The 57671-nt window shown below is 62.0% G+C and carries 49 protein-coding genes (1 of these 49 running past the window's edge); 32 read left to right on the plus strand and 17 right to left on the minus strand.

Features of this window, described 5'->3' with window-relative positions:
• Positions 1–573 precede the first annotated feature (573 nt).
• Positions 574–1002 (plus strand): MAPEG family protein, encoded by a 429-nt coding sequence (locus HV796_RS30300; protein WP_175231101.1) that lies wholly within the window; start codon positions 574–576, stop codon positions 1000–1002.
• A gap of 12 nt (positions 1003–1014) precedes the next feature.
• Here the strand turns inward: HV796_RS30300 and HV796_RS30305 are convergent, their stop codons facing one another.
• The 6 genes from HV796_RS30305 to HV796_RS30330 all read right to left on the minus strand — a co-directional run bounded on the left by HV796_RS30305 (position 1015) and on the right by HV796_RS30330 (position 6087).
• Positions 1015–1602, minus strand: coding sequence for a CGNR zinc finger domain-containing protein (locus tag HV796_RS30305; RefSeq protein WP_175231104.1), 588 nt, complete (start codon positions 1600–1602; stop codon positions 1015–1017).
• 407 nt (positions 1603–2009) lie between these two features.
• The gene (locus HV796_RS30310) at positions 2010–3104 is read right to left on the minus strand and encodes an enolase C-terminal domain-like protein (RefSeq protein WP_175231107.1); all 1095 of its coding nucleotides are present in this window, start codon (positions 3102–3104) and stop codon (positions 2010–2012) included.
• Positions 3101–4024: a ketopantoate reductase family protein gene (locus tag HV796_RS30315; RefSeq protein ID WP_175231109.1), complete on the minus strand. Its 924-nt coding sequence runs from the start codon at positions 4022–4024 to the stop codon at positions 3101–3103. Before HV796_RS30315 ends, HV796_RS30310 begins: the two co-directional genes overlap by 4 nt.
• A 29-nt stretch (positions 4025–4053) precedes the next feature.
• The gene (locus HV796_RS30320) at positions 4054–4890 is read right to left on the minus strand and encodes an alpha/beta fold hydrolase (protein WP_175231111.1); all 837 of its coding nucleotides are present in this window, start codon (positions 4888–4890) and stop codon (positions 4054–4056) included.
• Positions 4891–4922: 32 nt separating this feature from the next.
• Positions 4923–5549 (minus strand): TetR/AcrR family transcriptional regulator, encoded by a 627-nt coding sequence (locus HV796_RS30325; RefSeq protein WP_175231113.1) that lies wholly within the window; start codon positions 5547–5549, stop codon positions 4923–4925.
• A 274-nt stretch (positions 5550–5823) separates the two neighbouring features.
• A complete protein-coding gene (locus HV796_RS30330) occupies positions 5824–6087 on the minus strand; it encodes a hypothetical protein (RefSeq protein WP_175231115.1) in 264 nt (87 codons plus the stop codon).
• A 286-nt stretch (positions 6088–6373) separates the two neighbouring features.
• On the opposite strand from HV796_RS30330, the gene HV796_RS30335 reads away from it, so the two are divergent.
• From HV796_RS30335 to HV796_RS30370, 8 genes are all read left to right on the plus strand, one after another.
• The gene (locus tag HV796_RS30335; protein WP_175231117.1) at positions 6374–6673 is read left to right on the plus strand and encodes an HAD family hydrolase; all 300 of its coding nucleotides are present in this window, start codon (positions 6374–6376) and stop codon (positions 6671–6673) included.
• Positions 6674–6729: 56 nt separating this feature from the next.
• The gene (locus HV796_RS30340; protein ID WP_175231118.1) at positions 6730–7728 is read left to right on the plus strand and encodes a LysR family transcriptional regulator; all 999 of its coding nucleotides are present in this window, start codon (positions 6730–6732) and stop codon (positions 7726–7728) included.
• 210 nt (positions 7729–7938) lie between these two features.
• Complete coding sequence (locus HV796_RS30345; protein ID WP_175231120.1) at positions 7939–8826, plus strand: alpha/beta fold hydrolase; 888 nt, start codon at positions 7939–7941, stop codon at positions 8824–8826.
• Positions 8827–9010: 184 nt separating this feature from the next.
• Positions 9011–10009, plus strand: a complete 999-nt coding sequence (locus tag HV796_RS30350) for a LysR family transcriptional regulator (protein ID WP_246356118.1) — start codon at positions 9011–9013, stop codon at positions 10007–10009.
• Between the two features lie 194 nt (positions 10010–10203).
• Positions 10204–10974, plus strand: coding sequence for an SDR family oxidoreductase (locus HV796_RS30355; protein WP_175231123.1), 771 nt, complete (start codon positions 10204–10206; stop codon positions 10972–10974).
• Between the two features lie 112 nt (positions 10975–11086).
• Entirely contained in the window at positions 11087–11632 is a 546-nt protein-coding gene (locus HV796_RS30360; RefSeq protein WP_175231127.1) for an ester cyclase, read from the plus strand.
• 43 nt (positions 11633–11675) lie between these two features.
• Positions 11676–12374, plus strand: coding sequence for an alpha/beta hydrolase (locus tag HV796_RS30365; protein ID WP_175231131.1), 699 nt, complete (start codon positions 11676–11678; stop codon positions 12372–12374).
• A 334-nt stretch (positions 12375–12708) separates the two neighbouring features.
• Positions 12709–13299 (plus strand): CGNR zinc finger domain-containing protein, encoded by a 591-nt coding sequence (locus HV796_RS30370; RefSeq protein WP_175231138.1) that lies wholly within the window; start codon positions 12709–12711, stop codon positions 13297–13299.
• Positions 13300–13398: 99 nt separating this feature from the next.
• On the opposite strand, the gene HV796_RS30375 is transcribed toward HV796_RS30370, so the two are convergent.
• The 7 genes from HV796_RS30375 to HV796_RS30405 all read right to left on the minus strand — a co-directional run bounded on the left by HV796_RS30375 (position 13399) and on the right by HV796_RS30405 (position 20364).
• On the minus strand, positions 13399–13965 hold the full coding sequence (locus HV796_RS30375; RefSeq protein ID WP_175231141.1) for a CGNR zinc finger domain-containing protein: 567 nt from the start codon (positions 13963–13965) through the stop codon (positions 13399–13401).
• Positions 13966–14026: 61 nt separating this feature from the next.
• Positions 14027–15250, minus strand: coding sequence for an MFS transporter (locus HV796_RS30380; protein WP_175231144.1), 1224 nt, complete (start codon positions 15248–15250; stop codon positions 14027–14029).
• A 340-nt stretch (positions 15251–15590) separates the two neighbouring features.
• Positions 15591–16346, minus strand: coding sequence for a 2OG-Fe(II) oxygenase (locus HV796_RS30385; RefSeq protein ID WP_175231147.1), 756 nt, complete (start codon positions 16344–16346; stop codon positions 15591–15593).
• Positions 16347–16450: 104 nt separating this feature from the next.
• Positions 16451–17134 (minus strand): 4-carboxy-4-hydroxy-2-oxoadipate aldolase/oxaloacetate decarboxylase, encoded by a 684-nt coding sequence (gene ligK / locus HV796_RS30390; RefSeq protein ID WP_175231150.1) that lies wholly within the window; start codon positions 17132–17134, stop codon positions 16451–16453.
• Positions 17135–17136: 2 nt separating this feature from the next.
• Positions 17137–18162, minus strand: coding sequence for an amidohydrolase family protein (locus HV796_RS30395; RefSeq protein WP_175231154.1), 1026 nt, complete (start codon positions 18160–18162; stop codon positions 17137–17139).
• Positions 18163–18203: 41 nt separating this feature from the next.
• The gene (locus HV796_RS30400; protein ID WP_246356119.1) at positions 18204–19508 is read right to left on the minus strand and encodes an MFS transporter; all 1305 of its coding nucleotides are present in this window, start codon (positions 19506–19508) and stop codon (positions 18204–18206) included.
• Positions 19501–20364 (minus strand): IclR family transcriptional regulator, encoded by an 864-nt coding sequence (locus HV796_RS30405; RefSeq protein ID WP_175231157.1) that lies wholly within the window; start codon positions 20362–20364, stop codon positions 19501–19503. Before HV796_RS30405 ends, HV796_RS30400 begins: the two co-directional genes overlap by 8 nt.
• Before the next feature lie 834 nt (positions 20365–21198).
• Between HV796_RS30405 and HV796_RS30410 the strand changes: the two genes are divergently transcribed.
• The 12 genes from HV796_RS30410 (at position 21199) to HV796_RS44300 (ending at position 40319) form a co-directional block, all read left to right on the plus strand.
• A complete protein-coding gene (locus tag HV796_RS30410) occupies positions 21199–29520 on the plus strand; it encodes a discoidin domain-containing protein (RefSeq protein WP_175231160.1) in 8322 nt (2773 codons plus the stop codon).
• Positions 29521–29616: 96 nt separating this feature from the next.
• Positions 29617–30084 (plus strand): type II secretion system major pseudopilin GspG, encoded by a 468-nt coding sequence (gene gspG / locus HV796_RS30415; RefSeq protein ID WP_175231163.1) that lies wholly within the window; start codon positions 29617–29619, stop codon positions 30082–30084.
• Between the two features lie 123 nt (positions 30085–30207).
• Positions 30208–31395 carry a type II secretion system F family protein gene (locus HV796_RS30420; protein ID WP_175231166.1) on the plus strand — a complete coding sequence of 396 codons (1188 nt, stop codon included), beginning with the start codon at positions 30208–30210 and terminating at the stop codon, positions 31393–31395.
• On the plus strand, positions 31392–33149 hold the full coding sequence (locus tag HV796_RS30425; RefSeq protein ID WP_175231169.1) for a GspE/PulE family protein: 1758 nt from the start codon (positions 31392–31394) through the stop codon (positions 33147–33149). Before HV796_RS30420 ends, HV796_RS30425 begins: the two co-directional genes overlap by 4 nt.
• A 16-nt stretch (positions 33150–33165) precedes the next feature.
• Positions 33166–34281 carry a hypothetical protein gene (locus tag HV796_RS30430; RefSeq protein ID WP_217478037.1) on the plus strand — a complete coding sequence of 372 codons (1116 nt, stop codon included), beginning with the start codon at positions 33166–33168 and terminating at the stop codon, positions 34279–34281.
• A complete protein-coding gene (locus HV796_RS30435; RefSeq protein ID WP_175231176.1) occupies positions 34278–34829 on the plus strand; it encodes a PilN domain-containing protein in 552 nt (183 codons plus the stop codon). The genes HV796_RS30430 and HV796_RS30435 overlap by 4 nt, the downstream gene beginning before the upstream one ends.
• The gene (locus HV796_RS30440) at positions 34808–35425 is read left to right on the plus strand and encodes a hypothetical protein (protein ID WP_246356121.1); all 618 of its coding nucleotides are present in this window, start codon (positions 34808–34810) and stop codon (positions 35423–35425) included. The genes HV796_RS30435 and HV796_RS30440 overlap by 22 nt, the downstream gene beginning before the upstream one ends.
• Positions 35422–35949 (plus strand): hypothetical protein, encoded by a 528-nt coding sequence (locus HV796_RS30445; protein ID WP_175231182.1) that lies wholly within the window; start codon positions 35422–35424, stop codon positions 35947–35949. Before HV796_RS30440 ends, HV796_RS30445 begins: the two co-directional genes overlap by 4 nt.
• Before the next feature lie 38 nt (positions 35950–35987).
• Positions 35988–38591 (plus strand): secretin N-terminal domain-containing protein, encoded by a 2604-nt coding sequence (locus HV796_RS30450; RefSeq protein ID WP_246356122.1) that lies wholly within the window; start codon positions 35988–35990, stop codon positions 38589–38591.
• A complete protein-coding gene (locus HV796_RS30455) occupies positions 38588–39115 on the plus strand; it encodes a type II secretion system protein (RefSeq protein ID WP_175231185.1) in 528 nt (175 codons plus the stop codon). Before HV796_RS30450 ends, HV796_RS30455 begins: the two co-directional genes overlap by 4 nt.
• Positions 39116–39120: 5 nt before the next feature.
• Positions 39121–39507, plus strand: a complete 387-nt coding sequence (locus tag HV796_RS30460; protein ID WP_175231188.1) for a type II secretion system protein — start codon at positions 39121–39123, stop codon at positions 39505–39507.
• Between the two features lie 2 nt (positions 39508–39509).
• Positions 39510–40319 (plus strand): type II secretion system protein, encoded by an 810-nt coding sequence (locus tag HV796_RS44300; RefSeq protein WP_246356123.1) that lies wholly within the window; start codon positions 39510–39512, stop codon positions 40317–40319.
• Positions 40320–40359: 40 nt separating this feature from the next.
• Here the strand turns inward: HV796_RS44300 and HV796_RS30470 are convergent, their stop codons facing one another.
• On the minus strand, positions 40360–41526 hold the full coding sequence (locus tag HV796_RS30470) for an ATP-binding protein (RefSeq protein ID WP_175231191.1): 1167 nt from the start codon (positions 41524–41526) through the stop codon (positions 40360–40362).
• A gap of 224 nt (positions 41527–41750) precedes the next feature.
• Between HV796_RS30470 and HV796_RS30475 the strand changes: the two genes are divergently transcribed.
• From HV796_RS30475 to HV796_RS30505, 7 genes are all read left to right on the plus strand, one after another.
• Positions 41751–42440: a FadR/GntR family transcriptional regulator gene (locus HV796_RS30475; RefSeq protein ID WP_175231194.1), complete on the plus strand. Its 690-nt coding sequence runs from the start codon at positions 41751–41753 to the stop codon at positions 42438–42440.
• Positions 42441–42633: 193 nt separating this feature from the next.
• Positions 42634–43569: a dihydrodipicolinate synthase family protein gene (locus HV796_RS30480; protein ID WP_175231197.1), complete on the plus strand. Its 936-nt coding sequence runs from the start codon at positions 42634–42636 to the stop codon at positions 43567–43569.
• A gap of 38 nt (positions 43570–43607) precedes the next feature.
• A complete protein-coding gene (gene araD / locus HV796_RS30485; protein WP_175231200.1) occupies positions 43608–45362 on the plus strand; it encodes an L-arabinonate dehydratase in 1755 nt (584 codons plus the stop codon).
• Positions 45363–45629: 267 nt separating this feature from the next.
• Positions 45630–46835 (plus strand): porin, encoded by a 1206-nt coding sequence (locus HV796_RS30490; RefSeq protein WP_175231203.1) that lies wholly within the window; start codon positions 45630–45632, stop codon positions 46833–46835.
• 252 nt (positions 46836–47087) lie between these two features.
• On the plus strand, positions 47088–48080 hold the full coding sequence (locus HV796_RS30495; protein ID WP_175231206.1) for a TRAP transporter substrate-binding protein: 993 nt from the start codon (positions 47088–47090) through the stop codon (positions 48078–48080).
• A gap of 120 nt (positions 48081–48200) precedes the next feature.
• Positions 48201–48683 carry a TRAP transporter small permease gene (locus HV796_RS30500; RefSeq protein WP_175231209.1) on the plus strand — a complete coding sequence of 161 codons (483 nt, stop codon included), beginning with the start codon at positions 48201–48203 and terminating at the stop codon, positions 48681–48683.
• 6 nt (positions 48684–48689) lie between these two features.
• Entirely contained in the window at positions 48690–50042 is a 1353-nt protein-coding gene (locus HV796_RS30505) for a TRAP transporter large permease (protein WP_175231213.1), read from the plus strand.
• A gap of 155 nt (positions 50043–50197) precedes the next feature.
• Here the strand turns inward: HV796_RS30505 and HV796_RS30510 are convergent, their stop codons facing one another.
• Both HV796_RS30510 and HV796_RS30515 read right to left on the minus strand, forming a co-directional pair.
• Positions 50198–50968 (minus strand): HpcH/HpaI aldolase family protein, encoded by a 771-nt coding sequence (locus HV796_RS30510; RefSeq protein WP_175231218.1) that lies wholly within the window; start codon positions 50966–50968, stop codon positions 50198–50200.
• Between the two features lie 30 nt (positions 50969–50998).
• On the minus strand, positions 50999–51814 hold the full coding sequence (locus tag HV796_RS30515; RefSeq protein WP_175231220.1) for an NAD-dependent epimerase/dehydratase family protein: 816 nt from the start codon (positions 51812–51814) through the stop codon (positions 50999–51001).
• A gap of 337 nt (positions 51815–52151) precedes the next feature.
• Between HV796_RS30515 and HV796_RS30520 the strand changes: the two genes are divergently transcribed.
• Both HV796_RS30520 and HV796_RS30525 read left to right on the plus strand, forming a co-directional pair.
• A complete protein-coding gene (locus HV796_RS30520; protein ID WP_175231223.1) occupies positions 52152–53090 on the plus strand; it encodes an SMP-30/gluconolactonase/LRE family protein in 939 nt (312 codons plus the stop codon).
• Positions 53091–53351: 261 nt separating this feature from the next.
• Entirely contained in the window at positions 53352–54467 is a 1116-nt protein-coding gene (locus HV796_RS30525) for an iron-containing alcohol dehydrogenase (RefSeq protein ID WP_175231226.1), read from the plus strand.
• 16 nt (positions 54468–54483) lie between these two features.
• Here the strand turns inward: HV796_RS30525 and HV796_RS30530 are convergent, their stop codons facing one another.
• Complete coding sequence (locus HV796_RS30530; RefSeq protein WP_175231229.1) at positions 54484–55101, minus strand: UbiX family flavin prenyltransferase; 618 nt, start codon at positions 55099–55101, stop codon at positions 54484–54486.
• Positions 55102–55518: 417 nt separating this feature from the next.
• Here HV796_RS30530 and HV796_RS30535 point away from each other — a divergent pair, with 417 nt between their 5' ends.
• Positions 55519–57159, plus strand: a complete 1641-nt coding sequence (locus HV796_RS30535) for a UbiD family decarboxylase (protein WP_175231231.1) — start codon at positions 55519–55521, stop codon at positions 57157–57159.
• A 191-nt stretch (positions 57160–57350) separates the two neighbouring features.
• Positions 57351–57671: the start of a porin gene (locus HV796_RS30540; protein ID WP_175231234.1), read on the plus strand. The gene runs 768 nt beyond the window's last position; only the first 321 of its 1089 coding nucleotides appear in the window; its start codon is at positions 57351–57353; its stop codon lies beyond the right edge, outside the window.

Below are 57671 nucleotides of genomic sequence, written 5' to 3' on the forward strand. Positions count from 1 at the left end.
CGTCGCTCGCAACAAGCTCAAAAGCGCTCAGCACCGACCTTCGATCATCGCCGCGTGCTGGATTCAGGCAACCTTGTGGTGACGTCATGATTTATGGAAAGGTCAATAGTAGGTACAGAGACGGCGAGTCAACGTTACGTTTAGTACGGACTGTCATTCCAGATTCGTGAAGAGTGCCTGCAACCCAGGTGTGCTTTGGGTTTGAGGTCAGGTAATACCGCCATTCACAGCTGCTATGAAACGGAATTCATCGTTGCGAACATCAGATGTGCGGCGGGCAAGGCGGATAGCGTATCAATGCGTAAATCGCGTCCGGGTCCGCACACGTGGGTAACCGATAAAAGCGAATTTATAAAGACTGAAGAAACCGTGGATCAAACACCCAACTCCGAATGACGCGTTGCACCGTTGGGTAAATGCGCCGCACGTTATTGCCAATGTGCTGGCGGAATATTTGCCTTGCCTGCGTCGTTATGGAAGCGACGATGCCTGATTTTATTCGGCCATCCCAACGATCGCTGCGCATACTGGGAACTCTGAAGCAGTCCATCGATTTATTTTGCTATCGAATACATGCACAACACCATTCTTGCCCCTGCGGTCTTGCTGGCCGCATGGACGTCCGTTTTGTTGTGGGGCCCTAGCCTGTTTGCCCTGATAGTGATCGTCCTGACAGGGACAGCGCGTTCGCAGTACGAAGGGCGCCCACCGTCGATCGAGTCGGGCGTTCGAAAGACGGGCACGTGGATTCGTTACGACACGGCACGACTGCTCGATGCGCCGGTGATCTTTTATGTGTTGTCTTTCGCGCTGGCAATGACCCATCGCGCAAGCGACTTTGATAGTTACGTGGCGTGGTGTTACGCGTTGCTGCGAATCGCCTATAGCCTCAGCTGGATCACGCGCGCCACGGACCCGATACGGATTGTTTTATTTTTCACTTCGGCAGGCCTCCAGCAAGTCCTGATGATTCGTTGCCTGCTGGATGTGCTCGCGATGTAGGGGCGATCGTCGTTATTCGCCCGCGGCGTATTTTTGGCGGGCACGAAAGTTCGCGACCTTGTGACGATTGCCGCACATGGCCATGCTGCACCAGCGGCGCCGATGTGCTTTGGTGCGATCGTAGAACCACAAGATGCAGTCCTCCGACTCGCATTTCCTGACGAGTTCGAAGTCTCCGGTCGCGAGAAGCTCGGCGGCGGCCTGTGCAACGGGCGCAAGCAGCTGTTCCGGCGACGCTCGGTCATAGTTGTGGACCACATCCAGTTGCCCATGCGCTCTGCGGACCAGATTCACGTGATACCGCGCATGGTCGAGAAACGAATTGAGCGCCGCGACATCCAGGCGCTTTCCGTCTTTCTTCTGAATAACCAGCTTTCTGATAGTATCCCGCAAGCTTCGCGCTGCATTTAAGAGTGCGCCCTTTCTGAATGAAGGCTGTTCCTTCGCATCCAGAAACTCCATGGCCTGCAACCACGCGATGACATCGCTGTCGGTTTCCAGATACTCGTATAGACCGCTTTCATTGCGCGCGACCGTATTGAGGAAATCAAGCGCCGGGTCGTCGGCGATCTGTAAAAACGCCTGAGCAGGGGCAAGCATCAGTCTTCTCCGGTAGCTGGGGAGGCGATTGTAACCGCTAAAACGTAGGTTGACAAGTTACGCCAAGAAGTTTCCTGAAAGTTACATCCTGCGCCGGCGCTTGCGGTTTCGGTTTCGGTTTCGGTAACCTGTATTCGCAATATACCGGAGTCTGAGCGGTCGCGCGTACCTCGCACGCCTGTTCGATTGACGGTCTATCGGTGCGAGCGGTGTGAGGCGTGCGGAGGTTGCCAGCTGTTACTGGAATATGCGCTTGAGAAGCAGCTGCCGTTCATTTCTGGCATAAGTGAATGTCAGCGCAAGAGGGATGTCAAGTGCGAACCGCGTAACGCAGAACAATCACGCGGAGCAAATCGCGCAGTGCAATCACACGACGCGGGGTTCAGACATCGATAGCGCGAGCAGCCTTACAGAAGCTGACATCGTTTGACGGCGTCCTGATCCCAGACAATCCCGTTGCCAGCGCGGTCGGAGAGCATAGCGTTGCCATCGCTGATGCGAAGCGGTTCTTCGAGCAAGAGGTTCGCCCAGTCGACGTATTCGAGCCAATGCCTGGTGGGAGTCGCGGCTAACAGATGCGCGCTGATCTCGGGGAACAGGTGCGACGAAACCGGCCGGCCGGCGGCGGCCGCAACACCGCTCGCCAGACGCCAGCCCGACACGCCGCCGATACGATCCACGTCGAACATCAGATAGTCGGACGCATCCACCTTTAGCGAATCGAACACGGGCGGCAGGCCCACCAGATTTTCGCCGAGTTGCAGCGGCGTCTTCGTCGCTGATGCGATCATCGCGAGATGTTCGAAGTCGTCATGTCTGATCGGTTCTTCGATCCAATACACGCCTTCGCCGTCAAGTTGCGGGCAGTACTCCATCGCGGCGGCAAAGCTCAGCGCCTGATTGAAGTCGACCATGATTGCAATATCGTCTGCAAGACGCTTTCGTACCGCGCGAAGCGCGATGAGATCGTCAGCAAAGCGGGTGCGGCCCAGACGCATTTTGACTGCGGAAAATCCGGCCGACACCAGTTCTTCCGCCTGGTCGGCGGCTTGGTCGGCGGGCATCAGACCGAGGCCGTTGCTGTTATATGCCCGAATCGGCCGAATCGAGCCGCCAAGGTACACCGCGAGCGGGACCCCGGCGCACACGGATAGCGCGTCCCACGCGGCGCCGTCAATCGCGGACGCGACCATGCGAAGCGGACCATAGAGGCCCGTTAGCTTGAAATATCGCGCGACGGATTCCGACAGCTCGACCGGCGCGAGCTCATGTCCAGCGAGAAAGTCGCTCAGATCGCGCACGATGACCTCTAGCGACCGCGCGACGGACTCGAGATAGCAGAATGCGTAGGACCGGCCGCAAATTCCATCATCCGTCTGAAGTGTCAGGAGCAGCAATGAAGCGCTGCGGATCGATTGCGCGCTGGTGCCCAAAGGGCGATTCATTGGCACCGAGACCGCTACGGCGTCGATCGATCGTATCTTGAGAGGATGCGTTGTCATGCGTTCTTTCCGTCCGCGTATAGCGCGAGGATGTCTGAAATCGCGCTGTTTTTCGGCGTCGGGACATTGAGCTGCGAGCCGAATGTGCAAACCGCGCCGCTTAGCCACGGCAATTCCAGGCGGTTGCCGCGTCCGAGATCGTGATGCATTGACGACGTCATCGTCGCGGGCAGGGTGTCGCAAAAGGCGAGCCGGTCGTCTGCGAAATTCGCGGGCAGGTTCACGCCTTTGGCTCGCCCGACGGCCACGACTTCGCTCATCACTTGCAGCAGGAAGGCTCGCGTGCGCGGATCCTCGCGAATCGGACCGATCGGCTGGCGGATCGATGACGTCGTTCCCGACAGACCAACCAGAAATACGAACTTTTCCCAGATGAGACGTTGAATGTCGTCACTGATTTCCGCGGTAATGCCTGCTTTCTGACACGCGTCATAAAAGGCTGTCACCCTCGCCGAGCGGTTTGCGTCATATTCACCGAATGCAAGCTTTTGCAGCGTTCCGCTGTGCACGATTAACCCAGGTTCGCCGATCGTTGCGGCGATATAGCAGACGCCGCCGATAATCGAACGCTTAGGCAAATAGCGAGCGAGGATCTCGTCCTTCTGCACGCCATTCTGAAAGGAGATGACCGCTGCGCCTTTTTCGGCAAGCGGTTTGAGCGACTCGGCAACCGATTCCGTGCCCCACAACTTCACGGCGACAAGCACAAGATCAGCCGATTTGACGACGCTTAGGTCTTCCACCACGTTCGGGCTGCTGATGACGAGGTCACCCAGCGGACTCGTCACCCGCAGACCGTTTCCACGGATCGCCGCGAGGTGCCTGCCGCGCGCGATAAAGGTCACATCGTATCCCGCAGTTGCCAGACGGGCGCCGAAATATCCGCCGACGCCTCCTGATCCCAACACCACAATTTTCATCGGTAATCTCGCTCAATCAAAAAGATGCCTCAGCGTGTCTCCCGCACAAACTCCGCCAGCATCTTGCCCAGTAACGCGGGTTCGTCTTCGGGCAAAAAATGTCCGGCGGTATCCACAACTTCGAGTCTTGCGTTGTGCAACGCGTCGACCAGTCTCTGACCATATTTCAGCGGTTGAAAGCGATCTTGAGCACCCCAAACCAGCAACACCGGAATCCGCAGTGCCTCGATATCGGCGATCCGCGCTTCGAGGTCTTCGCTGCGAAGTGCACGTGCGGCACGCAAATAGGCTTCGCGCCCGGCCACGCCTGCAAACGGGCGCTCATATTCGGCGACGAGCTCAGGCGTCACGCGTTCGATCTTGACTAAACCTTGGCGGAGGCCTTTCGCGAACCCCCGTTTCAGATCGAAGTCTTCCGCGCCCAGTATCGCGTCCCAAACGGGATCTTTTAGCCGGGCAATGCCAGGTTCTGGAAATGAGTCATAAGCTACGCTGTCGACCAACGCCATGCGGCCGACCGACAGCGACGCATCGAGCGCAAGCAGTTGCGCGACTCCGCCTCCAATATCGTGACCGACGACGGTTCCGCCTTGCCATCCGGTTTGACGTAGCGCTTCGGCGATAAAAGCGGCCTGCGCACGCACGCCGATGTCGATGGACTCCGGCTTCGACGACTCACCGTATCCGACCAGATCGAAAGCAATCCACCCGCATTGTTGTGCTGACAGTTCCGGCGTGACCGCACGCCACAGGTGCCGGTTCGTCGGAATGCCATGCAGTAACACGACCGTCGGTGTTTCAGCAGTGCGTGTAAAAGCGATGTGCTGTCCGTTAGCGCTGACGGAACCTTCGATGGTTGCTTGCATGGCGGATACCTCTGAATGGTCACATGCACTGCCTAAGCAGACCGCGAGTCGCCGTGTTCCACGATCGCGAGATCAAGACAGCCGAGTAGTGCTGCGCGCGCGTCATTGGCGCGGGACCGCTTCATTGCGCGACTGACGGCGAAACTGCCTTGAACGACCATTACGATGGTCAGCGCGATGTGCGCGGCCGGCAGGGCCAACCTGATCGACCCCGCCGCCTGCTCCTGGTTGAGGATGTCTTGTAGCCGCGTCTCGAGGTGGTCGAAATAGTGCGACAAAGGCCGCCGCAATTCGTCATCCTGAATCGCTGAATCCCAAACGAGGCGACCGACGCGACAACCCGACAACGGCCTTCTGTTTTGTTCCAGAAACCTGAGCAGCCGATCTTTAAAGCGCCCGTTGCGCGACATCGCCTCTTCGAAATCGGCTATGCGCTCTTCTACGACCTCGACGATCGCTTCGCGCACGAGCGCCTGTTTGCTGGGGAAATGGTGATAAAAACTGCCTTGACCGGCATGGCTCTTTGCCTGGATGTCACGCGGGCTCGTGGCTTCATAGCCCTTCTCCCAGAGCAGATCTTTCGTTGCCTCGATGATGTCTTCGCGCCGGCCCATCGCCACGTCACTCCCGCTGATGAATACGTCGTCTGTGATGTACATACTATGAGGTACAGCAGGAGGGGTCAAGGCGAATCCCATTCGAGCTTGCCACGCGGGCCAAGTTGAAACCTGTATAACGGGATATATTGGTTACAATGTGATTTTGCTTCTGAAAGGTGGCAATCGTATGCCGATGACAAGGTCGATCGAAGCCGAATTCCGCTTCAACGCTGCGGCAGCCGTGCGAAGGTTCATGTGTTCAAGCAAAAGAATCAGGGTCGCGTGCATACGCATTGAACTGCGCGCCGACCCATGACCGCGCGTGTCGGTATGCTCAACTACCACCGAAGTAGATATTGCAGAAGCTGACTGGCCCGTTACAGCCTTTGACGATGGGCTTTGTCGGCCCGGTGTTGAATCCCGACGGGTAATCGGACGGGGCACCGCTGTCGCGTCGCTTATCCGCGTGCGTGACAGTTGTGCCAGACATTTGTGCTTGAGCAACCGTGTTGTCGGGCGGCGAAGTTTCCTGCGCTTGAGCAAACGAAATTCCGCTTACCACCAAAGACACGGCGGCGATTACCTTAACGATGTGCATCTAAAAATCTCCGATACGTTAGCGATGTGCTTCGACGGCACAACTATAGGTTTCAGAGATTCGCGGATACAGAAGCCTGGATGGAAGAAACCGTTCTATAACTTGACGCTAATGTCAGACGGACACGCGATTAGAGACGGAAATGTGTTTTCACTGTTTCATTTTATGCAGGCTGTCTCCTGCATGATCCGCTGACCTACCCGTCAAACGTCTTGCGCGGCGGGTGTCGAGGTGCATCGCGCCAACCCGGAGCGTTTGGGGACAAAGCCGAAGCCTTTGCCGCGATGTGGCGATCACGCCAACTGGAATAGTGCTGGGCGCCCATCCGGATGCCCGCGAAGCGCTCACCCAATTGAAAGATTTGAATATCAGAATTTCTGTTCTGTCGAATGGAACGCCCCCGATGGTGAAGGCCGCGCTGGAGGCGGGTGGATTGCTGGAATTTATCGATGATGTTCTGTCGGTTGATGATCGAAAAATCCACAAGCACGATCCGCGTGTGTCGCGCGGATCAATCGGGCGAATGTGGTACGTGAGTACGAATTTGCGCAGTCACATAGCGAACATCGGTCGCTTCGCGAGCTGACGACGTTGATCAGGTAAGCAAAGCGTGCGCTTTACGAACCCCGGGAGAGGATTGTGGTGGAGATGCTTCACAACGTGCGTATTTTTGTGCGCGTAGTCGAAACCGGCTCCTTCACGGCCGTCGCGAACGAGCTGAACACGACGACCGGGAAAATTTCACGCACGGTAACGGCGCTCGAGGAGCATTTGAGCGCCGCTTTGATCCACCGTACGACCCGGCATCTTTCGATGACGGACACGGGTGATCGGTACTACCGGCGTATGAAGGCGATTCTCGCGGACATCGACCACGCGAACGCGGAAGCGCGCAACGCAACCACCATTCCTCACGGGCGCATCCGCATCCATTCGATGCCGGGACTCGCGGAAAGTCACATGACAGCGGCGATTGTCGCTTTTCAGGCCGCCAACCCGGACGTATCAGTTGAATTGAGGGTGGAGCAGCGCATGCCCAATCTGGTGGAGGAAGGATACGACGTATCGTTCATCGCCGCACCAAAATTACCCGATTCCGGTTACGTGTCCAGTTTGTTCGGGAAATCGTACGGGATACTGGTTGCGTCGGGAGATTATCTGGCTCGACGCGGGGTTCCGAAGGACATTGCGGACCTGAAGAAGCACACGCTACTCAGGCTTGAAAGTCCGGTAGGGCCGACTGACGAGTGGATACTGGAAGGGCCCGACGGCGAGGTTAGCGTTCCGGTGGCGGTTTCACCGTTCCAGGCGAATTCGGCAAGAGCACTCACCTACTCGCTGCTGTCAGGCGCGGGAATCGGCACACTTGCAAGCTATACGGTCGTGAGCGATTTGCGTAGCGGCGCGTTGGTTCGGGTGCTGCCGCAATATCGGCTTCATGCATTCAACATCGTTGCACTCTATCCCGCTCGCCGATACCTGGATGCCAAGGTCGCGCAGCTTATCGACTATCTGAAAGACCATATATCGCCGGCGCTGGACGAACTGCACCGCACCATTGAGGCGATCGGTGGCGAGCCCGCCGGGTCGGGCGCACACGGCGCGACGGTCCTGCGGCATGTAACACCTGGCGCGGCGTAGTCGCACATCGGGCGATTTGGACATGCATATCGGGTGCTTTGCAATAGATTCTATTGAATAGGATACCGACGGGAATTGTGCTGATCGCCGGTCTTCTCACGATCTTCAGGTAACTGATAAAAGTAACTTTGAAAAGTTACATAAACGGATTACGATAAGGCGTTTGAAGAGGGCCGTCGGCCCGTCGAGCAACTGTTCATGGAGGTCTCAATGTCGAAAGCTCATGCTGTTCCAGCGGTTTCCGTTAAGCGTATCGACGCAGATGGGGTCAACGTCTTCTATCGCGAGGCGGGTGCCGCCGCCGCGCCTGTCGTATTGCTGCTGCACGGCTTCCCGTCTTCGTCGCATATGTATCGCGAGCTGATTCCACGTCTGGCAGACCGATATCGTGTGATTGCTCCGGATCTTCCAGGCTTCGGATTCACTCAGGTTCCCGACGCGCGCGGTTACCAATACTCGTTCGACGCGCTCGCGGAGACGGCCGCGGCGTTTGTCGACAAGCTCGGATTGAAGCGTTATGCCGTGTACGTGTTTGATTACGGCGCACCCGTGGGCCTCAGGCTGGCGGTCAAATACCCCGAGCGTGTGAGCGCTCTCATTTCGCAAAACGGAAATGCGTACGAGGAGGGGCTCGGTGACGCGTGGGATCCAATCCGCAAATACTGGGCAGAGCCCACCGCAGCGCACCGGAAAACGGTCCATGACGCGATCCTCAACTACGAAGGCACCCGCTTTCAATATTTGCACGGTGTTTCGGACCCCGATTCGGTCGCGCCGGAGTCGTATACGCTCGATGCCGCGCTGCTAGAACGAGCTGGGCAGAAAGATATTCAACTCGATCTGTTCCTTGACTACCAGTCGAACCTGAAGCTGTATCCGACATTCCAGAAATTCTTCCGTGACCACCAGCCCCCGACACTGGCGATCTGGGGAAAGAACGATCCTTTCTTCATTCCGCCCGGCGCTGAAGCTTATCGTCGTGACAACCCGAAAGCGATCGTCAGAATGCTCGATACCGGACACTTTGCGCTGGAAACGCACGTCGAGGAGATCGCGGGCGCGATGCGTGACTTTCTTGCGGAAAGTGTGAAGGCCTGAGGCTATCCAATAGCAGCGAGTTGCCTGCATCGACAGTGATCAGGCAACTTGAGTAACCTAGAAATACATTGTTAATAAGTTACGATAAGTGACGCAACTTTGTTTATACAAGGCGGCCCGCGAGGCAGTACGCATGCGTCAATATGGGCAATCGTGTGCGACGCGGCAGCCGGCGCATTGGCTCGTGACGCGCGATGCAGCGGTAAAAAGGCGACGACAAGACCCCCGTGCCGACCACGTCAACATGGACGCAGGATTCGCCATTCAATTGCCCGGAAATACCATGAAAGCCAACGTTGACTATCAGGCCAGACTTTTCATAGAGATCGCGGCGCACAAGTCGCTTTCCGCAGCAGCGGAAGCACTATCGCTTACCCAATCAGGATTGAGTCGTCACCTGGCAAGCCTCGAAGAGTTCGTCGGGCAAGCGCTATTCGTGCGTCACGGGCGCGGCGTTGAACTGACCGAGGCGGGGAAAAAATTGCTCGAGATAGCCAGTGCCGCATATCAGCTCGTCGACAACGCGGTGCTTCAGTTGCGTAATGAGCACGGCGTGACTGACGGCAGCATCCATGTCGCGACGATCCATACGCTGAGCTACTACTTTATGGCGGAGGTCGCGGCCAGGTTCATGGCGCAGCGGCCCAGCGCAAGCGTCGCGCTGCTCGGACGCAGCTCGCCGGGCGTGGTTGAACTGGTGGAGAGCGGGAGAGCGGAAATCGGTTTTGCGTACGACTCGGCGGTAGCGTCGGATCAACTGGATATCACGCCGCTATTCGAAGACGATATGTGCCTCGTTGTGCACGAGAACTCGCGCTTTGCTTCGCGCTCCGGCGTCGACCTGCGTGAAGAATCGCCCCCGCTGGTGGCGTTTCCAGCTGGCTATGCGTTGCGGAAAATGCTGCATACGAAGGAATTCAACGCGACGGTGACGGCGGAGGTTGAAACCGTCGACGCGATGCTGAAACTGGTGTCGATCACCAATGGCCAGTGCATTTTGCCGCTTCTGATCCCGGAAAAAATACTTCAGGAATATCAGCTCGTGCGCGTGAAGATCGAGCAGCCGTTGATGCGCCGCTTGATTGTCGGCCTGACTCGTCGCGGCCGTCCGCTGTCGGCCATGACGTCGCTGATGCTGGACATTGCCCGTGAAAGTGCGCCTAAGGTCGCGCTTCATTCATAGCAGCTATGAACCCGGGATCATGGCACTCGTGAGGCGATTCGCAGATACTGGATCAAACGACAAGACCCGCTGAGAGGTGTCGATTACAGGTTGTAATGAAGCGGTTCGCAAGCCACTAATAGTAAGGCATACGAATTATATTTGAAATCTATCAGTACGGGAACAACCGGCCAGACTCGTGGAGGTAGTTTGAAATGGAAAAGAAAGTTGCAATTGTGACAGGTGCTAGCCGCGGCATTGGACGGGCAACGGCGATTCGCCTTGCGCAGAATTTTGGCGCGGTGATCGTTGTCGCGCGCAACGCGGATCTTCTGAAGTCGACCGCACAAGACGTGAAAGCGGCTGGAGCGCAGGCGCTGGACATCGACGCTGATTTGCGCGAGCCGGCTGCCGCCGGTTTAGTCGTGCAGAAGACGCTGGACAAGTTCGGGCGGATCGATGCAGTGGTTAATATCGCCGGCGCTGTTCCGCAGGTCGATGTGCTTCAGATGACCGATGAACAGTGGGACGACGGCTTTGCGCTGAAATTGCACGGTGCAAGAAGGCTTGCGATTCACGCATGGGATGCGCTGAAGGCAACGCGCGGTTCGGTGATCTTTACATCGGGAAACTCGGCTCAGGCGCCGAAGTCGGGCTTTGCCGCGGTGGCAACGGTCAACGCCGCGATCGTCGCAATGGCGAAGGCGTTTGCGGATCGAGGCATCGGCGACGGGGTTCGCGTGAATAGCGTGTTACCGGGTCCCGTGATGACCGATCGGCGCCGCTCGTATATGGAGAAGTATGCGGCAGCACACGCGATGACCGTTGACGAGGCGCTTGAGAAGTTCCCCGATCAGGCCGGCATCACCCGGTACGGCAAACCGGAGGATATCGCCGAATTGATGGCTTTTATCCTGTCGCCCGCAGGCGAATGGTTGATCGGTGCAGCGCTGCGGATGGATGGCGGCGAGGTGAAAGGCTTATGAGCGGTCGATCGTCCAACTGAAGAAGCGGCGTTGGAGATCGCAAAGGGAAAGGAGCGCGAACGTGTTGACGATCACGTGCGCGCATCGAATGAACTGCTATCGGAATACCCGTATGAAACGCATTGAGACAGTCGCCAGGACATTCCTGCTATTGATGGCTGCATCGGCGGTGGCGCTTGGCGGCAATGCGCGCGCAGCGCAAGAGGGGTTGCCGACCCCGCACCATGTGTCGATTGCGGACCACTCGGCAACGACGAAGGCGGTCGAGCGTGCCGCACTGCGATATGCGGCTTTCTGGAACACCGGCGACGACGCCTACGCGAAAGCGGCACTAGCGAGCGACTTCGTCGACCGGACGTTGCCGGCTGGCCGCGCGCCGGGTCTGCAAGGCGTGCTGCAAGCGTCGAAAAACTTTCGGTCGGCGGTTCCCGACCTGACATCCGATGTCGACGACATGACGGTGGTCGGCGATCGCGTGATGCTTCATCTTCATTTCAAGGGGCACTTCACCGGGAAGTTCAAGGACATTCAGGGAAACGGGCAGCCAATCGATTTCCAGGCATTCGATCTTTACCGTGTAAAAGACGGACTGATCGTCGAGAACTGGCACCTCGAAGACAATTTGACGCTATCGAAACAGCTCGGCGCCATCAGGTAGTAACAGGCGCGATAGGGAAGAATCCATTTCGGAGATGATGCGTATGAGTTCGCTTGCAAGTGGCGTAACGGTGGTGCTGGTGCATGGTGCGTGGGCTGACGGTTCCAGCTGGAGCAAGGTGATTGTCCCGCTTCGGAATGCGGGGTTAAACGTAGTATGTGCGCCCATTCCACTGACAGGTTTGACCGACGACATCGACGTGGTCGCGTCGATGGTCGACAAGACGGCGGGACCGGTCGTTCTGGTCGGTCATGCGTACGCCGGCGCGGTCATTGGCGGCGTAAAACGCGACAAGGTGAAAGCGTTGGTGTTTGTTGCGGCGCTAGCACCGGACGCAGGTGAGACGGTGGCGGACGTCCTTTATCGCGGCGACAGCCATCCGGACGCGCCGGAGCTGGGACCGGATGAACGAGGCGACATCTGGATGCCCGATGTCGGGTTCGACAAAGCATTCGCCCAGAACGCGACTGCCGTGGAGAAGGCGATCAGCGCTGCCGTACAGCGGCCGATATCCGTTAAGTGCATCAAGCAGGCCGTTGTGGAACCGGCATGGAAGTCGACTCGAAGCTGGTATCTGCTGGCGGAAGATGATCGGATGATCAACCCGCAGACCCAGCGATTCATGGCAGACCGCATGAAAGCGTCAGTGCGCACACACAAGGTTGATCACACGCCTTCACTAACCGCACCAGAAACGGTAATCGATATCATCGTCGAGGCGGTACACGCTGTGGCAGCTTGATAAACGGAAAAGAACCCGCGTTACGCAGGATCGCATGCCGTTTGCCGCGCAGCTGATAAGCACTGCAAGCGCGGCATGCGAGTGATGCATGAATGGCATACGGTAGCTGGATATATCCGCATGTCTTGATGCGTCGCGGTCTGATCACACTTTATTCTCGTGATCAGATATGAGCGTGCGCTCATACCTCAAAGCTGATCTGCCTCCAGCCAGTTGTGACGCACTGTCCACTGTGTTGAGAAATCGTGCGAGTGACGGCCTATTCATTCGATGCGTAACTTGTCAATGAAGGTGTTAACAGTTACAGTCACGGTTCACTTTTGTGGAGGATTCAATGGCTTCGCCATTGGCATCAGTGCGTGCCCAGGACAGCGTGCTTGAATTTCTGAATACGGTTGTGCCGCACAACGGGCAGTGGGTGGATCTGTTTCAGCGCGATGAGGACGTGATGGCGTGGCTTGAGCGTGCAGGGCTGCGGGATCTGGTCGTCATGCGGGAGGATGGACGCTTTGAGGGGCTCGCCACGGAGGCGCGGCAGTTGCGAGAGAATCTGCGTCGGTTGATTGTGCAACGAAAGTCGGACGAACCTGTAGACACAGAGCTTCTGCGGCCGGTGCTAATGGAGGGCAGCTATCAGATGCAGCTGGTCGAGGACCACGACGGCAATTTGAAGGCGGTGTGTCAATTTTCCGCGCAATCGTCAGTGCAGGTACTCGCGCCGCTCGCCATAGCGGCGGCGGAGCTGCTGGCGCGAGGCGATTTCGCGCTGATTCGCCAATGTGAGTCGACAGGTTGCCCGCTATGGTTTTATGACAGAACAAAGTCCCATCGGCGCCGCTGGTGCAACATGTCCGTATGCGGGAATCGTCAGAAGGCTGCGCGCTTTCGTACGCGTCCGCATGTTGACGAGTTGACGGAGCAGTGAACACATACGCATACCCGCTATGACGAGTGCGTAAGCGGAGCTTCTGGTGGTCAACGGCGAGCGTACGCAATGTACGCCCCGTCAATCTTTCGAAGCGACTTACGCCTTGCGACGCGCGCGGTAGTTCGCGACCTTCAGACGGTTCCCACAGCGCGTCATGCTGCACCAGCGGCGCCGGTGAGCCTTGGTCCGATCATGGAACCACAATGAGCAGGCCTCCGACGCGCATTTCCGGATCAGGTTGAAGTCGCCGGTCGCTAGTAACTCGGCGGCGGCATTGGCTATCTGTGCGAGAAACTGCTCGGGTGTCGCGTAATCGTATTCATGCGTGACATGCAGTCGGCCGTTTGCGTGTCGAGCCAGCGTCACACGATATTGGCCCAAATTCAGGAACGCGTTGAGCGGTTCGATATTGACTCTTTTCCCCACTTTTCTCTGGAACATCGCATGACGAATCGCGTCCCTCAGCGTGCGCGCAGCGTGGACCAGTTGCCCTTCTTCGAACATCGGCAGCACGGCGGTGCTCGCGAACTGGTGCGCTTTCATCCAGTCGACGACGTGTCCGTCGGTTGCAAGGTACTCGTATGAACCCATCTCATCGGTTGCCGCAGTGTTGATAAAGTCGAGCACCGAGTGATCGGACAACGTTAGAAATTGAACGGACATGGGGATGTTCTCCGGTAGCTTCCTACCGGAAATGGTAACTTCTAAATTGTTATTTGAGAAGTTACAAAGATTCGATGCGCGGACCCGCGAGCGCATCGCGGCGCAACGCCCATGAACACAGTGAAAAAACCGCAAGCGCGACCACAAACAGCGCGCACGATACCCACGGCAAGTTCGCGGTCGCGACGCCATGGCGGATCAGCAGCGCACTGGCTGCGGATCCGATTGCGCCACCGAGGTACATCGCCGAGTTGTTCAACGCGAGCACAAGCGGTCCGTGCCGAGGCGCAAGCGAAAGGAGCCGGCTTTGCTGCGAGGGGAATATAAACCACAGGTTCATGCCGAAAATTGCAACGGCGAACGCGTTTGCAACCAGCGACGAGCCGGTCACGCCCAGCCATGCGAGGTCGGCGATTTGAATAACCAGCGCAACGGCAATCACGCGCTGCGATCCGAACCGGTCGCTCAGTGACCCACCGAGGTGATTGCCGATCAGGGCACCCACGCCAAACGCGGCATACATCGCGCTAAGTCCTTCCTTCGTCATGCCTCGTTCGGTGAGCGACGCGCCGAGATAGGTGTACAGCGAAAACATCGCCACATACCAGACCAGTGACGGCACCATGCCCAGCAGTACCGTACGATCGGCGAGCGGTGCAAAGCGCGCGGAGAAAGCGGTGGCGGCCGACCTGGCGGTGGGCGATCCGGTCTGTTCGTCGTGCTGCAGGCGCAGCGCGAGCCCCACGGCGCCGATCAGTGCGAGCGCCGTGACAAACCAGAAGCTCCCTTGCCAGCCAAACCGGTTGCCGATGTATGCGCCAATGGGCACGCCGACGACGAGCGAAGCGGTGATGCCCGACAGTGCCGCGGAAAGTGCGGCGCCCTTGCGGCTGGATGTGGCGAGCGACGCGGCCAGTCCGTAAGCGGCGGGTGCGAAGATACTGGCGGAAAAGGCGGCGACGATGCGGGTTCCGATCAGGAATGCGAAGGTCGGCGCCAACGCGGACGCCGCATTAGCCAGTGCGAATCCGGTGAGCGACCAGACAATCAACGGTTTGCGGCGCACGCTTGCGGTCAGCGCGGCGAGCACCGGTGCGCAGATCGCATAGAAGAATGCATACGAGGTGACCACCTGGCCGGCGGCCGGCACGCTCACATTGAGGCTTTGCGCAAGAGAGGGCAGGATGCCCGATACGACATTGAAATCTGTGCCGATTGCAAAAAAGGCGATTGCCACCAGCCATACCCGACGATCGAGCGCCGGCGCTTTCAGGGTTTGAGCCATGCTGTTCCCAGGACCGAACGGAGCAGGGTCGACGGACGGACCGTGCTCCAGTTAACACGAGAACGACAAGCTAAACGGCGGAACGAGGGCAGATGCAAGACCCGGCGGAAATCCGTCATCCTGATCGGCGCACTCGAACGTCGTTGGCTTGCTCGTTTATGTAAACGCGGAACAGGCGAAGGACGTGGTCTATTCCCTGGCTGGATCAGAATGTTGTTTTGCGACCCATTGTATTGCCGGTCGCAATCGAACGGTAAGCCTGGGCGCCACTTTTGTTTTTTTGTACGACCTTTTGTTTTGCATGCCTTTATAGGTCGATAGGCCGCGCGCTCGTTGCCGGTCACTGCGCGTCATGGAAAATCAGCCCGACGGTGTGCCGCTGTCCTGAACGCAACCGGCTTACGCCATGACGCAAGTTCACCCGGTAGACGCCGCGTGTGCCTTGCACCGGGCGGCTATTCACCGTAAAGGCCACCGCATCGCCTTTGCGCAACGGCACCACCTCGGCACGCGATTGCATGCGCGGGCGTTGCTCTGTCATCACAAATTCGCCACCGGTGAAGTCTTTTCCCGGCTCCGACAGCAGAATGGCAACCTGGATCGGGAAAACATGCTCGCCATACAGGTCCTGGTGAAGGCAGTTATAGTCACCTGCTTCGTACTGCAGGATGAGCGGCGTCGGTCTTGTCTGTCCGGCTTCGTGGCAGCGCCTGAGAAAGTCCCGATGCTGCGATGGGTAGCGGACGTCGATGCGCATCGCCTCGTTCCAGCGATTCGCGACCGCGACGAGGTAAGGGTAGAGCGCGGTACGCAGGCCTTCGATGATGTCCGGCAGCGGATAGGCGAAATATTTGTATTCGCCGCGTCCGAAGCCGTGCCGTGCCATCACAACGCGGGAGCGGAAGATGTCTTCGCGGGTGTAGAGGCTCGCGAGCCGATCACACTCGTCTGGCGCAATGAGCATCGCCGCCGTTGCACAGCCGAAGCTGTCGAGTTCGTTTTCGATGCGCGGCCAGTCGAGTGCTGCGACGCGCCCGGCCAATGGGCTTGCCGATAAAAGAGCGGCGCGAGGCGCCGTCTGCGTTGCGATGTCCATGCTGTCCCTTCCCGGATCGTGATCGGAGTCTTTCCTGTTGAAAGCCAGTTTGCCGATCCGGGCGGGGGCCTACACTCCGGGTCTTGCGGTGTCATTCGATGGGACTAGTCGATATAACGCAAACCCAGCGCCTTAAGCGGCTCGCGCATCTGATACATGTCGAGACCGAGCACACCGGATGCCAGTTTGGCGCGCTTCGCGGTCTCGTTCGCTTCCCTCGCGGTCGCCTTTTCCAGTGTTTCCAGCGCCTTGGCAGATGGGACAACCGTCACACCGTCCTGATCCGCAACGATGACATCGCCCGGCGTAACCAGTGCGCCGGCGCAGACAACCGGAATGTTGACCGAGCCGAGCGTCGCCTTGATCGTGCCTTTTGCGGAAATCGCCTTGCTCCAGACCGGAAAGCCCATTTCGGTCAGCACGCGAACGTCGCGCACGCCGGCGTCGATAATCAGACCACGCGCACCGCGCGCCTTGAAGCTGGTCGCAAGCAGATCGCCGAAATAGCCGTCGGTGCAGTCGGCGGTGACCGCGGCCACCACCATGTCACCCGGTTGAATCTGTTCCGCGACCACGTGCAGCATCCAGTTGTCGCCGGGATGCAGCAGCACCGTCACGGCGGGACCCCATGCGTGCGCGCCGGTATAGATGGGCCGTATATACGGTTTCATCAGGCCGGTGCGGCCCATTGCCTCGTGCACGGTTGCGCTGCCAAGCACACCGAGACCATCCGAGACGCGCTCGTCGGCGCGCGCGATGTTTCGATAAACGACTCCGAGTTCGTACATGTTCATCGTCCTTGTGCAAGTAGGGCGGCGTTCAGACGCGGGTACACGCGCCGTGCGTTGCCTTCGTAGATCTTGTACCGCTGTTCGGCATTCATGTCCGCCGCTTCGACGTAGCGCTTCGTATCGTCGAAATAGTGACCCGTTTGCGGATCGACGCCGCGCACCGCGCCAATCATCTCGCTTGCGAACAGAATGTTATCGACCGGAATCACGCGCGTCAGCAGATCGATGCCGGGCTGATGATAGACGCAGGTGTCGAAGAAGATATTGTTCAGCAGGTGTTCCTGCAACGGCGGCTTTTTCATTTCCTGTGCAAGCCCGCGGAAGCGTCCCCAGTGATACGGCACCGCGCCGCCGCCGTGCGGAATCACGAAGCGCAGTGTCGGGAAATCGCGGAACAGGTCCGACGTCAGGCATTGCATGAACGCCGTTGTATCCGCATTCAGATAGTGCGCGCCGGTCGTGTGGAAGCATGCGTTGCAACTCGTGCTCACATGAACCATGGCCGGAATGTCGTACTCGACCATCTTCTCGTAGATCGGATACCAGTAGCGGTCCGACAGCGGCGGGCTGGTCCAGTGGCCGCCTGACGGATCGGGATTCAGGTTGATCGCGACGTTGCCGTACTGCTCGACGCATTTCACGAGTTCCGGAATGCACGTCGCGATGTCGACACCGGGGCTCTGCGGCAGCATCGCCGCCGCGATGAAATGCTCGGGAAAGAGCTGGCTGACGCGGAAGCACAGTTCGTTGCAGATCGACGCCCACATGCTCGACACCGAAAAGTCGCCGATGTGATGCGCCATGAAACTCGCGCGCGGACTGAACACGGTGAGGTCGAGGCCGCGTTCGCGCATCAGGCGCAACTGGTTCGTCTCGATCGACTCGCGTAGTTCGTCGTCGCTGATGCGCAGTTCGGACGGTTTCGGCATGTCGGCGGCGTGGCCGATGGCGGCAATCTGGCGGTTGCGCCACGCTTCGAGCGATTTGGGGGCAGTCGTGTAATGACCGTGGATATCAATGATCATGTATTTACGCTTGAATGGAAAACCCTTTGTTGCGCTCGCGGTTATTGGCGCGACACTGCGTTGTCCGCATGGGCGGTCCGGTTCGTGTGGCCGGTTTCCGGAGTCGTGGCATCGGCCACCTGCGTGAGATCGCGGCCTCGCGTTTCGGGCAGCATCAGCGCAGCGGTCACGACGAGCAGATACGACACGCACGCGCACAGGCCCATTGCCGCGCCCAGTTCGAGCTTCGCACTCAACACGCCGACCATGGTCGGCATGATCGCGCCGATGGCGCGGCCCGCGTTGCCGCAAAGCCCCTGCGCCGAAGCGCGGATGCGCGTCGGGAACAGTTCGGCGATATAGGCGCCGGTGCCCGCAGCCGTGCCGGATTGCAGCGTGCCGAGCACGAAACCAAGCACGAGCGTGACGGGTAACGTAATCGGCGTGAGCGTGTAGGTCGCGACGGCGATGGCCTGCAGGCACGCAATCACGATAAAGGTGCGGCGGCGGCCGAAACGGTCGGCCATCCAGCCGTTGAGGAATGCGCCGGCAAACGAGCCCAGAATATTGATCGCCAGATAGCCGCCGACGTTGGTGATCGACAGATGCAGGACGAGCTTCAGATAGGCCGGCAGCCAGGTGATCATCACGTAGTTGCCGCCGTAGATGCCGAACGTCAACAGGATTGCCTTGAGCGTGGTCGCGCGCGTCGGACCTTCGAACACGGCCCAGATGCTCGGGCGATCGGTCGTGCGTTCGCGACGGTTCTGCGCGAATACCGGCGCTTCCTCGATATGGCGGCGAATCCACAGCACGAGCAGTGTAGGCAGAATGCCGACCGCGAACAGCACGCGCCACGCGAGCGAAGGTGCGAGCGAACTGAAGAGCACCGTCGAGACCAGTACCGCGACGCCATAGCCGATCGCCCAGCCCGCCTGTAGCGAGCCGACCGCGCGACCGCGCACCTGCGGGCGAATCGTTTCGCTGATCAGTACCGCGCCGACGGCCCATTCGCCGCCAAAGCCGAGCCCTTGCAGCCCGCGCGTGATCATCAGTTGCTCGAATGAATTCGTGAACGCGGACAACAGCGTAAAGACCGAGAACCACAAGATCGTGATTTGCAGCACGCGCACACGGCCGTAGCGGTCCGCGAGAATGCCGGCGATCCAGCCGCCCAGCGACGCCATGATCAGTACCGTCGTGCCAAGCAGTCCCGCCTCGCCGCGCGTCATACTCCATAGCGCGATCAGCGTGGGGATGGCGAGCGCATACATTTGCGTGTCCATCGCGTCGAGTCCCCAACCGCTGAAGCACGCCCAGTAGGTGCGCTTCTCGGACTTTGTCAGCTCGCTGTACCAATTAAACATGCTCGTTCTCCTCCGGCGTTCCCGTTTGTGTGGATTGCCTGTCTTTTGATGAAGCGCGCGTGCGCGTCTTGCGTGCGTGAGCGCCTGCGCGCGGCGCCGCAGCTGGAAGGGCGGCTGCGGCAAGCAAAGGGGCGGGGTCGCCGCCAAGCGCGGCGCTTGCGCGGGCCGCGAATTGCAGCAGGTGCGGACGATAGCGCTCCATTTCATCGATACCCATGCGCGCAGCCGGTCCGACGATGCCGAGCGACCCTACCAGTCTCTGTCCGACGCGAAACACGGGCGCGGAGATGCCTGCGGTCTCCGGGTCGCGCTCACCGACCGATACATACACATAGCGGGAACGCACATCGTCATACGGTGCGCCTGGCTCGCCCGAAAAGGCGAGCAAGATGCGCCCTCCGGCGCCGCGATCGAGCGACTGCACGTCGCCCGGATGAACCTCCGCGCGCACCGAGTGGCGTGATGCGATCCGATAGAGGCATACGCGGTGGTCTTGCTCACGGACATGAAACGACACCGCTTCGCCCGTCTCCACGCTCAGCTCTTTCATGATCGGCAGCAGGATGTCGCGCAGATCGAAGCCCGCCTCGTAGATGGCGCTCAGATGCATCACCGACGAACCGACCCAGTACCGGCCGTCGTCGAGCCGGATCAGCAGATGGTGGTGACAGAGCGCCTGCGCGAGCCGCGACAGCGTGCTTTTGTAGAGCCCGGTGCGCTCCGATAACTGGGTGAGCGTGAGGGGTTCGTCGTCGCGCCGGAACGCGAAAAGGATCGACGCCGCGCGGTCAAGCACATCGATGCCGCTGGCCGTTACGCCTTGCGGCGTGCGCGCGTTCTCGCTGGTACGGGGCATGGCAGTCTCCGCGGTGCTCGATCTCGTTGTTCTATCTGGTAGAACTAGAATTCATTGGATAGAACAATGCTAAACCACGTGCTTTATCGGTGTCAACGCGAGCGGTTCTGCAGTGATGTGACGCAGACGAGCGCGTCGGGTAGTCGATGCGCGTCTTTGACGGCGAACGTTATAGGAGAACGAAATTGCAGAGAGACACACGGCCGACGGAGACGCGCTGGCTATCGGGCAACGAAAGAGACCTGAAAGTTGGCCGCGCCGTCAATGACGCTGGCGGCATTTTTAGACCTTGAACATTGGATAACAAAGCAAACAGAAATATGACGTAACAATGTCATTTTCGAGGCTAGCTCATAAAGATTGGTTCTTTCTCATAGCTTTCAAATGTATTTAATTAGCTGACTTTTTGTCAGAATAAAGACGTCACAGCGAAAACGGCCAAAGACGATCTTCTCCTGTCCGTATCCTTCGCTGTCATCGCCAAAATCGCGTTATAAAAATATCGAATCGGGCTGAATCGCCTGTCAGACAGGGCTGAGCCGCCCCGGCGCCTGAACCCCAAAAAATATTCCAGCGTTACTCGGGTTACCGAATAACTCACGCGAGTTACTGCATAACCTGGGCCTTTAAACCTTGCATTGCGAAGAATACTTCGCTTTTTGGTTCTTCTCTTCGTGTTAAGTACTTTACGCCGTAATGAACCCCCGATCATAGCCGCCGGAAATAGCGCACACGTTTGCGCGTCCGGTTACATCAATGATCGCTTTCGGTGAGCTTTGCCGAATGCGACGAAAGAAAGCCATGCGTAGTAAAACCAGAAGAAGGGAATTCGCGATGCGCAACCGCATTGGGCATTTATCGGGACTACTAGTACTTCTTTGGCTAATGCTGGCATTCGCGACTACGCAGGCGGTCGCGAGCGTCGTGGCGCCGGCATCCAATCGTATCGATATCAATCTCGGGGAAACCCCTTGGCAGTTCAACAAGGATTCAGACAACCCGAACTACTCAACGCCGGGTTTTGACGACTCGGGCTGGACGCCGAAGGGCGTGCCGCAGTCGCCGTCCGACAATGACACGTTCATCAACGAGAAATCGGGTGGCGGCGAGGGCGAACTCACCGGCAACATCACCTGGTATCGCAAGCACTTCAAGATCGACCCGTCCTACTCGAACCGCAAGGTGCTGATCGAGTTCCAGGGCGCGCACGTCGGCTCGCAGGTGTACATCAACGGCACGTTCATTCCGGGCAATAGCGCGCTTAATCCGAAAGCGACGCACGTGATGGGCTTCATCCCGTTTGAAGTCGACGCCACGCCCTACCTGAAGTTCGACGGGTCGGACAACGTGATCGCCGTGAAGGTTGCGCGCAACGATGCATTCTTCGAGGCGCCCGGCTTTGGCGGTGCGTTCCGCTTCGGCCAGAGCGATTCGGGTCTGTTCCGCGAAGTCTGGATGCACATCGTGGACCGCGTGTACATTCCCGAAAACGTCTACGCAGTGCGCGAACTCTGGGGTAACTACATCGCGACGACAGCGGCGGACCCGTCGCTGGCATCGGTGCAGGTCCAGACGAACGTGATGAACGAATACTCGACCGACCAGCAGGTGACGTTGACGACGCAGCTCGTCGATGCGACCGGCCAGGTGGTCACGCAAAAGCAGGATACTCAGAACGCCCCTGCGAATGCGCTGCCGGGTCTGCATCCGACCTTGTTCACGCAGACCTTGACGGTGAACCAGCCGAATCTCTGGTATCCGAACAACGACCCGAACGGCAAGCCGTACCTGTACCAGGTGGTTCAGACGGTGGCCATCAACGGCGCCGTGGTGGATTCGAAGGTCACGCCGTTCGGTATCCGCACGCTCACGTGGGACAAGAATTTCCCGATCTTCAACAAGCATGCACGGTATCTGCACGGTGCGTCGGGCCGCTATGACTTTGTCGCGCTCGGCTCTGCCGTTCCGACGGAACTTCAGTATTACGACCTGATGCTGCTCGCGAATGCGGGCGGCGCATTGTATCGGCCGGGTCACTCGGCGCAAGGCCCTGGCTTCCTCGACGCGGCCGACGCCTACGGCATCATGGTGATGCAGCCGAGCGGCGACGGTGAAGGTGGCTTCGGCAAGCTCTGTCCGACCGAGGACGTGGTCGATGGGTGTCTGATGAGGCCCAGCGACGTCGTGCTGAAGAAGGAATTGCATCGTGACATGATCATTCACGACCGTAACCACCCGTCGGTGCTCGCATGGGAATCGAACAACGGCGGGATGGAAACGTCCCTGTCACAAGAGGTCAAGGCCATCTCGCAGCAATGGGATCCGATCTTCACGCGCGCACAGGCTGACCGCACGCCGGATCCGGCGCACGGCGACCTGCTGGGTTGCAGCGGCGACGGCTGCGATATCGGCGTGAAACGGCAATTTCCGAATTCGCCGACGGTCGGTTCCGAGTACTGGGGCAAGGGTGCGGGTCGTTGGCACTACGACTACGAACTCGCGTTTGCCGCGGAGTACGTCAACAACCTGGTGCACAGCGTAGGTATCCAGTCGATGGGGATTGTGCACTGGTATCTCGCGGATACGCCGGGTGAGATTTATGACCAGGTTGACGGCTTTCTGGACGAACAGGTGCGCGGCAATGGCGCATCGATGATGGACTGGAACCGCATTCCGCGTCTGCTCTACTACATCTACCAGGCGTACTGGACGGACTTCAGCATGAAGCCGGTGGTCAAGCTCGCGCATACGTGGACCAACCGCGCGGATACCGTGACCGTCAACGCGTTCAGCAACTGCCCGCAGGTCAGGCTGATGCTCAACGGCCAGCAGGTCGGCTCGCCGCAGACGCCGAACCCGACGTCGTCGGATTCGAGCAGCGATCTGACCCAGAACACCATCTTGCTGCCGCGGCAAGTGCACTGGAGCGGCGTGAAGTTTGTGCCGGGCACGCTCGAGGCCCAGTGCCTGGATGAGCGGGAAACGGTGGTCGCGCAGGACGATCTGGTCACGGCAGGTCCGGCTGACCACATCGTGCTGTCGGTCATCGATCAGGTGACGAAGCCGGATGGCACGAAATTTGTGCTCAAAGCCAACGGTACCGACGCCGCGCTCATCAGGGCGATGGTCGTGGACAAGGCCGGTGTGATGGTTCCCGATGCCGCGCAGGAAATCACGTTCAAGGTCAGTGGCGCAGCGGGCGAGTACCGCGGCGGTGCCGACCACTACGTGGATGCCGGCCAGCCGCTCCATTACCACTCGCCTGGCGATCCGAATCTTTTCGTGGAAGGCGGCGAGACACAGGTTGCCGTACGGACCACCTTCGTTCCGGGTACGGTCCAGGTGACGGCGACGGCGCCTGGACTCGGCGGCGGCTCGACGAGCTTTGAAGTCGCACCGACCGGCAGCGCGCAAACGTTTGATGGCAAGGATCTGATCATCGGGGCGCAGCAGGCGAGCGGGGTGCAGATCATCACGCAGCCGCAGCCCACGACGGCCACCATCGGCCAGACCGCGAGCTTCAACGTGCTCGCGGCGAGCGGCTCGCCGGTGAAGTTCCAGTGGACGAAGAACGGCGCGCCGATCACGGGTGCGACGAGCTTTGCCTATACGACGCCGGCTCTGCAGGCGAGCGACGACCAGGCGGCCTATGCAGCGATCGTGAGCAATGCCACGGATAGCGTGACGTCGACCCCGGCGATTCTGACCGTGGTGGCGCCGTCGGTGCCGCAGATCATCACGCAGCCCGCGCCGACCGCCGTGACGGCCGGTAACACCGCACAGTTCGTAGTGGGCGCGAAGGGCTCGCCGCAGCTCAAGTATCAATGGGCGAAGAATGGTGCAGCGATCCAGGGCGCGGACCAACCCGTCTACACGACACCGGCCACGACACTCGCGGACAACGGTTCACTGTTCAGCGTGACCGTGACGAACAGCGCCGGCACGGTGACGTCGGGCGGCGCATTGCTGACGGTGGGCAGCGCCACGTTCCCGGACATCCTGATTCCGCCGCGCAGCCAGTCGGTGACGCTCGGCCAGAATGTGAGCTTCACGGTGAGCGCGAGCGGCTCGGACCCGCTGCACTATCAGTGGAAGCGCAACGACACCGTCGTCGGCACGGACAGCAGCATGCTGACGATCGCATCGGCGACCGATACCGACAACGGTACGTACATCGTGACGGTCAGCAACGCGGCCGGCAGTGTGACGAGCCCGCCGGCCACGCTCACCGTGAGCGGTGGCGGCGCGACCAACCTCGCGCTGGGTGCGACCGCCACGTCAAGCAGCGTGGAAAACGACGGCCTTGGGCCGCAACTGGCGGTCGACGGCAATCTCACGACGCGCTGGGGATCGGCTATTGGTGTCGATCCGCAGTGGCTCCAGCTTGACCTGGGCGCGGTGCGTACGTTCGACCAGGTTACGTTTGTGTGGGAAAACGCGTATGCCGAGCAGTACGAGGTCCAGGTTTCGAACGACCTCGGCGCGGACAAGCAATGGACGACTATCTTCACCCAGTCGCAGGGAACGGGTGGCACGGAGACGATTCCGCTGCGTAGCGTGTCGGCTCGCTTTATCCGGATGTTCGGCACCAAGCGTCACACGGAGTATGGGTATTCGCTGTACGAGTTCGGCGTCTACGACGTGCCGCAATGCGACGCGACGAGCGCTAGCGAGCGATTCACGCCGGTTCCTGCCAAGCCGGGTATGTATAACTCGCCGATTCCTGGCATTCCGTCGGGCCCGTTCGTGCCGACGGTGCGCGACAACGCGAGCCATCTCGAGTGGCAGCAGTTTCCGACGACGTTCCAGGGCGAAGGTGCGCAGTTCACCCAGACGATTGCACAGCAATACTGTCAGTCGGTTGGCATGCGCCTCGCTACACGGGATGAGGCGCTGACGATCGCGCGTGCCAACTATGCGGCCTGTGCGTTCCCGCTGCCGTGGACAACATGGACGACTACGCCGGTGCCGACCAATCCGGGCTTCGCGTACATCATGAACTCGACAGGCGGCGAGACGCTCGGCAAAACGGACAACACGCCTGGCGCAGCGCTGTGCGTGTCGGGTCCGACGGCCGCGCCGCCGGTTATCACCGTGCAGCCGGTTAGTCAGACGGTGAACGCGGGCCAGTCCGCGAGGTTCACGGTGGGCGTGGACGCGAACAGCGCCGGACCACTGACCTACACGTGGATCGTGAACGGCAATGTGACGAGCCCGGCGGCTATTACGACGGTTCCGGTGTTCATCACGGTGCCGACGGATATCACGCAAAACGGCGTGGCGATCACGGTCAACATCTCGAACGGCGGCGGTACTGTCACCAGCAATCCCGCGACGCTGACGGTCGTGGCCGGCGGTAACCCGGGCAATGGCGGCGGTGGCGATCCGGGCAACGGCGGTGGCGGTGGCGACGGCGGCAATGGTGGTAACGGCGGCAATGGCGGTAACGGTGGCAACGGCGGCGGTGGCAATGGCGGTAATCCGGTGCCGAGCGCCAACCTGGCGCTGGGCCACACGGCGACCTCCAGCAGCGTGGAGAACGATGGCTACCTGCCGTCGCAGGCGGTGGATGGCAGCGACAACTCGCGTTGGTCGTCGGCCTTCTCCGACCCGCAGTGGCTGCAAGTCGACCTCGGTTCGCCGCAGACCATCGATCGCGCGGTGTTGCGCTGGCAGGACTCGTACGCGGTCGACTACCAGATCCAGGTGTCGAACGACGATGGTGACACGAAGAACTGGACGACCGTGTATGCGGAAACCGGCGGCAAGGGCGGCACGGAAGACGTGCGCTTTACGGCGGCAACCGCACGTTACGTGCGGATGCTCGGCACGAAGCGCTTCACGCAGTTCGGCTACTCGCTGTACGAGTTCGGTCTGTACAACACGGCCAATACGCCGCAGTACGCGATCACCGCGACGGCCACCGGCAGCGGCACGATCACGCCGGGTGGTACGACGCAGGTGTATCAGGGTGGTCCGCAGAGCTTCACGTTCACGCCGGCCGATGGTTTCGCGGTGACGGATGTGAAGATCGATGGCCAGAGCATCAGCCTTGCCAACAGCTACAAGTTCGACGACGTGCTCGCTACGCATACGGTCGATGTGAGCTTCGGTCCGTCCGCGACCGCGGTGAACCTCGCGCTGGGTGCTACGGCGACCGCCAGCGGGCTGGAAGGCGACGGGTATCCGGCGTCGGCCGCGGTGGATGGCAAGCTGGACACGCGCTGGTCGTCGGCCTTCGTCGATCCGTCGTGGATTCAGCTCGACTTCGGCAAGCAGGTCACGTTCAACCGCATGATGCTGTTCTGGCAGGATGCGCATGCGATCGCGTACCAGATGCAGACGTCGAATGACGGCGAAAATTGGACGACCGTGTACGAGCAGGACCAAAGCAAGGGCGGCACCGAGGACATCACGCTGCCGTCGAGCGTCACCGCTCGCTACCTGCGGATGTTCGGTACGCAGCGCAGTAGCGGCTACGGCTACTCGCTGTTCGAGATCGAGGTGTTCAACACGTCGTCGACGGGTGGCGGCACGGGCGGTAACACCGGTGGCAACACGGGCGGCAACACCGGTGGCGGTACGACCGACCCGGGCACCGGCACGGGCAACAATGGCGGCACGGGTGGTGGCAACACCGGTGGCAACACCGGCGGCGACAACAACACCAACCCGACGCAGCCGTCCCAGCCGGCGCAACCGGTCAGCGCGAATCTGGCGCTGGGCAAGCTCGCGACGTCGAGCGGCACGCAGGGCGACGGTTACCCTGCGTCCGCAGCGGTCGATGGCGATCTGAATTCGCGCTGGTCGTCGGATTTCAACGACGGCGCGTGGATGACGGTCGACCTCGGTCAGCCGCAGCTGTTCGACCATCTCGTGCTGGCCTGGGAGAACGCGTACGGCAAGGCTTATCAGATTCGTACATCGAACGATAACCAGAACTGGACGACGATCTACACGCAGAGCGCGGGCAAGGGCGGCACGGAGGACATCACCGTGCCGGCCACGACCGCGCGCTACGTGCGCATGCAAGGGGTGTCGCGCGCCACGCCGTATGGCTACTCGCTGTTCGAGTTCGAAGTGTTTAACAGTGCTTTAACGCCGAAGCTCGCGATCACCGCGAGCGGCGACGCGAACGGCACAATGAGCCCGGCAGGTGCGGTCAACGTCGACCAGGGCGGCACGCAGACGTTCACGGCGGTGCCGGCCCAGGGCTTCGGTGTCGGCGCGATGTTCGTGGATGGCCAGGAGGTCGGTGTGCAGTCGACGTACACGTTCACGAACGTGACGAAGGCGCACACGATCAGCGTCAATTTCGTGCCGCTCGCCGCTAGCGTGAATCTCGCGCTGAAGAAACCGGCGACCACCAGCGGCGTCGAGAATGACGGCCTGCCGGCGTCGGCGGCCGTGGACGGCGATCCGAACACGCGCTGGTCGTCGGCCTTCTCCGACCCGCAGTGGCTCGAAGTCGATCTGGGTACGCCGCAAACCGTGAGTCGCGCTGTGCTCACGTGGCAGAACGCACACGCGACCGCGTATCAGATCCAGGTGTCGAACGACAACCAGAACTGGACGACGGTCTACACGAAGAACGACAGCCAGGGTGGTCTGGAAGATGTGACGTTCCCGGCGGCGACCGGCCGCTACGTGCGGCTGTATGCGACGCAGCGTTCGTCGCAGTATGGCGACTCGCTGTTCGAGTTCCAGCTGTACAACAGCGGTGCGGCGGCGGGCACGCCGGCGCCGGTGGCAGCCTTCATCGAGCAGCCGGCCGATCAGGCTGTGCCGCAGGGGCAGAAGGGCCACTTCGCGGTGCTGCCGCAGGGCAACGGTCCGTTCACGTACGTGTGGCAGCGCAACGGCAAGGCCATTGCCGGTGCGACGAGCCGCACGTATGACACGCCGGCCACCGCGGCCGGCGACAACAACGCGGTGTTCAACGTCGTCGTGACCGGCCCGAACGGTCCGGTGACGTCGAACAACGCGACGTTGACGGTCGATAGCACGTTCCCGAACTACACCGTGAAGCCGGGTTTCGTCGGTATCGATCTGGCGAACAACACGAACGGCGCGTACACGGACGACAAGGTGTACGTGCTCGTTATCGCGCGCGATCCGGCCACGAATCAGTTCGCGTGGCTGAAGCCGGACGGCACGATCGTCCCGGCTTCGGCGGCGGACAACGACGCGCCGGGTCACCTGACCGGACCCGATGGACAGAACTACGCGAACTTCGCGTTCTCGCTCGCACAGAGCAAGACGCTGCAACTGCCGCAGCTGTCGTCGGGCCGCATTTATGTGTCGGTCGGCTCGCCCGTGTTTATCAAGATTCTGAACGACGCGAACGGCAACGTCGGTTTCGCCGGTCCGAACCCGCAGAACCCGACCGATGCGAACCTGAACGTCAACTTCGACTGGTTTGAGTTCACGTACGGCTCGAACGGCCTGTGGGTGAACACGACCCAGGTCGACGAGGCCTCGCGTCTCGCGCTGACCGAAGACGTCTACGGCTCGAACCATACGTTCCACCAGCGCACCGGCATCGCGCAGCGGACCTCGGACCTGTTCGCCGCCTACGCGAATGAAGTATCGGCCGCGTTCCAGCCGTCGACGGCCTCGCCGTTGCGGATCCTGGCGCCGGCCAAGGGCAGCTTCGGGGTGGGCCAGCCGAACGGCAACTACTTCGACGCGTACGTGAACCAGGTATGGCAGCAGTACGCGACGACGCCGCTCGTGCTGAACATGTTCGGCAACAGCCGTCAGTTCTCCGGCAAGGTGCAGGGCGACCAGCTGGTGTTCACGGAAGTGAATCTGAACAACGGCGCGTTTGTCGGCGGCACGTACGTCGTCAACAAGCCGACCACGCAGGACATCCTGCAGGGCAGCGGCGCGCTCGCGACCGGCAACTCGACGGAACTCGCGATCGAGGCGCAGCTCTGCGCGGCGTTCAACCGTCACGTAGCGCACGACGTCAACGCATGGGCGACGCCACAGGCATGGTATGCGGCCGAGCCGTCGAACCAGTACGCACGCTTTTTCCACGACCACAGCATCAGCGGTCTCGCGTACGGTTTCGCGTATGACGACGTGTCGGATGCGAGCTCGACGATCGTCGCGCCGCAACCGGAACACATGGTGCTCGGCGTCGGCATGTAAGCAGTGCGCCGTGGTGCAAGCTTGACAGCAGTTTGCAGTGGTTCTGGCAATGAGAGAAATGGCGCCCGCTCGACGGGCGCCTCGAGGAGAGCTTCGATGTGGCGGTATGGCAGGAGTGGCCCGGTGGGAAACGAAGCGCGAGCACGGGTCGTGCGGCGGGGCAGGCAGCGCGGCTTCACGCTGCTCGAACTGCTGGTGGTGCTGGTGATCATCGGCATGCTGGCGGCGCTCGTCGGTCCGCGCTACTTCGCGCAGCTCGGCAAGTCGCAGATAACGGTCGCGCGCGCGCAGATCGATGTCTTCACGAAGGCAGTCGACAATTTCCGGCTCGACGTGGGCCGCTACCCGACCGCGCAGGAAGGACTCAATGCGCTCTTCGTCAAACCGGCCAACGCGGACCGATGGGCGGGGCCGTACCTGAAGAAGGAAGTGCCGCTCGATCCGTGGGGGCATCCGTACATCTACAAGATTCCCGGCACGAAGAGCGACTACGCGATTATTTCCAATGGACCTGACAACCAGTCCGGGTCGAACGGAGAAAGCGCGCAGATCACAAGTGAATAGTTATCCGGACTAAACAGAAAACCACTACAAAATAGAGGTAAAACGATGCCGGTGCACCCAGGTTGTGCTCCGGCATCTTGCTCGTAAACAGCTGTAAGTTGTATTTAAGATTGGCGAAACAACATGCAATACGAGGTCAGAGCGCTGGCGCCGGACAATCAGATCGTCGCGCTCATCATCGACGCGCACGACGAGAACGACGCGCGGCGTCAGGTCGAGGCACGCGGACTGCACGCGACGCGTCTCGTTGCGCGGCGTTCGCTGCGCCGTCCGGCGTCATCGCGCGGCAGCCTGTCGCTCGTGCTGTTCAGCCAGGAACTGCTTGCGTTGCTGACGGCCGGTCTGTCGATTGTCGAAGGGCTCGAGGCGCTGCTCGAGCGCGAGGGCAGCGGCCGGCTGCGCGGTGTGCTCGAACGGCTGCTCAACGGTTTGCGTGAAGGCAAGCGCTTTTCGCGGCTGCTTGCCGAGCAGCCGGATGTGTTTCCGCCGCTCTACGTCGGCATTGTGCGCGCCGCCGAGGGGACGAGCGACCTGCCGCGCTCATTGCAACGCTACGTCGACTATCAGTCGCGCATCGATATTGTGCGCAACAAGCTCGTGAGCGCCGCGATCTATCCGTGCATTCTGCTGGTTGTCGGCGGCGGCGTGGCGACGTTTCTGATCGCTTATGTGGTGCCGCGCTTCGCCACCATCTACGAAGGCACCGGCCGCTCGCTGCCGTGGATGTCGCAAGTGCTGCTCGACTGGGGCAAGTTCGCGGCGGCGCACGGCCTCACGCTGCTGGCCGCCGTGGCCGCGCTGGTTTTCATGGGCGGCGGGGTGTTGCGCGCGGCGATCGCGAAGGCTGGTCTCCCGACCCTGCTCGCGCGCGTGCCGGTGATCGGACCGCATCTGCGCATTTACCAGCTGTCGCGGCTCTATCTGACGCTCGGCATGCTGCTCGAAGGCGGCATTCCGATCGTCCCGGCGATGGAGACCGCGGGCGGCACGATTTCACCGGCGCTGCGCGAACGCCTGCTGCACGCGCGCGCCGCCGTGCAGTCCGGCACGAATCTGTCCAGCGCGTTCGATGCGCAAGGACTGACCACGCCGATCTCGCTGCGTATGCTGCGGGTCGGCGAGCGCTCAGGAGAACTGGGCAATATGCTGACCAAGTCCGCGCAATTCTACGACGGCGAGATCAGCCGCTGGATCGACCGCTTCACGCGTCTGTTCGAACCGCTGCTGATGTCGGCGATCGGTCTGGTCGTCGGCACGATCGTGATCCTGCTGTATCTGCCGATTTTCGATCTCGCGGAGAGTCTCTCATGAGCGTACCGGCGACCGTATTGCCGCTCACGTCCGACCTGTCCGCCGAACGGGCCGCGCCCGCCGGGCCTGCGGTGGCGCCGCTGGCGGAACTGGATGCGGAGCTGCTCGCGCGCGCCCGCGCGGCCGCGTCCGCCACGCAACGCCACCTGATCGTCGAACTCGAAGCGTTGACCGGTAGCGAGCCGCGCGAACTGCTGCGTTCGCTCGCGCGTCAACTCGCGATGCGCGTGATCGAAACACCTGCGATGCTCGCGCTGCAACCGGTGTTCGACCGTGTGCCGCTGTCGCGCGCGATGCAGCGCCGCTGCGCGTTACTGCGGGATGACGCCGCCGGCGGTGCGCTGATCGGTGTCGTCACGAACCCGTTCGATCTCGATCTGCAGACGTGGCTGGCGGCGCAGGCAGGCGGCGCGCTCGATATGCGCGTCACGTTGCCGTCGGATTTGCAGGCCTACCACACGCGGATGGAAGAGTCCGCGCGCGCGGTCGACAGCCTCGTGTCCGATGGCAGCGATACGCGGGCCGACGGGCGCACCGCGCAAGTGCTGTCTTTCGAGACTGTCAACGAGGCCGCGAGCCCGGCCGTCAAGCTCGTCAATTCGACGCTGTACGACGCGCTGAAAGCGGGGGCATCCGATATCCATATGGAAAGCACATCGAGCGGCCTCGCGTTGAAGTATCGCGTGGACGGCGTGCTCGATGCAGCGGCGACGATCAACGGCGTCGAAACCGCGGAGCAGGTGATCTCGCGTCTGAAGGTGCTCGCGGAACTCGATATTGCCGAACGGCGCGTGCCGCAGGATGGCAGTTTTCGCGTCGCGGCCGGCGGACGCGACATCGACTTGCGCGTGTCGATCATGCCGAGCATTCACGGCGAAGACGCGGTGATCCGGATTCTCGACAAGCGCGCGATGATCGAGGCGTACGGGTCGCTGACGCTCGAAGCGCTCGGTTATGACGGCGAGTCGCTTGCCGCGCTGCGCCGCCTCGCGGAGGAGCCGTACGGCATGCTGCTCGTCACGGGCCCGACCGGCTCGGGCAAGACCACGACGCTGTATGCGGCGCTCACCGAAATCCACAATGGGCGCGACAAGATCATCACGATCGAGGACCCGGTCGAATATCAGCTGCCGGGCATCCTGCAGATTCCAGTCAACGAGAAGAAAGGCCTGACCTTCGCGCGCGGTCTGCGCTCGATCCTGCGGCACGACCCGGACAAGATCATGGTCGGCGAGATCCGCGACCGCGAGACCGCCGAGATCGCGGTGCAGTCGGCGCTGACGGGCCACCTTGTGCTGACGACGGTGCACGCGAACAACGTGTTCGACGTGTTTGGCCGCTTCAGTCACATGGGCATCGATCCGTACGCGTTCGTGTCGGCGCTGAACGGCATCTGGGCGCAGCGGCTGTTGCGCGTGACCTGCACTCACTGTGCGAGGCCCTATACGCCGAGCGATGCCGAACTCGCGCGGCTTAACCTCTCGCGTGCGGATGTCGCCGATTTCGATTTTCGCCTGGGCGCGGGCTGCGGCGATTGCCGCGGCACCGGATACCGCGGCCGGCGCGCGATCGCCGAGATCCTGATTCTCGACGACGAGATTCGCGACATGGTGGTCGAGAAACAGCCGATCCGGCTGATCAAGGAAGTGGCGCGCCGCAACGGTACGCGCCATCTGCGCGAAGTCGCGCTTGCGCAGGTGCAGCGCGGCGAGACGACGCTCGAGGAAGTGAAGCGGGTGACCCTCAATGCGTGACGGCTGGATGCGTCGGATGATGCCGCGGGGTGTGCCGCGAAGTGTGCCGGTCTTGCAGCGCGGACAGTACCGGCTCGGCCTGTCGCGCGGCGGCGTCGCGGTACTGCGGGCGGACGGTGTGCGCGGCCCGCGCGCGGGCCGCGGGGCAAGTCTTGGCGCGGGCCTCGCGGGCTTAGGCGCCGGCGGTGCGCGGCGGATTGGCAAGCGTGCCGGCGCGAGCGTGGCATTGCCTGCGGCCGAGGCCGCCGTTGAAGCCGTGCTGCGCGAGCCAGCGCCGGCATTTATCGAACGCACATTGCCCGATATCCTGTCCGGCACGGCGCCGGATGTACTCGCCGCGCTGATCGGCGACGCGCTCGACGAAGCGGGCGGCGGCACGCTGCCTATCCATGCGACGTTGGGCGACGAACTCGTGCGCTACTTCATTGTGACGCCGCCGGCCAATGGCACACGTATGCAGGACCTGCACACCGCCGCCACGGTCCGCTTCCAGATGCTTTACGGCGAACCGGCGAGCGCATGGCAACTGGTGGCGGACTGGCAGGCCGCCGCGCCGTTCCTCGCCTGCGCGGTGCCGCAACGGTTGCATCAAGCGTTGCATCTCGCGGCGCGGGCGCGGCGCAACTGTCTCGTGTCGACGGTGCCGAACTTCGTCGGCGCATGGAACCGCTGGCACCGACGCGTCGCGGCCGATGCGTGGCTCGCGACGCTGCACGACGGCGCGTTGACGCTTGGCATCGTCGACGGCCGGGCGCGGCGTCCGCGCCTCGCCGCCGTGCGCACGCTGACGCTGCCCGACGATGCTCCGCCGCTCGCATGGCTGCACGAGCAACTCGCGCGTGCCGCGCTGCTCGATAACGTGCCGGCGCCGCACGTGCTGCACGTGCATGGCTCGTTGCCCAATGGGTGGCAAGCGCACCAACCCGGGTCGGATAAACGGACAGACAGGCGCGCGGCAAAACGCACGGGCAAGCGCGCGAACGACAGCTTGAATGACGGCGTGAACGACGGCGCGCAGCCGCACGGCATCGAGGTTCGCGCATGCGTCACCCGCGTCGCGTCCTGCACCGCGTCAAGCGGCGCGACGCTGTCGCCCGCGGCACAACTCGCATGGGGCGGTCTCGCGCGATGAAACGCCTGCACATCGACCTTGCGCCGGCGAGCGCGCGGCGTCACCTGTACCGCAGTCATCCGCTTGCGCGCTGTCTTGCGCTGGCGGCAGCGGTGCTCTGCGTGGTGGCCGGCATGCGTGCGCACGGATTATTCAACCGGCTCGATGCGCTCGCACAGGAACAGGAGCACATCGCATCGCGAGCAGCGCAGACCGCGCGGTCGCGCGCCAACGTCGCGCGCGCGCCGGTCGACGCAAAGCAGGGCGCGGCCGTGAACGCCGCGGTCGCGCGCCTGAACCTGCCGTGGGACGACATTCTCAATGCGGTCGAAGCGGCGACGCCCGCCAAGGTTGCGCTCCTGTCGATCACGCCGGACGCGAGCCGCGCGCTGCTGCGCATCGAGGCGGAAGCAAGCAGCAGCGGCGTGATGATCGACTATCTGAAGGCGCTCGAACAGCAGCCGCTGTTCGTACGCGTCGATCTGGTGCGGCACGAGCTCGCGAAGGACCACACGGATGGGGTGATCCGCTTCCAGATCGAAGCGCAGTGGCAGAGGGCCGTATCGTGAGAATGACGCATTTCACGCGAGCGGTGTTGTGGGCCCAGCTCGCGTTGCGCCGCACGAACACCGATGTGCTCGTCGCCGGTGTGTTGATTACGAGTGCCGCGGCGCTGTGGTTCGGGCTGCTGCCTGGTTTGACCGCCCGCATCGCCGACGAAGCGCGCGCGGTCAAACGGGCGCGCCTCGCGCCGCCGCCCGCGCCGGTGCTCTCGCCGCAGGCGCTTGCCGCCGAACGGCTTGCCGCGTTCTACGCGGCGCTCGGCGATGCGGGGCACACCGAACAGGTCGTGATGCGTCTGTTCGACGCCGCCAGCGACACGGGCGTGACGCTCGACAAGACCGAGTACAAGCCTGCGCGCGACGCGGCCGGACGCTTTGAGACTTATACGATCGTGCTGCCTGTCAAGGGTGACTACGCGCGCCTGCGGCGCTTCTGCGAAAAAGTGCTGCTGACCGTACCGTATGCGGCGCTTGAAGACATGCGCTTCAAGCGCAATTCCGCGAATGACCAGATGGTCGAGGCGAGCCTGCGCTTTACGGTGTTCCTGCGTCCGGCGAGCGCGGGCACGACGCTCGCCGCGGCCAGCGAGGCGCGCCGATGAAACCGCTGCACGTGGGGTTCGCGATCGTCTTCGTCGTGTGCGGCGGGCTGCTGATTTTCGGCGGCAATCGCGCGCCGGACCCGGTCGTCGAAGCGGCGCCGCGCGCGAGCAGGGACGACGCGACGCCGGCCACGGCGAGCACGGATGGCGTGCCGCTCGTCAGCATCGCCGCCTTGCGTTCGCGCAAGGAACTGTTCGGCAACGCCGGCAGCGGCCCGCACGACCTGTTTGGCAGCCAGTCATGGATGCCACCGCTGCCGTCGGTCGCACCCGCGAGCGCGCAGATACCGCCGCTGCCACCGTTGCCGATGACGCCGTCCGTGCCGTTCACCTATATCGGCAAAAAGGCGGCGAACGGCATGTGGGAGGTGTATCTCGCGCGCGGGGACGAAACGGTGATCGTGCACGACAACTCGATGATCGACGCGAATTACCGCGTCGATTCGATCAGGCCTCCGACCCTCACGCTCATGTATTTGCCGCTCAGGCAGGTTCAGACCATCGATATCGGGGACGCCGATTAACCAGGCGACAAGAGAAAGCCTTCATAGGAAGCCAGTCGTTGCGTACGCAATTTTCAAAACAGAACGGACTTCGGGGTCCGCGCGGCGCGGTGCCGCGCAAAGCGGGGTGGCGGCATCGGCTGCTTGCGCCGCTCGGACTGGTCGTCGCAGTGCCAATGCTGTTCGCGGGCTGCGCGGGCCAGAAGACCTATCAGGCGGGCGAAGATTTGATCGCCCAGGGCAAAGTGGACGAGGGATTGGCGAAGCTGCAGGAAGCGTCCGAACAGAATCCGCAAGATGCGCAATATCGGGCGCGCTGGCTGGCCGTGCGTGAAAACATACTGACGCATGACGACACGCAGGGCGACCGGCTTGCCGCCAACGGCGCGCGGGACGCCGCACGCAAGGCCTACCAGCATGCGTTGAAGATCGACCCGGACGACGAACGCGCGCTCGCGGGACTCGCCGCGCTCGAACAGGGCACGCGGCTCGACGCGCTGGTCGATCAGGCGCAAGCGATGGCCAACAAGCAGGACCTCGACGGCGCGCGCCGGGTGCTCGCCCAGGTGTTGACCGAAGTACCGACGCACGTGCGCGCGCTCGCACTGCAGCGGCGCATTACGCTCGACCCCGGCGCGACGCGGGTCGAGGCGGCGCTCGCGAGCGCGTACCGCAAGCCGATTCATATCGACTTCAGGGACGCGACACTCAAGCAGGTATTCGAAGTGATCTCGCGCAGCGCGGGCATGAATTTCCTGTTCGACAAGGACGTGCGCACGGACCAGCGGACCTCGATCTTCCTGCGCAACAGTACGATCGAAGCGGCCGTGCGCTATGTGCTCGCGACCAATCAGCTCGCGCAGCAGGTGCTCGACGAGAACACGGTGCTGATCTATCCGAACACGCCCGCCAAGCTGAAGGACTACCAGGAACTGGCGGTGCGTACGTTCTTCCTGTCGAATGCGGACGCGAAGACGGTGGCCAACACGCTGAAGACGATCCTCAAGGCGCATGATGTCGTGATCGACGAAAAGCTCAATATGGTGATCGTGCGCGACACGCCCGATGTGATCCGTATGGCCGAACGGCTCGTCACGCTCGAAGATGTGCCGGAGCCGGAGGTGATGCTCGAAGTCGAAGTGCTCGAAGTGCAGCGCAACAGTACGCAGAACCTCGGCATCCAATGGCCGGGCAACGTGACGCTCACGCCGCTGCCGGTGGGCAGCGTGATCAATTCGGGTAACGGCCAGAACGGCTCGACGGGCGGGTCAGTCAACCCGCTCGACCCGTTCGGCAGCGGCGGCGGCTTCGGCGTATCGTCGCCCACCAATGGTTCGTCACCGTCGCTGTCGCTCAACGACCTGTTCCATCAGACCTCGAAGACCATTGGCGTGTCCCAGATCCAGGCGACGGTCAACGCGAACCTGATGGATTCGAACGCGAAGCTGCTGACCAATCCTCGCATTCGCGTGCGCAATCACGAAAAGGCGAAGATCCTGATCGGCGAGCGCGTGCCGAACGTCACATCGACCGCAACGTCGACGGGCTTTGTCTCGCAGTCGGTCAACTATATCGACGTCGGTCTGACGCTGAACGTCGAGCCATCGATCTATCTCGACAACAGCGTCGGCATCAAGGTCGCGCTCGAAGTGAGCAGCCTGCTCAATCAGATCACCGGGTCGTCCGGCACGACCGCGTATGAGATCGGCACGCGCACGGCCAGTACCTTGCTGCAGTTGAAAAACGGTGAAACCGATGTGCTGGCGGGCCTTATCGACAGCGAGGAGCGCACCTCCGGCAACAAGATTCCCGGCTTCGGCCAGTTGCCGGTGCTCGGCCGCCTGTTCGGCGCGACCACCGACGATGCGAAGAACACGGAAATCGTGCTCGCGATCACGCCGCACCTGATTCGCAACATCCAGCGCCCGGATGCCGCCTCCGCGTACTTCTCGGCCGGCACGGAGACCAATTCGCAAAGCATGGTGCAGTCGAACGGCTTCAGCACGTCGTCGTTCTCGTCGAGCGGCGCTTCGTCGACGTCGGGCGCGTCCTCGAAATCGTCCGGCACGGGCGCATCGGGTGCCGGAACATCGAATAACGGAACATCCGGCGCGAGTGGGCCCGCGGGTCTTGGCGCGAACTATTCACAAGGCTCCGGCAGCCTCGGGAGCAGTGGCATGTCGGGCGCCGGCTTTGGCGGCGGCGAGAACGATCCGGTCGTCGCGGGGGGCGCGCCGAGCACGGGCACCGCGCGGATGACAATCGATGGGCCGGCCCAGGTGAAGGTGGGCGATACGGTCTCGGTGACCGTGCTGATGCAGTCGGACCAGCCGGTGACGATCGTGCCCGCGAACGTGACCTACGACAGCACGAAGCTGCAGTTCACCGGCGCGACCGAAGGCGATTTTCTGAAGCAGGGCGGTGCGCCGACCAGCTTTTCGAGCCGGGCGGGACAAAGCGGCCAGATCAGCCTGTCGGATTCGGTCTCGAACGGCGGCGGCGGCTTTGCGCCGGCCACGTATGCGGTCCTGACGTTCCGCGCGCTGGCGACGGCTTCGCAAACCACGGTTCAGGTGCAGCCGGGCTTGATGCTCGGTGCGACCGGCTTGCCCGTCACGACTGTGCCGGCGTCTCCCTACACATTGACGGTGAACCCAAGATGAAACCGGGCGGCGCGCCAGGCAGGGCGACGGATCGCTGGCACGATGCCGGGCGTGGCCGCGCGCGCGGTTTCACGCTGATCGAACTGCTCGTCACGCTCGCGATACTCGGCCTGCTCGCGAGCATGACCGTGCCCGTCGCTCAGGTGATACGCCAGCGCGAACGCGAACAGGAACTCAGAGCGGCGCTGCACGAAATTCGCGACGCAATCGACGCGTACCACAGCGCGAGCAAGGACGGGCGTATCCAGAAAGATGCGGGCGCGAGCGACTATCCGCCGAACCTCGATCTGCTGGTGCAGGGGGTGCCGGACCAGACCGACCCGAAGGAACACAAGATGTTTTTTCTGCGGCGCGTGCCGCGCGATCCGATGAATAACGATCCCCAACTCGGCAATGCGGCAACCTGGGGCAAGCGCGCGTACGCAAGCGAGGCGGACGACCCGGAGGACGGCGACGATGTGTACGACGTCTACTCGATGTCGAGCGGCATCGGACTCAATGGCATTCCTTACCGAAAGTGGTGAGAACGATGAGAAGGCGCTCCAACCGAAGCGCGGGCTTCACGCTGATCGAACTGCTGATCGTGCTGGCGATTATCGCGCTGTTGATGACGCTGGCATTGCCCGAATATTTTCATTCGATCGACGCATCGAAAGAGAAGGTGCTGGCGCAGAACCTGCACGTGACGCGCATCGCGATCGACCAGTTCTATGGCGACCTGGGGCGGTATCCGGATTCCCTGCAGGAACTGGTCGACAAGCATTATTTGCGCGCGTTGCCGCTCGACCCGATCACCGATAGCACCGGGACCTGGCAGATCGTCCCGCCCGAGGAGCCGTTCCCGGGCAACATCTACGACATCAAGAGCGGCGCTGAAGGTACGGATGCCGACGGCAAGTCGTACGGGGCGATGTGACGATGCGACAGGCTCGGCGGCGGCGTGGCGCGCAACGCGGGTATACGTATCTCGCGCTGATGATCCTGATCTCCATTATCGGCATCACGGCTGCCGCGTCGGCGGAACTGGGCGCGATTTATCAGCGGCGCATGGCGGAGAAGGAGTTGCTGAAAGTCGGCGAAACATTCCAGCGCGCGCTGCAGAGCTACGCGTCGGCCACGCCGCTCGGCCAGCCGACGCAGCCGCGCACGCTCGACGAGTTGTTGCGCGATCCACGCTACCCGAACGTGGTGCGCCACCTGCGCAGGATCTATGACGACCCGATGACGGGCAAAGCGGATTGGGTGCTGGTCAAAGCGCCGGACGGTCAGACGATCGTTGGCATTCATAGCGCGTCGCAAGGGCGTCCGATCCAGATCAAGCAGTTTCCTCCCGCGTTTCAGGGATTCGATAACAGGAAGAGCTACACGGACTGGGTGTTTATCGCGCGCTATCCGGCGCTCACGCAGGGGCAGAGGCCGGGGGACAACACCTTGAACAATGGCGATTCCGCAGGCAATACGAGCGGCAGCAACTTGCCGTCGAATGGTCCGCAGCCGAGTGGCAGTCCGTCTGGTTCTCCGTTTGGTTCTTCGCCTGGTTCTCCGTCGGGTTCCCAGCCTGGCTCGCCGTTCGGTACTTCGTTCGGTTCTCCGTTCGGTTCTTCGTTCGGCGGAAACTCGCCGGGCGGTTCAGCGCCCAATGGCTCGCTATTCAATAGCTCGCCATCGAATGGATCATCGCCTGGAAATGGGCCGTCGAACAGTTCGCCTTCGGGCCAGTTTCCGTGAATGGACCGTCCGTCCGTTAGAAACAGACAAGCACGCGCAGCTAGTTCGATTTCTTTTTTACAGGCGCGGCCAGCGCGTTGCGCAGGTTCCCGGCAGTGCTCTGTCGAATCCACTCACCATAGGCCTCGTCTTCGATACGATAGTGACCGCGGTCAAGTCGGGCCACCACGTTAGCGTCCTGAAGCCGATGCAGTGCGTGTCCGGCTGTATTGCGCGTCGCGGGCTTGCCGAGAAGCGCGCCCAGGCGCGCGAGGCCTGCTGCTGAATGGAGGTCCGAGTCGCCGCTCGCGACCAGCGTCAGCACCGCCTGGTCTGCCGGACTGGCTGAGCGCCACTGTTGGAGAAAATGCGTGTCGGAGAACACCGTCTCTTTCGTTTGCTCGAGTGCGGATGCAACGCCCTGCGTCTGATAAAGCATGAATCTCTCGACAAAGCGCTTGAAGAATTCGGGCGTCCGGTGCAGCGTTTCAAACGCCTTCCTGCCCTCTTCGAGGGTCATCGTGTGCCGTGCGAGGCTGTTCATCAGGTCGATGGTGAAGGCCACGAACTCGTCGCCGAGCAGTGGAAACGGTTCGAGCGGAGCCCAGTTGTAGAACGGTTCCGACGACCGGGCAAACATGTCGCGCAGGGTCGTCTCCGAACTACCGGCGAACACCACCTTGATGCGGTCCTTGCGGATATCTAGCGCTGCGCGCAGCGCATGCGTGAACGTGCTGTGCTCCGCTCGGGCGAGTACCTGGGCCTCGTCGATGACGAGCAGCAGCGGCCTCTTCCGCTGGTCCAACTGGCGGAGCGCTGCTCGCAGCGTCGTGGCGCTATCCACGTCGAGCTGCGCCAGTTCCGCCTCGACTGAGCCTTCGGCTCCGCCGGGCAGCTTTGCGCTCGCCTTCAGCTTCCTGACCGGTTTTCCGAGTGCGGTCAGAACCGCGCGCAAGCCGCGTGGCTCGAGCGCTTCCACCAGTGCCGAAACAATGGCGATGTCGGGCGTTGTGGTATCCCATAGGTTGGTGTACGCGACAAGATAGTTCTGCTCGGCGGCCGCGGGTAACAGGTCCTTGCAGAGAAACTCGGTTTTTCCCATCCGGCGGCGCGCAAACAGTCCTCGCGCGGACGTCAGACCCAGCGCGAACGCGCTGAGATAAGCCTGCGCCAGTTCGGGGCGGGCAAAGTGCCAGAGGTCAATGCCATCTTTCTCCTGTTTTCTCATAGATTTTGAGAATTATCAAATGTGCTGAGAAGCCATGATACAAACTCTTTTTCGATCTGAAAAGTGACGTTTACCTGAGCCGAACCGACCGGCAACCAACCTGCACGGCTTTTACCGAAACGCACGCTGCGTGAGTTGTCCCTACTTGCCAATCAAGTTTGGCATTGAGTAGACTTTGCCTGACAACTCTGCCAGAACGTTACAACTTCGCTCCCCCGCGCACCATGAATGAACGCCAGTCCCCCGGCATGCCCGGCCGGATTTACACCGATATCCTGAATCGCATCATCGAGGGCGAGTATCGCGAAGGCGACCGGTTACCGACCGAGCACGCGCTGGCCGAGCGCTTCGCCACCTCGCGGCCGACCGTGCGCGAGGCGCTCGCGCAGTTGCGCGCGGACGGCATCATCGCGACCCGCCACGGTTCCGGCACGACGGTCAGGCGTCGCCCGGACCCGGACTTGCGCCGCTTCGCGCCGCTCGAAAGCTTGTCCGACATCCGGCGCTGCTACGAATTTCGCGTTGTCACCGAGTCCGGTGGCGCCGCGCTTGCCGCGCAGAAGGCTGACGACGCCGATCTCGAAGCGATCCAGCGCCAATGGGACAACCTCCAGCAGGTGATCCAGACCGAAGGCATCGGCGCAAGGGACGACTTCGCGTTTCATCTGGCGGTCGCGCGCGCGTCGAAAAATCAGTTCTTCATCACGTCGTTGTCGTTCATTCACGAACAGGTCGAGTTCAGCATGAACCTGTCGCGCAATCTGTCGCTGGTGAAGTCGCTCGAGCGGCAGCAGCTTGTGCAGCAGGAGCATCTGGCGGTGCTCGAAGCGATCCGCCGCCGCGACGCGAGCGGCGCCGGGCAGGCGATGCGGCAGCACCTCGAAAACGCGATGGTGCGCATGTTCGGCGCCTGATTTATCGCTGTTGCCCGTGGCGGCCCGCGCCTGCGCGGACCGTGTCGCTTTCGATGCGCCGCGGCGCAGTTGTCAAGCCAAGGCGCGCACGATTTGACCAGTACGGCACTAATACGCGATGTTGTTTGACAACATCAAATAGCCGGTGATATCGTTCCGCTCGTCAGAAGAATCAATCCGCTTACGAGACTCCATGAACGTATCCCCGATTACCGAGAGCGAATTCGCCTCGACCGTGATGGCGGTGCCTCCGCTTGCTCGCCATGCCGATCTGTCGCTCGACATTGCCGAGAACCAGCGGCTGATCCGCCATATCGAAGCCGGCGGTATGCGCACGCTGCTGTACGGCGGTAACGCGAACTTCTATCACGTTGCAATCAGCGAGTATCGCGAGTTGCTTGACATGCTGGCCGACCATACCGCGCCGACCACGCGCGTGATTCCGGCTGTCGGTCCGGACTTCGGCAAGATGCTCGACCAGGCGCGCATCCTCGCGCAGACCAGTTACCGCACCGCGATGGTGTTGCCGCTCACCGGCTTTACGACGCCCGAAGGCGTCGAAGCGGGTCTTACGCGCATCGTCGACACCGCGGGCATTCCGCTCACGCTGTACATCAAGAACGAAAACTACGTCGACGTCGATACGCTCGCGCGACTGGTCGATCGCGGCACGCTGATCGCGGTGAAGTACGCGATCGTGCGCGAGAACCCCGCTGACGATCCGTATCTGCGGCGCCTGCTGCAAAGCGTGAATCCCGCGCGGGTCGTGTCGGGCATGGGCGAGCGGCCCGCGCTGACGCACGTGCGCGATTTCGGTCTGGCCGCATGGACGACCGGCTCCGGCTGTATCGCACCGCGCTCGGTTAGCACGCTGCTGCAAGCTGCACGCGATCCGTCACGCGCCGCCGAGGCGCAACGCATCTACGACGCGTGCATGCCGCTTGAAACGCTGCGCGACCAGCTTTCGCTGATCTGCGTGCTGCACGACGCGGTGACGATGACGGGCCTCGCGGACATGGGCACGATCCTGCCGCTCCTGAGCAGCACCGCGCAGACGCATCACGCGGATATCGCCGCGGCGGCGCAGGCGCTGCTCGCATTCGAGCGCGAACTGTCCGCGCAGGCCTGACGCACGACATTTCCGCGAATTTTCTGGAGCAGTGCGAAGTGAGCATCAAGAAGAAAACGCCCGAGGAATTGCGCAGCCATCGCTGGTACGGCGTGCACGACCTGCGTTCGTTCGGCCATCGCTCGCGCACCGCGCAGATGGGCTATGGGCGCGAAGAGTACGCGGGCAAACCGGTGATCGCGATCCTCAATACGTGGAGCGAAATCAATCCGTGCCATACGCACTTCAAACAGCGCGTCGAGGAAGTGAAGCGCGGCATCTGGCAGGCGGGCGGCTTTCCGGTTGAACTTCCGGTGCAGACGCTTTCCGAGCCGTTCCAGAAGCCGACCACGATGCTTTACCGCAACTTCCTCGCGATGGAAGTCGAGGAGACGCTGCGCTCGTACCCGGCCGACGGCGTGGTGCTGATGGGCGGTTGCGACAAGACGACGCCGGCGCTGCTGATGGGCGCGATCTCGATGGACCTGCCGGCGATCTTCCTGCCCGCGGGCCCGATGCTCAATGGCAACTGGAACGGCCGCACGCTCGGCTCCGGCTCCGATACGTGGAAGTACTGGGCGGACCTGCGCGCGGGCAAGATCACGGAAGACGACTGGCGCGGCGTGGAAGGCGGCATTGCGCGCTCGCCGGGACACTGCATGACGATGGGCACCGCGTCGACGATGACGAGCGCCGCCGAAGCGCTCGGCTTCACGCTGCCGGGCTTCGCGTCGATACCGGCGGCCGATTCGCGCCATGCGGTGTTCGCCGCGAAAACGGGCATGCGCATCGTCGACATGGTGTGGGAGGACCTGAAGCCGTCCGACCTGCTGAGCGCCGCGTCGATCGACAACGCGGTCACCACGTGCCTCGCGCTGTCGGGTTCGACCAACGCGATCGTGCATATGATCGCGCTCGCGCGGCGCGCGGGCATCGAGCTCACGCTCGAACGCTATGACGATCTCGCGCGGCGCACGCCGGTGCTCGCGAATATCCGTCCGACGGGCCAGTACCTGATGGAGGATTTCTACTACGCGGGCGGCCTGCGCGCGATGCTGAAGGAACTGGGCGATCTGATCGACGGCTCGCAGAAGACGGTCAATGGCAGGACGCTTGCGGAGAACATCGGCGACGCGGAGATCTTCAACGATGAAGTGATCCGCCGCCGCGCGACGCCGCTGATGCCCGATACGGGGCTCGCGGTGCTGCGCGGCAATCTCGCGCCGGACGGCGCGGTGATCAAGCCCGGCGCGGCGGAACCGGCGCTGCACGTGCATACGGGCCGCGCGGTGGTGTTCAGGGACTACAACGACATGGCCGCGCGCATCGACGACGATGCGCTCGAGATCGACGAAACCTGCGTGATCGTGCTGCAGCATGCGGGCCCGGTGGGCGCGCCCGGCATGCCGGAATGGGGGCAGCTGCCGATTCCGAAGAAGCTGCTGGAGCGGGGCGTGCGCGACATGGTGCGTATCTCCGATGCCCGCATGAGCGGCACCAGCTACGGCGCGTGCGTGCTGCACGTCGCGCCGGAATCGTTTATCGGCGGCCCGCTCGCGCTGGTGCGCGACGGCGATCTGATCGAGCTCGATGTGCCGCAACGCAAACTGAACGTGCTGATCACGGATGAAGAACTCGCGCGCCGCAAGGCGGCGTGGGTGGCGCCCGCGCCGCGCTTCACGCGCGGCTACGGCGCGATGCATCAGATTCACGTGACGCAGGCCGACAAGGGATGCGACTTCGATTTCCTGCAACGCGACGGCGGCAAACCTGACGCGAAGGATGCCAGCGGCGGCGAGCCGGAGATTCATTGAGGTGACAACCACGCGGCGGTGCGTGCACGCGCGCCCCTGAGCCGCCGTGCCGGAGGGGTTCCGGCAACGGCGTGACGAGGTCGGCAGGGCAGCGCGAGGAGACCGGGCCGCCGCACGCGAGAGACAACCCGCATATCGTGCCGGGCGCATCGACGCCGGCCGGGGGATATGCGGCAACGAGGCGATGACTGGCTGCCGGGAGGCGGCCAGAGCACTTCGTGCGGCGCGAACGGCCGCGAATACTCCAATGAAAAAAGGGACAATTAGATGAGACATTACAAAGAAGCTCGAATCGCACTCACCGGTGTCGCGGCGATGTTGGCCTCGGCCGGCGTGTTCGCTCAGAGCAGCGTGACCCTCTACGGCGTGGTGGATACGGGTCTCGCGTACCTCAGCAATCAGGCGCCGTCGACCGGCGCGACCTCCGGCGGTCACTCGGTGGTCAAGATGATCGAAGGCGTGTGGGGCGGCGAGCGCTTCGGCCTGAAGGGCTCCGAGGATCTCGGCGGCGGCAACAAGGCGATCTTCCAGCTCGAGCAGGGTTTCAACGCCACCAACGGCACCGCATCGAAGAGCGGCCTGATGTTCAGCCGCGCATCGTGGGTCGGTCTGGCGAATCAGCAGTACGGGGTGCTCACGCTGGGCCGCCAGTACACGCCCTACTACAATATGACCGCGCAGTACGGCCCGACGCCGTGGCTCACCGGCGCGTTCGGCGCACACCCGGGCGATCTCGACGCACTCGATACCGACTTCCGCATCAACAACGCGGTGGTCTATACGACGCCGTCGTTCTACGGCTTCAAGATGAGCGGCATGTACGCGCTCGGCGGCATCGCGGGCAGCTTCAACGCGGGTTCGACGTGGAGCGTGGGTGCGCAGTACCTCGCGGGTCCGGCGGGCATTGGTGTCGGCTTCGCGCGCTTTAACAACGCAAACGTCAACGGCGGCCCGTGGAGTTCGAGCTCGACCGCATACTCGGGCACCGGCGAGCAGGGCGTGAGCGCGATCACGAACGGCTACCAGAACGCGGCGGCACAGCAGCGTTTCGCGGTGACGGGCGGTTACCAGTTCAGCAGCCAATGGGATGTGTCGGCGTCGTATACGAACGTGCAATACATTCCGGGCATTGCGTCCGGCTTTAAGGATACCGCGATCTTCAATACCGGCGGCGCCGTGCTGCACTTCCACCCGGCCGACCCGTGGGATCTGGCCGTGGGCTACGCGTACACCTGGGCAACCAAAGCGAACGGCATTCAGGACGCCGCGACCTATAGCCAGATCAACCTGACGCAGCTGTATAGCCTGTCGAAGCGCACGCGCGTCTATCTGCTCGAAGCGTATCAGCGCGCGAACGGCCAGACGCTGAACAACGGCAAGGTGATCAACGCCACCGCCAACATTGCTGAGCAGTCGCCTGCCGCGACGCGCAGCCAGTTCGGCGTAACGCTCGGCATCAATCATCAGTTCTGATGTCGGCCCGACCGGCGGGCGGACGGTGCGCGTGACCGGCCGCCGCCGGGGCAGCGGTTCATCAGGGTTTGTACCGGGGCGGCAACCGGTGAAGATGTTTATAGAATTGCGCCTTGTCTTACAACACTGGGCCAAGTTGTCCTGACATCAGGGCAGGAGGCCAAGGCTGACGCATCGAGCCAGACAGCCATGACGGTGGCGCCCGATGCCGCGCAAGCAGTCAGTCAATGTCATATCAGAGGAGATCGCAACATGAAACAGAAGCTCGCCCTGTCCGGCCTGTCGGCCCTGGTCGCGGCCTCGTTCCTGACTTTCGGTGCCAGCACGGCTGAAGCGCGCGTGTTTCGCGTCGCCGACGTCCACAGCGACACCTTCCCGACCGTGATGGCGCTCAAGTTCATGGGCGACGAAATCAGCAAGGACACCGGCGGCAAGGATAGCGTGAAGGTGTTCGGCAATAGCGCGCTGGGTTCGGAAAACGACACCATCCAGCAGGTGCGCATCGGCGCGATCGACATGGTGCGTGCGAACGGTTCCGCGTTCAACGACATCGTGCCCGAGTCGATGATTCCGTCGCTGCCGTTCCTGTTCCGCGATATGGATCACTTCCATAAGGCGATGTACGGCGCGCCGGGCAAGAAGATTCTCGATGCGTTCGCGGCGAAGGGCATGATCGCGCTGACCTTCTACGAAAGCGGCGCGCGCTCGATCTACGCAACCAAGCCGGTCCTGACGCCGGCCGACATGAAGGGCGTCAAGGTGCGCGTGCAGCCGTCGAACCTGATGGTCGACGAAATCAAGGCGATGGGCGGCACGCCGACGCCGATGCCGTTCGCCGAGGTTTACACGGGCCTGAAGACGGGTCTCGTCGATGCGGCGGAGAACAACATCCCGTCGTACGTCGAAACCAAACACTATGAAGTGGCCAAGGTGTTTTCCGAGACCGAGCATTCGATGACGCCGGAAGTGCTGGTGTTTTCGAAGAAGATCTGGGACACGCTGACGCCGCAGGAGCAGGCCGCGATCCGCAAGGCGGCGGACGACTCGGTGCCTTACTACGAGAAGCTGTGGAGCGCGAAGGAAGCCGAAGGCATGCAGACCGTGGAGAAGGCCGGCGTGACCGTGGTGCCGGCCGCGAAGGTCGACCGTGCGGCGTTCCAGAAGGCGATGCAGCCGGTCTGGGCCAAGTATGAAACGACGCCCGAGATGAAGCAGATCGTCGACCAGATCGAGGCGATCAAGTAAGCGCATTGTCCGCGAGATATCGACCGGGCGATCAGGGAGCGATCGGGTAGCAAAGCCGGGCAGCAAAGCGGGGCAGGCCGTGGCGTCGCACACGGCCTGCCCTCTGTGCAAGGAGAATGGATGAAGATCGTCACGTGTTTCAACCGCATCGTCGCGCGTGTGATGACGGTGCTGGCGGCGATGTGCCTCGCCATGCTGGTCGCGCTGGTGATGTACAGCGTGGTGATGCGCTACGTGTTCAACGACGCGCAAGACTACATTGAGCCGATCGGTCTGCTGCTCGTGCTGTTCATTGCCTTTATGGGGGCGGCGCTCAAGCTGCGCGACGGTGGCCATATCGGCCTTGATTCGCTGGTGAAAGCGATGCCGCCGAAAGTGCAGATGGCGATGATCGCGTTCCAGCACGTGTGTCTCGCGGTGTTCGCGATCGCGGTCTGCTTTGGTTCGTGGGAAATGGCGATGACCACGTTCGACGATCAGATCCCGATTCTGAACCTGCCCGAAGCGATCCGTTATCTGATTCCCTTCGCCGCCAGCATCTGCATCATTCTTTTCTCCCTCGAACATCTGCTGACGCTCAACAAGCGCGAGCAGCAGTCCTGATCCCCTATGGAACTTGCGATTCTCACCGGCTGTTTTCTGGTGCTCCTCGTGCTCGGGGTGCCTGTTTCGTTCGCGCTGGGCCTCGCCTGCGTGGTCACTTATCTGCACGAAGGCCTGCCGCTGGCGACTGCGATGCAGTCGATGGTGTCGGGTATCAATGCGTTTTCGTTTCTCGCGGTGCCGTTCTTTATCCTGTCCGGCGAACTGATGCTGCACGGCGGCATTGCTGACCGCATTCTGCGCTTTGCACAGGCGACGGTCGGCCACTTTCGCGGTGGCCTGGGCATGGCGAACGTCGTTGCGTGCACGCTGTTCGGCGGTGTGTCGGGTTCGCCGACCGCCGATACGTCGGCGATGGGCGGCGTGGTGATCCCGCTGATGAAGCGCGAAGGCTATAGCGCCGCGTATGCGGTCAATGTCACCACGCACGCGTCGCTGGCCGGCGCGCTGATGCCGACGTCGACCAACATGATCATCTATGCGCTCGCCGCGCAGGGCATTACCGGGGTCGTCGCGGGGCAGGCGATCAGCGGCGTGTCGATCGGCGACCTGCTGTTTTCGGGCCTGATTCCGGTGCTGTGGGTGATGGGCTTCGTGCTGGTTGCCGCGTACTGGCAGGCGGTGCGCTACGGCTATCCGCGCCGCGCTGATGGCTCGACCGCGCTGCCGAGGTTTCCGGGCTGGTGGGCGGTGGCGCGCACCTTCGTCGGTGCGCTGCCGGGGCTGATGGTGATCGCGATCATCCTGTTCTGCGTCGCGAGGGGCATTGCGACCGCGACCGAGGCCGCGGCGATCGCGGTGACGTACTCGCTGGTGCTCACCTTCGTCGCATACCGGACGATGACGTGGAGAAAGCTGTCGATCGCGCTGGCTCGCGCGACCCGCACGACCGGCGTGGTGCTGCTGCTGATCGGCGTATCGAACATGCTGCGTTTCCAGATGGCCTACCTCGAAATTCCGGAGACGATCCAGCAACTGCTTGAACACGCAACGACAATTCCTTGGCTGATGCTGCTGTACATCAACATCATCCAGGTGTTTCTCGGCACGTTCGTCGATATGGCCGCGCACATCCTGATCACGACGCCGCTGTTTCTGCCGATGGCGATGCACTTCGGCGTCGGGCCGGTGCAGTTCGGCATCATGATCCTGCTGAACTGCTCGCTGGGGCTCGTGCATCCGCCGATCGGCTCGGTGCAGTTTATCGGCTGCGCGATCGGCGATGTGTCGATTGGCGAAACGTCGAAGACTGCGTGGCCGTATTACCTTGCGATCTTTAGCGCGATCAATATCGTGACGTACTTTCCGTCATTTTCGACATGGCTGCCGAGTTTGATTGCGGGACATCCGGTGTATTGAGCGACGTAAGCACGGGGTGGTGGACAAAGCAAAAGGGGCCGGCATGAAAACCGGCCCCTTTCGCGTCTCGTGCTTCGGATTGCGCTGCCATCTTCTGATGGGTGCGCCGATGGGTGCGGCCGCAACGCACGGCCGCGCGGCATGCATCGTTATCCTTACCCGCCCGACTTGTACCGCGCCACAAGCTGATCCGCCCCGCGCGTCAGAATGCCGACGTCCGATCCAACCGCGGTAAACGTGCTGCCCAGCTCAATACAGCGGCGCGCGAGCGTTTCGTCGCTGGCGAGAATACCAGCGGGTTTGCCGGTCGCGACGATGCGCGCGAGCGTCTTCTCAATCGCGTCGACCACCTCCGGATGCTTCAGATTGCCGATATGGCCGAGCGCCGCGGACAGATCGCCCGGGCCGATAAACACGCCATCGACACCGTCGACCGCCGCGATGCGTTCGACGTTCTCGAGGCCGAGCCGGCTCTCGACCTGCACCAGCACGCACAGTTCGCTCGCGCAGTGCTTCACGTAGTCCGGGATGCGCCCGAAGCCCGACGCGCGCGCCGCCGACGCGTAGCCGCGCACGCCGTCCGGCGGATAGCGCGTATAGGCGACCGCGTTGCGCGCGTCTTCCTCGGTCTCGACATACGGAATCAGCAGCGTCTGCGCGCCGACATCGAGCAGACGCTTGATCGTCACCATATCGTTCCACGGCGGCCGCACGACCGGCTGCGCGGACGAGCCGAGCATCGCCTGCAACTGGCCGTGTACCATCTGCAGCTCGTTGGGCGCGTGCTCCATGTCGAGCACCAGCCAGTCGAAGCCGGCGCCCGCCAGCAGTTCAACCGAGCCGTGATGGGCCAGACTCGACCACAGGCCGATCTGTTGCTGGCGCGCGGCAATCGCGCGTTTGAATCGATTTTCGGCGAGCTGCATGGGGTTCTCCGCAATGAGGGAAGGGCGCCGTCAGCGCTTCGACTTGCGTTGCTCCGGCGGCGAGAAATCGAAGCTGGCGAAGCTGCCGCCCTGGTGGCGCTGTGCGACGGCATCGAGCGGGTTCGGCCGCGCCAGAATCTCGGCCGCATAGTCTTCGGCATTCTGCCGCGGCCGGTAACCGAGGCGCGCGGCGCCCGCATTGTCCCAGTAACTGCGCGTATTGGCGGACACGCCCCAGACCACCTGATAGCCGAGGTCAGGTACCTCGATCGATTGCTCGATCAGATGCAGCAGATCGTCGAAGCCCAGCCACGTGCTCAGATGCCGGAACTCGGTGGGCTTTTCGATGCAGCTGCCGATCCGCACACAGACGCTCTCGATGCCGTGCTTGTCCCAGTACAGGCGCGCGATGCCTTCGCCCCACATCTTGCTCAAGCCATAGAAGCCGTCGGGGCGGAATTCGCAGTCTAGCGCAAGCTTGTCCTCGACCGGATGCATGCCGATCGAGTGATTCGAACTGGCGAAGATAATGCGGCGCACGCCGTGGCGGCGCGCGCCTTCATACACTTCGACGAGGCCGCGCAAATTGTTCTCGATGATTTCCGGCAGCGGGCGTTCGACGCTGGTGCCCGCCATATGGATCAGCGTGTCAACGCCTTCGAGCAGGCGGTCGACCACGGCCGGATTGCGCAGGTCGCCATGCATCACGTCTTCGCCGGGCACGAGCGGCTCCAGCGGTTTCGAGCCGGCCGCCGAGCGCAGGTTCACGCCGCGCTCGAGCAGGGCCTTGCGCAAAACGCGACCCAACTGGCCGGCCGCGCCACTCAATGCGATTTTCTTCTTCACGTAGTTCGTCCTTGTCGGGAAGAGGTGGGAAATGAGTGTTGGTCATGATCGGGCAGGGTCCGCAAAGTTGTCAAGCAAATTGGGCTGGGAAATCTCCTTTTCACGGCCTCCACGGGATCGTGAAATGGCCGGGTCGTTCGGGCGTTCTGGTCATATTTTGGCGGCCAAACGGTGTATGCGGCGATTTGTTCGAACCATCAAGTCGGTTTGCCACTCTGCTTGACAAGTTTTCCCTTGTATAACGACAATTCTGCGATTTGACGGCGGACTTCAGCGGAGAAGTCCGCTTCGCTGAAGGAGGAGCAATGCAGATCAACACAAGAAAGGAGTCGCAACGATGAGCACCGTGAACCCCTTGCACGCGCAGCGCGTGACCGCTGCCGGCGATGTGCCGGCCCTCGTCGGCGAGAGTCCGGTCTGGCATGCGAGCGAAGGCGCGCTTTACTGGGTCGATATCGTGCGCCAGACGATTCAGCGTCTGCATCTGGCAACGGGTGAGCGCGCGGCTTGGGCGTTGCCGGAGCGCGTCGCCTGCCTCGCGTTCGGGCAAGCCGGCGGCCTGCTCGCCGGGATGGAAAGCGGGCTTTTCTCGGTCACGTTATCGGCGCCCGCTACATCGCGCGGGTCCGGCGAATCGGGCACAGCGCAGGTACGCCGGCTCGTGGCGCCGGCCTTCGCATTGCCCAACATGCGCTTCAACGATGGTCGATGCGACCGCCAGGGACGCTTCTGGGCCGGCACCATGGACCAGGACATGGCCGCTGCGCGCCCGGTCGGTGCGTTGTTCCGTTTTGACACGGCGGGCCGGCTGTCCGCGCCGGTCGTCGACGATCTGATTGTGCAGAACGGGCTCGCGTGGTCGCCCGATGGCCGCACGATGTATCTGTCGGACTCGCATCCGTCGCGACGCATCGTCTGGACATTCGATTACGACCCGCAAACCGGCGAGCCGCGCAACCGCCGCGTGTTTGCGGACCTGCATCATTACGTGGGGCGTCCGGACGGCGCCGCGATGGATGTCGACGGCGGCTACTGGATCTGCGCGAATGATGCCGGCCGCGTGCTGCGCTTTACGCCCGCAGGCAAACTCGACCGACAGATCGAACTGCCCGCCGCGAAGCCTGCGATGTGCGCATTCGGCGGCCCCAGCCTCGATACGCTATTCATCACGACCATCCGTCCGGATGCCGGCGCGACCGAACATGATGGACATGTTTTCGCGGTGCGACCCGGCGTAACGGGGTGTGCGGAGGCAGCATACGGCGGGGTGCTTTGACGAACCGCCGCGCGTAGCGGCGACTTGGTTCCTGTCCTGCGCTGCGGCGGCGGCCTTCGCCCCTTTTTAACGCTTACTTGACACTATTGTCAAGAATATATATAGTGACACTCGGAAAGGGTCACGTGCATGGCTGTCCTGAGGAAAGGTGTGCGGCTAACAAGGAACGCGGCTGTAAGGTGATGTGCCGTCTTATGCGTCTGGACCCTTGGTGAACGAATGAGCCACCGTTGAGGCTCGTGAACCAATGGAGAGGTATGCATGAATGATGTCACCCACCCGTCGCCGTTCACGATGGAACTGCGCGATCACCGCATCGTGTTCGGTGCGCCGGTTGCCGAAGTATTGTCGGACGAACTGGAAGCACTGAATATCAAGCGCTTTCTGCTGGTGAGTTCGCCGAGGCTTGCGCAGCAATTCGATCAGCAGGCGGGCGATGCGGCGACGCGCAGGCAAGCCGCGCAGTTTACCGGCGTCGCGGCTCACGTACCCGAAGCCACGGTGTCGCAAGCCGTCGCTGCTGCGCGCGAGTGCGGCGCGGATGGTCTGGTTGCATTCGGCGGCGGCACGGCGCTTGACACCGCGAAAGGCGTCGCCCATCTGCTCGGTTTGCCGATTCTCGCGATTCCTACGAATTTCTCCGGCTCCGAGGTCACCTGGGTTTTCGGCTTGACCTTCGATGGCGCCAAACATCCGACGTACAACCGCAACGTATTGCCGCGCACGGTTATCTACGATCCGGCGCTGCTGCTGACGTTGCCCAAAGAGATCGTGATCTGCAGCGGAATGAATGCCATCGCGCATGCGATCGAGGCGCTCTATTCACCGCAAATCAACCCGTTGACGCAGGCGCTGGCTGAGTCGGGTATCCGCAGGATGATGGGCGGCTTACGTGCATTTTTCGGCGCTGACGGGCCGAGCCACCACGCGGCTTTCGAGTGCCTGGCCGGCGCATGGCTGTGCGGCGAAGCGCTTTCGCAGGTCGGCATGGGCATTCATCACCGGGTTAGCCATTTATTGGGCGGTACGTTCGGATTGCCGCACGCTCATGCGCATACGGTGCTGTTGCCGTATTCGATTGCATTGAACTACGACCATGTGCCCGCATTGTCGGGGCTCGCGGACCTGTTTCCGGATCGACCGTTCGCGCTCGGGCTCGCGGAGTTTTCCCACCAGCATGGCGCGCCGCGCACGCTTGAAGCGATCGGCCTGTCGGCGAACCATATTGCCGATGCGGCGTCGCTCGCGCTCAGCAGTCCGATTGCAAATCCGCGCACGATTACGGTCGGCGATATCGAGGCGATGCTCGAGCACGCGCATGCCGGGAATATCGCCGGATGGTGCGGCGTCACGTCGGTGCAAACCCACACGCGATAGGCTCAAACTCAGAGGCTCAGGCGGTCGTCAGCCCGGCGTTCGCAAGGCTCGCGACGTTGACTTCAAACTGCCCGGTCCATCGTTTGACGGTTCCCGTGTCGATGTCGAACAGGTCGAGCACGCGCCCGAGCGTGTGATCGATCATCGATGCGAGACTATCCGGGCGCGCGTAAAACGCTGGCACCGGCGGATAAACGATCGCGCCGATTTCCGTCACGGCCGTCATATTGCGCAGGTGGCCGAGATGAAGCGGCGTCTCGCGCACCATCAGCACGACACGCCGGCGTTCCTTCAGCATCACATCGGCCGCGCGGGACAGCAGCGAACCGGTATTGCCGGTCGCGATCTCCGCGAGTGTTTTCATCGAGCACGGCGCAACGATCATCCCATCGACGGGAAACGAACCGCTCGAAATCGCCGCACCGATATCCGCGTTCGGGTAGTGCTTGTGAGCCAGCGCCTGAACGTCGGCTGGGCGCCAATCGGATTCGTACGCGAGCGTCATGTGCGCTGAGCGCGTCATCACCAGATGCGACTCGATGTCCAGTTCGCGCAGCATTTCCAGCAGCCGGACGCCATAGATCACACCCGAGGCGCCGCTGACTCCCACCACGATACGTTTGCGTCGATTCATGTCGATGGTTCTGTTATTGGCCGGTTGAGTTGACCCGTTGAGTTGACCTGAGTGGGTCGGCAGTCAGATGAAGGTTGCATGACGGATAGCGTCCGGCTCAAACGAAATCTGTTCATGCGTGGCATGAGAGCGATTCATCGTGACGCGGCGCGCTCGGCACATGGACGCAACACGCGCCGACACGATGCGCCAATGCAGCCACCGCGGATGAAATCCTTTCATGCCGCATATGAGAAATCACCGTTTGCGAGGGGTCCGGTTCTGCCTCAGTCTGCACCGACAGCCTGTGCGAACTGTCGCGTGCGTCGGTGCGCCAGCCGGTCGCGCGAGATCAGCCAGGCAGTGACGATCTGTCTCGCGTCGCACCTGTCGGTGTACTACGCAATGCCATCATCCCGTTCAATAACCGGACCACCCATGAAGAATTCCCCTTCGTTCCAGACACATTTGCAGGCTTTGGAGGAAAAGGGCCTCGTTGTGCACGTGCACCGTGAGATCAACAAGGATACCGAGTTGCATCCGCTGGTGCGCTGGCAATTGCGCGGCGGCATTCCGGAAGCGGACCGCAAAGCCTTCGTGTTCCACAACGTCGTCGACAGCAAAGGTCGTCGCTACGAATTGCCTGTGGTGGTGGGTGCGCTGTCGATCAATCGCGAGGTGTACGCGATCGGCATGGGCGTGCCAGTCGATCAGATCGGCCAGAAATGGCAGCACGCGAAGGGCAACCCGATCAAGCCCATCGTTGTCGACGATGCGCCCTGCCAGCAGGTCTGCTTTATCGGTGACGATCTCGACGCCGACGGTCAGGGGCTTGAGCATCTGCCGATTCCGATCTCGACGCCGGGTTTCGACAATGCGCCGTATACGACGTGCTCGCAGTACATCTCCGTCGATCCGGAGAACGGCATTCAGAATATGGGCACCTACCGCGGGCAGATCAAAGGCAAGCGCCGCGTCGGCTGCAATCCGTCGATCGAAATGGGGCAGGGCATCTATCAGCACTGGCTCAAGTACAAGGCGATGGGCAAACCAATGCCGGCCGCGCTCGTGATCGGCGGCCACCCGGCCGTATCGTTCTGTTCGGTGCAGAAGCTGCCGATCGATGTCGATGAACTGGGTGTGGCGGGCGCCATTCTCGGCGAGCCGCTGCGCGTCGTGAAGTGCAAGACACACGACCTGCTCGTGCCGGCGGATGCGGAAATCGTGATCGAAGGCTTCGTGCCGACCGATTCGCTCGAACCGGAAGGGCCGTTCGGCGAATCGCATGGTCACGTCAATTTGCAGGAGTTCAATCCGTACATGGATGTGACCGCGATCACGCGGCGCAAGAATGCGCATCTCGTGTCGATCATCAGTCAGGTCACGCCAAGCGAGAGCTCGCTCGTCAAGAAGGTCGCATTCGAGCCGCTGTTTCTCGATCATCTGAAGAACGCGCTGCGCATCGCGAGCGTCGAGAAAGTCGTGATGCACGAGCCGCTGACCAATCTGCGCAAGCTCGTGATCGTCGTCTTCAACGACAAGGCCACCGAGACGGAAATCTGGCGCGCGCTGATGGGCGCCGCGTCGTTGCAGCCGGCGGTCGGCAAGCTGGTGGTGGCGGTCAGCAACGATATCAACCCGGAAAACAGCGACGCGATTTTCTGGTCGATGAGTTACCGGATGAATGCCATCAAGGATGTGCAGATCCTGCACGGCCGCGACACCGGACACGGGCCGCGCACGTCGGGCGCGCAACGCGGCGACGACGCGGTCGACGGTGTGATTCTGATGAATGCGACGCGCAAGGAGAAGCTGCCGCCGATGTCGCTGCCGACCCGGCCGTATATGGAGAACGCGAAGGCGATCTGGGAGGAACTGGGCTTGCCGACGCTGCGCCCCGAATGGCCGTGGTATGGCGTATCGATGGGCGACTGGGACGAGCGTAACGAAGCGATGGCGCAGCGTGCGGTCAAAAGCGAGTACTTCGCGACCGGCGAAGAGCAGACGCGTCAGCGCGTAGGTCCCGAGTGGATCAACAAGGACTCGGCCTGGTTCTTCGAGAAAAAGGAAAACATGTAACCGCTGCCTGATACGCGACAGGCTGCAGGAAGAACGCGTCCCGCGCGTGAGTCGAAGCGCTGCCGATTGGAGACAGCAACGCTTCGAACGGCCGGCCGCACCGGGCGCTCATCCCCACCCGACCTCGCTCGCGTATCCCCCACTGCACGTCCGGCCTCACGAATAGAACGACATTAACCGGTGAGATAGAGATGCATAAGGAAGGAGGAGCGGTCGGCGCCGCGCGCGTCGCGATGCTGACGCGGTCGCTTGCGGCCGTGACATTGATGGGCGTGGGCAGTGCGGCTTATGCGCAAAGCAGCGTCACGTTATACGGTTCGCTGGATGGTGGATTGCGCAACCTTGTGAACGGCACGAAGGCGGGCGGCGCCGCGCTGTCGATGGCATCGAACGGCACGTACAACTCGAACCGCTGGGGCTTTCTCGGCAAGGAAGACCTAGGCGGCGGGTATTATGCGCGCTTCAATCTCGAAGCGGGTTACGTGCTGTCGACAGGGCAGAACAACAACACG

Origin of the sequence: Paraburkholderia humisilvae (genome assembly GCF_902859855.1) — a bacterium.
In the GTDB taxonomy this organism is placed as follows: Bacteria; Pseudomonadota; Gammaproteobacteria; order Burkholderiales; family Burkholderiaceae; genus Paraburkholderia; species Paraburkholderia humisilvae.

Excerpts from the sequence above, each read along its gene's own strand:
- HV796_RS30305 (WP_175231104.1), bottom strand. The coding sequence starts at position 1,602 with ATGCTTGCCCCTGCTCAGGCGTTTTTACAGATCGCCGACGACCCGGCG.
- HV796_RS30505 (WP_175231213.1), top strand. The coding sequence starts at position 48,690 with ATGGAACTTGCGATTCTCACCGGCTGTTTTCTGGTGCTCCTCGTGCTC.
- HV796_RS30365 (WP_175231131.1), top strand. The coding sequence starts at position 11,676 with ATGAGTTCGCTTGCAAGTGGCGTAACGGTGGTGCTGGTGCATGGTGCG.
- HV796_RS30405 (WP_175231157.1), bottom strand. The coding sequence starts at position 20,364 with ATGCCCCGTACCAGCGAGAACGCGCGCACGCCGCAAGGCGTAACGGCC.
- HV796_RS30490 (WP_175231203.1), top strand. The coding sequence starts at position 45,630 with ATGAGACATTACAAAGAAGCTCGAATCGCACTCACCGGTGTCGCGGCG.
- HV796_RS30395 (WP_175231154.1), bottom strand. The coding sequence starts at position 18,162 with ATGATCATTGATATCCACGGTCATTACACGACTGCCCCCAAATCGCTC.
- HV796_RS30460 (WP_175231188.1), top strand. The coding sequence starts at position 39,121 with ATGAGAAGGCGCTCCAACCGAAGCGCGGGCTTCACGCTGATCGAACTG.
- HV796_RS30430 (WP_217478037.1), top strand. The coding sequence starts at position 33,166 with ATGATGCCGCGGGGTGTGCCGCGAAGTGTGCCGGTCTTGCAGCGCGGA.
- HV796_RS30330 (WP_175231115.1), bottom strand. The coding sequence starts at position 6,087 with ATGCACATCGTTAAGGTAATCGCCGCCGTGTCTTTGGTGGTAAGCGGA.
- HV796_RS30320 (WP_175231111.1), bottom strand. The coding sequence starts at position 4,890 with ATGCAAGCAACCATCGAAGGTTCCGTCAGCGCTAACGGACAGCACATC.
- HV796_RS30345 (WP_175231120.1), top strand. The coding sequence starts at position 7,939 with ATGTCGAAAGCTCATGCTGTTCCAGCGGTTTCCGTTAAGCGTATCGAC.
- HV796_RS30420 (WP_175231166.1), top strand. The coding sequence starts at position 30,208 with ATGCAATACGAGGTCAGAGCGCTGGCGCCGGACAATCAGATCGTCGCG.
- HV796_RS30385 (WP_175231147.1), bottom strand. The coding sequence starts at position 16,346 with ATGGACATCGCAACGCAGACGGCGCCTCGCGCCGCTCTTTTATCGGCA.
- HV796_RS30360 (WP_175231127.1), top strand. The coding sequence starts at position 11,087 with ATGAAACGCATTGAGACAGTCGCCAGGACATTCCTGCTATTGATGGCT.
- HV796_RS30475 (WP_175231194.1), top strand. The coding sequence starts at position 41,751 with ATGAATGAACGCCAGTCCCCCGGCATGCCCGGCCGGATTTACACCGAT.
- HV796_RS30370 (WP_175231138.1), top strand. The coding sequence starts at position 12,709 with ATGGCTTCGCCATTGGCATCAGTGCGTGCCCAGGACAGCGTGCTTGAA.
- HV796_RS30325 (WP_175231113.1), bottom strand. The coding sequence starts at position 5,549 with ATGTACATCACAGACGACGTATTCATCAGCGGGAGTGACGTGGCGATG.
- HV796_RS30530 (WP_175231229.1), bottom strand. The coding sequence starts at position 55,101 with ATGAATCGACGCAAACGTATCGTGGTGGGAGTCAGCGGCGCCTCGGGT.
- HV796_RS44300 (WP_246356123.1), top strand. The coding sequence starts at position 39,510 with ATGCGACAGGCTCGGCGGCGGCGTGGCGCGCAACGCGGGTATACGTAT.
- HV796_RS30310 (WP_175231107.1), bottom strand. The coding sequence starts at position 3,104 with ATGACAACGCATCCTCTCAAGATACGATCGATCGACGCCGTAGCGGTC.
- HV796_RS30535 (WP_175231231.1), top strand. The coding sequence starts at position 55,519 with ATGAAGAATTCCCCTTCGTTCCAGACACATTTGCAGGCTTTGGAGGAA.
- HV796_RS30380 (WP_175231144.1), bottom strand. The coding sequence starts at position 15,250 with ATGGCTCAAACCCTGAAAGCGCCGGCGCTCGATCGTCGGGTATGGCTG.
- HV796_RS30470 (WP_175231191.1), bottom strand. The coding sequence starts at position 41,526 with ATGAGAAAACAGGAGAAAGATGGCATTGACCTCTGGCACTTTGCCCGC.
- HV796_RS30480 (WP_175231197.1), top strand. The coding sequence starts at position 42,634 with ATGAACGTATCCCCGATTACCGAGAGCGAATTCGCCTCGACCGTGATG.
- HV796_RS30410 (WP_175231160.1), top strand. The coding sequence starts at position 21,199 with ATGCGCAACCGCATTGGGCATTTATCGGGACTACTAGTACTTCTTTGG.
- HV796_RS30355 (WP_175231123.1), top strand. The coding sequence starts at position 10,204 with ATGGAAAAGAAAGTTGCAATTGTGACAGGTGCTAGCCGCGGCATTGGA.
- HV796_RS30445 (WP_175231182.1), top strand. The coding sequence starts at position 35,422 with ATGAAACCGCTGCACGTGGGGTTCGCGATCGTCTTCGTCGTGTGCGGC.
- HV796_RS30425 (WP_175231169.1), top strand. The coding sequence starts at position 31,392 with ATGAGCGTACCGGCGACCGTATTGCCGCTCACGTCCGACCTGTCCGCC.
- gspG (WP_175231163.1), top strand. The coding sequence starts at position 29,617 with ATGTGGCGGTATGGCAGGAGTGGCCCGGTGGGAAACGAAGCGCGAGCA.
- HV796_RS30435 (WP_175231176.1), top strand. The coding sequence starts at position 34,278 with ATGAAACGCCTGCACATCGACCTTGCGCCGGCGAGCGCGCGGCGTCAC.
- HV796_RS30520 (WP_175231223.1), top strand. The coding sequence starts at position 52,152 with ATGAGCACCGTGAACCCCTTGCACGCGCAGCGCGTGACCGCTGCCGGC.
- HV796_RS30495 (WP_175231206.1), top strand. The coding sequence starts at position 47,088 with ATGAAACAGAAGCTCGCCCTGTCCGGCCTGTCGGCCCTGGTCGCGGCC.
- HV796_RS30455 (WP_175231185.1), top strand. The coding sequence starts at position 38,588 with ATGAAACCGGGCGGCGCGCCAGGCAGGGCGACGGATCGCTGGCACGAT.
- HV796_RS30510 (WP_175231218.1), bottom strand. The coding sequence starts at position 50,968 with ATGCAGCTCGCCGAAAATCGATTCAAACGCGCGATTGCCGCGCGCCAG.
- HV796_RS30525 (WP_175231226.1), top strand. The coding sequence starts at position 53,352 with ATGAATGATGTCACCCACCCGTCGCCGTTCACGATGGAACTGCGCGAT.
- ligK (WP_175231150.1), bottom strand. The coding sequence starts at position 17,134 with ATGTACGAACTCGGAGTCGTTTATCGAAACATCGCGCGCGCCGACGAG.
- HV796_RS30315 (WP_175231109.1), bottom strand. The coding sequence starts at position 4,024 with ATGAAAATTGTGGTGTTGGGATCAGGAGGCGTCGGCGGATATTTCGGC.
- HV796_RS30400 (WP_246356119.1), bottom strand. The coding sequence starts at position 19,508 with ATGTTTAATTGGTACAGCGAGCTGACAAAGTCCGAGAAGCGCACCTAC.
- HV796_RS30300 (WP_175231101.1), top strand. The coding sequence starts at position 574 with ATGCACAACACCATTCTTGCCCCTGCGGTCTTGCTGGCCGCATGGACG.
- HV796_RS30375 (WP_175231141.1), bottom strand. The coding sequence starts at position 13,965 with ATGTCCGTTCAATTTCTAACGTTGTCCGATCACTCGGTGCTCGACTTT.
- HV796_RS30500 (WP_175231209.1), top strand. The coding sequence starts at position 48,201 with ATGAAGATCGTCACGTGTTTCAACCGCATCGTCGCGCGTGTGATGACG.